Below are 56,370 nucleotides of genomic sequence, written 5' to 3'. Positions count from 1 at the left end.
TCCCGGCACAGCGTCCCGCGGGTCCGAACATGCCCCGACAGGGGGTGGACAGCACTCCGGCCGAAGTGCCTCGACCTCCCACGCCGATGAGAAGCTATTTGCCTCATACCCCTCCGCGTACACAGCAGGACCGCAAGTACCAGCACGATGCCCTGCCAGAGACAGCGCGACAGAGCAAAACATCAGGCAACCCGCCGCAACAAAAAGGCCACCCGTACGGGTGGCCTTTGCATAGTGGCAAATCGTGTCTTCTCGAAAAATCAGAAGAACGCTCAGTCGCAGAATCCCTGCTTCACAGCATTATCCCGCCCTGTGCAGTCGCCCTTCTTGCATCCGGTTTGGAAATCGTCACATGCGGCGGATATCCTCTCGTCCAGAAGCCGTGTGGCACCGCGAAAATTCCATGCCCGGTGATAATCCGGATCAAGCTCAATGGCCCGCGACAAATCCCGCTCGGCCCCCATCAGGTTGCCAAGACGCATCTCCACAAGCCCTCTGTAGGTGTAGGACTCCACATTGGGAGCCAGCCGCACGGCCTTGTTCAGATCATCCAGCGCAAGGTCATACCAGCGCTTTTCCGAATAGGCCAATCCACGCCGCAACCACGCCTGTGCGTAGTCCGGTTCAATTGTCACGGCCTCGGTCAGCAGTTCAATGGCCTTGTCGGGGTCGGAACATTGCTCACCGCGCCACAAAACACGGGCCTTGGCAAAAGCACGCTCGGCCTGCTCATTGTGCACTCCCGAAGTACCCATGGGGTTGAAGCGCCCCAGCGGTTCAGCTTCCTTTGTGCCGCATCCGGCAGCAGCAATGATGAGGCAAAGGCAAACACCCGTAACAATCATTTTTTTCACGGTAAAAACCGTTGTTGCAGTCATTGTACGTTCATCCTCCTGAATCCCGCTTCGCGGGGAGAAAGTGGAAAGCCAAGGCTAGCCGCTAACGGAAGCAAAGGAAAGAGGCAAGATCAAGGGCAATAAAACAGCACGGAAGCGAACGGCGCATTCTGCAAAAGAGTGGCGGGAGTCACAATTCTGCAGAACCGGGGACCAGACGCTTCCGTGCGGATTCACCGCGGCGCTCCTAGCGGGAGATATGCCCATGACGACTATGGAGCATATCGGAGCACCGATTGCGGGAATCAAACTAACGTATAACGCATCTCGTGTTTTTTGGAAAGCGTAAATTAAGATTACAGATAGGCAACGCAGTCATATAAGAAATGCGGATAAACGCGTAATACAATACCCCACATGAAATGCAAATTGATGCTGTCCTGCTGTGCAGGGTAATTACTACCCGACAATGCGTGGAGAAAAAGGCCTGTTGCATTCCTCCAAGGCATGCACGCCAGATTATCGACGGCGAAAAAAAATCACCACATTCGCGATAACTATCACTATTGCCTTCCTACTTATCTCTTCAATACACACGCGGAATGCAAAGAGATTATAAGAAGCCTTGACAACCATGCCGCGCCCAACCTATCTAAGTGTAAACCTATATAGGGCAAAGCGATGAACATTCCCCCATTCTCACCACTCAGGGAACATGCCAGACGGCACATCAATTCCCTCATCGGCCTGCGCTGCGATGCGGCATCATCAACCGACGGCGACCATGCCGCATTGCTTGTCGCTGCGCTCGCCATATTCATCGAGCAGGCACAAACAATGGATATTCTCTGCGATCCGCACAGTCTTTTCGCGAAGCATTTTCGTGAAACCCTCACACAGGGCACCCTGACGGCGGACGATCTCCTCCCTGTGCTGGAAGATCTTCTCATCCTCATACGTGAAAAGAACCTGCGCGCCCCCGCATTGCATCCCTGCCAGACAGAACGTCGACTCCTGAACGAAGTAGAGGAAGGCAACACCTGGTCGCCTGCAGACAACACCGCCTTTGCGAAGCACTATTTCTATAATCTTCCCCTACACATTGCCAAAAGCATCATGGACAAAATACCACCGCTATACTGATCACAAGGGCCTTTACCCAGCGCATTTTCCGTTGTTATTTACTGTTCCCTGCAGCCCCCAAGACACGCTTCATACTTTGCCAAGCGACTCTCTTGTGTTACAGTCCATCCCCAGAACAGCCGAATTGCAGCAACAAAGGCAGGGAGAATGGACAAGTCCCCAAAGAATACACAACAGTACGGAGTTTCTGCCGTACTCGTATTTCTTCTGGCAACCCTGGCCGCCACCTTCTATCAATACTGTGCGACCGAACTTTTTCCCCAGGATTCGCCGCTCAGACTGATCTTGCCCGCCGCTGCGGGGCTGCTGGCCACCCTGTTCATACGGCTGCTCGCCGCCCGTCACTGCTCCCGCTGCCCCATGCCGCAGGAAAACGGTAATCTCAGAGAAAATCTGGAACTTCAGCAAAACGCCCTCGCCCGCCAGCACCGCATGACATCCGAAGCGGAGCGCCAATCCATGGCACTGCAACGCCATGCGGCAGAATCAGTCCACTCCGACATTGCCATGAAGCGGCATGAAAACCGCTTTCAGGTTGCCTTTCACGCCACACCCGACCCCATTCTCTTCATAAATGCCGACACGGGTCTGGTCATGGACCTGAACGAGAGCTTTCTGCGCCTCCTCGGGCTGAGCTGGCGCGAGGTGATGGGAATGCCCATCCAGAGCATCCTGCAATGGCATACGTCCGAAGACGGCAAACGGTTCGCCGAACTTCGTCAGCTCGGGTCCATAAGCAACCTGAGAGCCGACATCCGCGATTCCGGCGGGCGCACCCGTCAGGTTCTCATCTCAGCCCGAGCCATAGAACTTGATGGAATCCGCAGTGATATCGTCATCGCCCGCGACATTTCAGACCTTGAAAACCTGCGTCACGAACTGGCAAGCAAAAGTGAGCTGCTCGAATCCATTCTCCGTCACATTCCCTACTACATCTACTGGAAGGATACGAACCACCGCTATCAGGGAGGCAACGAGCTGTGCCGCGCGATGTTCCGCAGATTTTCAGCACAGCGCATAGAAGATTTCACGGACGACATGAAAGATGATTTCTTCCCGCACAGAAAGCACCAGCAGGTATCCACGCGTGAAGAAGACCAGCAGGTCATGCAGACCGGACAACCGATCATCAATGCCGAAAGAACCATGCTGGTCGGGGAAGATGACCAGTCCATACGTCAGGCCGATGTTCTGGTCAGCAAGGTTCCCCTGCGTGACAATGACGGGGTGGTTTCAGGCATGCTCGGCATCATTGCGGATGTTTCCAATCTGCGTCAGCACGAACGGCTGTTCCTGCTGCTGCTTAACGGCATACCGGACCCCGCATGGCTCAAGGATGCCGAAGGCCGCTACCGCATAGCCAACCGCGCTCTGGGCGACATGCTGGGCAGGCGCCCTTCCGAACTGGTAAACCTTACAGATAATGAACTGCTGCCCGACGAAATGGCGCGACGGTGTTCCGCCAATGAACGTGCCGTGGTGCAGACGGGCATGACACTGCGCAATGACGAGCTGTGTCAGGTAAACGATACGTCGAAGTGGTTCGAGGTAATCCGCCAGCCCCTGACAGAAGAAACGGCAGACGGACAGATACGGGTGGTCGGCACCATGGGCATTGCCCGCGACATTTCAGAACGCCGCAAGGCCGAAGACGAAATACGCAAACTCTCGCGAGCGATCGAGCAGAGCACCACAGCCGTTGCCATCACCACCCGCGACGGCATCGTGGAGTATGTGAATCCCCGTTACACGGAGATAACCGGCCTCATGCCGGCCGAAATTTACAACAGCCCGCCGGATATACTGCACAGCCTGCCGGACACCACCCCGGACGAGGTATGGCGGCTCATCCAGTGCGGCGGGCAATGGAGCGGAGAAATCCACTACAAGCGCAAGAACGGCTCCCCCTGCTGGCTCCTCACATCCATCTCTCCGGTCATGAACGATGCGGGCAACATTCTCAACGCGCTCATCGTCATGGACGACATTTCGGGCAGAAAGGAACAGGAGGAATACATCAGCTTCATGGCTCTGCACGACGGGCTCACGTCTCTGCCCAACCGCAGCCTGTTCATGACAAGGCTGCGTCAGGCGGCTGCCATGTTCCAACGCGACGGCACACCCTTTGCCATTCTCTTCCTCGACCTGAACAACTTCAAGGAAGTCAATGACACACTGGGCCACGATGCCGGAGACATTGTTCTGAAAACCGTGGCGGAGCGCATTTCCTCCTGCCTGCGGGAAGTGGACTCGGCCGCCCGCCTCGGTGGAGACGAATTCGTTGTCCTTCTGCACAACATCCGGAACGAATCTGAAATCGACAAGGCTGGAATGCGCATAGCAGAGGCCATACGCCGTCCGCTCTCCATTTCAGAGAAGGAAATACACGTTGAGGCCGCCATCGGTGTTGCCCTGTGTCCGCAGCACGGCACCGAGCCGGACACCCTGCTCTCCATGGCTGACAAGGCCATGTACCAGTGCAAGTCGGAACACCAATGTTCCTACGTCACCTGCAGCATGCAGGAGCCGTCCTGAGCCTGTCGCTTACAACACTGCATACTCCCCTTGCCCTGCATAGCGGGCATCCTGTCCACCGACCCATTCCGGCCGCCCCGCCAGTCCCCCCACGGACCAAAGTCCCGAACAGATATCCGCACCGCAGCCCCTGACCGGACGATACCGTCTGCCACTCTGTGGAGACAACCTGAACTGCCGCCCGATGCTAAGGCCATATCAGACGCACTGGCTAGACAAAGAGATCGGGGTCTGATGGTGTGCGGTCCCACTGAATTTTACCATGACTTTTCTTGAGCTTGCGCAGCATCACATAGATGGCTCCTGCTCCTCCGTCTCGCGGCTGTGCCGTGCAGAACGCCAGCACCACACGCTTGAACGGGTCACGGGTCAACCAATGCTGCACCTTCTCGCGCAGCACGCTGAACCCCTCAGGTGAGTTCCTTCCCCTGCCGGGAATGAGCAGAACCGTGCGCAGCCCCTTGGTGTAGGCCATGCGCATGAAGGTTACCAAAGCATCATAGGCTTCCTGCGCCACCATGCCGTGCAGATCAAGATGCCCTTCAGGGCTGTACTGGCCGCTGCGCAACTTGCCCAGCACCATCGGGTCAAACCCGCTCACATGCCCCTGAATGAACTCCTCGGAATATTCCAGCTGAAATTCAATGGTGCCGTCCAGCAAGTCCTGCAGGGCCTGTGCTGCATGAACCGCCCCCTGCCCCTTCCGGACCGGCTCGGGGTGCTTGCGGATATCACGCCCGCGTGAGGTAATGCCCGACACTCCCTCCATGGCCTGAATAAAATCGATATCCTCAGGGGAAGCTTCTGCCGGCTTTTCTTCAAAGGCTTCATCACTGCGCTTCACCACTGCGTCGCGCGAACGCTGACGGGCCCCGCTGTCCTCGTGTGAGGGCTTCATCTTCTGCGAAGCGCCTTTTCTCGTCACGGCCTTGAACTCGTCAAGGTCGGCCATGGAGAACATGCCCTCATCTTCGTTCGCACCTGATTTGCGGGAACTTTCCGCAGGTGCGCCTGATCCTGCTCTGCTTCCTGCTGCAGCCTCCGGCTTCTTCCCTGCTGCTCCCCCTTTACCGTCCATACGGGCAACGCCCGTCATGGCACGCATGAAATCCGCCATCCCCTCTTCCGGCTCCGCCCCTTGCGCCATCCCCACACGGTTGGCTCCCTTGGCCCGGCCGGACTGTCCCGAAGACTGTGCGCCCTTCTGCGCACCGGCAGACTTGCCGTCGGGGTTCTCGGCATCCTTGAACTGTTTCTTGTCTAGCTTTCTGAACGGATTGGCTTCCTCAAAAGACATATGTATCTCCCTGCCCGGCCTCTACACGACCGGGCAACAACTCATTGAAAAACATGAACAGGCAACACGGCAATTGCCCGCAACCGCGTGTCGCGTTACCATGCAAAAGTGCGGCAATTGCTCTGCCTTGTCCAGCACTCCCATACTCTGATCAAGACTTTAAGGAGTTGACCATGCGAACCTCCCTCCTCTGCGCCTTTCTGCTTATTCTGACAATGCTCGCCTCCACCGGCTGCGCCCCGAAAATGAAATTGTTCGGCGAACCGGCCCCTCTGCAGCAATACACGCTGCGCGGAGAAGGTGACGAAAAAGTGCTGCTCATCAACATCCGCGGCGTCATAGACAACACCCCGCGTCAGGGCTGGCTCTCTTCCCGTCCGGGCATGGTGCAGCAAATCGTCACCCGCCTTGAGGCCGCCCGCAGCGACAAGGACATCCGCGCCCTGCTGCTGGTCATAGACACCCCCGGCGGCGGCGTCACCTCCAGCGATATCATCCACCACGAGATCCTCAGATACAAGCAGGATACCGGCAACAAGGTCGTGGCCCTGTTCATGGATGTTGCGGCTTCCGGCGGCTACTACATAGCAACCGCCGCAGACGGCATCGTGGCGCACCCTGCCACAGTCACAGGGTCCATCGGCACCGTCTTCATCCGCCCGCAGGTTTCCGGACTCATGGACAAGATCGGCGTTGAGGCTGTTGTCACCAAATCCGGCAGCCTCAAGGACATGGGCTCACCGTTCAGAAAGGGGACGGATGAGGAACAGGCACTGTTCCAGACCATGATAGACAGCATGAACATGCAGTTTCAGACGCTGGTACGGCAGAGCCGCAACCTTACACCGGCACAGGCGGACCTGATAGCCGATGCTCGCATACTCACCGCCCGGCAGGCGGAAGAGGCAGGTCTGGTGGACAGGATAGGATACATGGAAGACGCCCTGCGCATGGTCGAATCCAAGGCCGGTATCACCAGCCCCAGAGTAATCGCCTACCGCGAGACCAGCTACCCCAATGACAGCGTCTATAACAACATGGAAGCGAAGGGCGGAGAGAGCGCAGCCCTCATCAACATCAGCCTTGCGGAATATCTGGCCGTACCCCGTACGGGATTCTACTATCTCTGGGCACCGGAATACGCCCGATAGCCCGTCATTCCTGATCAAGGGGCAGGCTTATGATAAAGGTCGCCCCTTTTCCAACCTCAGACTCCACCTCAAGGGTGCCGCCGTGCTTATTCACGACCACGTCACGGGCAATGGCCAGTCCCTGCCCTGTCCCCTTGCCCACCTCTTTGGTGGTGAAAAATGGATCAAAGATCATACGCAGATGCTCTGCCGCTATCCCTACGCCGTTGTCGGCAATACGGATACAGACCCTGCCGTCCTGCACTCCGCTGGAAATATGAATCTGGCCCATCTCCCCTGAAACGGAAAGAACTCCGGTAGAGCTGTCGCGGTTGATGTGCTCGGTTTTCAACTTTTCGACAATGGCATGCGCCGCGTTTATGATGATATTCATGAACACCTGATTCATTTCCGTCAGCAGGCAGTGCACCTCCGGCAATGACTCGTCCAGGTCCAGAACCACGTTTGCCACATACTTCCACTCGTTTCGGGTGACCGTCAGAGTATTGCGCAGGGCGTCATTCAGGTTCGCCTGTTGCTTTTCCTTACGGCCGGGGTGCGAAAATTCCTTCATGGCACTGACAATGCTTGATATGCGTTCAATGCCTTCCAGCGACTGCGCAATGGCATTGGGGAGTTCATCGCGGAGAAAATCCAGCCCTTCCTCTTCCGCCCTTTTTCCCCATGCGCTGAAAAATTCCTCGGTATCGGCGTCCGTCCCGGGTGCCTGACCAGCAATGACGTCACAGGCATTCACCAGCTCAAGAAGGGTATCAGTGGAATCCTGAATAAAGCGCAGATTGTCACTCACAAACTGTGTAGGTGTATTAATCTCATGCGCTATGCCTGCCGCGAGCAGCCCAATAGATTCCAGCTTCTGCGCCTGCAGCAGTTTCGCCTCCATTACCCCCCTCTCGGATATGTCGTTCTGCACACCGACAAGCCAGCGTGCCTTCCCGCTTTCATCGCGAACGGCAGAAACAGTGAGCTCCGCTTCATATACGCTCCCGTCCCTGCGCATGGCGGTCAACCTTCCGGCCCACACATTCCTGCTGCGGACAGAAGCAAGGATGCTTTCGAGAATATCCTGCTCGCGATACAGCGCTGCGGCAAAATCTCTGAACGGCCTGCCCGCAGTCTCTTCACGATTCAAGCCCGTATCCTCTTCAAAAGCGCAGTTCACATACCGGATCAGACCGAAATCCTCCTCAGTAATGAAAATGGCACTGCTGGCCCTTTCCACTGCCCTTTCAAGCAGTTCTCTGTCCCGCTCCACCCTTCTGCGCTCGGTAATGTCCACCAGAACGCCTATGATGCCGGCGGGCTTGCCCTCCCTATCATGAAACACGGTCTTGTCGATGACGAAGTCGTGAAAATGCCCGTCCGCGCATGGCAATACCTGCTCAACGGTCATCCGCCCTCCGCTTCTGAGCAGGCGGGCATGACTTTTCATTATGGTGCTGCTCAACTCATGGGAATAGGTGCCTCCGAAATCACGCAGGGTCTTACCCTGCACAGCTTCGGGCTCGGTTCCCAGCACGTCGTGGGCGTAGCTCCTGTTGCAGCCCAGAAACCGTCCGTCTGCCCCCTGATAAAATACAGGGCTCGGAATCGCCGACAGCAGAGTATTCAGAAAAGCCACCTGCAGCCTCAACTTTTCCTCTGCCAGATTCTTCTGGTCAATTTCCCGCAGATACTCGTTATTAAGGTGCGCCAGCTCGCGGGTGCGCTCCTCCACTGTCCTTTCCAGAAAATCGGTCTGCCGTTGCAGGCGCTCCATAAGCTCATTGAAATAGCGGCCCATGGCCCCGAGTTCATCCAGCCCTCCCCTCCGGCTCCGCACACTATAGTCCCCTTTGGCCCCGCGGCGGAAACACTCGGTCATTTCTCCCAATGGCCGGACAATGGACATGCCCGCGAGATGTCCGACTCCCGCGACCAGGACAAAAAACATGGCGAAGACGCCTGCAATCCAATATTTAACCCGATATACCGGAGCATAGATCGCATCAACATAGCCGGAAGTACCCACTATCCAGTTAAATTTCGGCAGCTCCTGAAACACGATCAGGCGCTCACGGAATCCCGAACTGCCCGGGTCCTTCCATTGATATTCGATTCTGCCGCTTTTTCTCCGCATCATGTCGCTGACAAACAGTTGATAGACCGAGCGCAGCTCGGACTGCGCCGTACTGTTGGAGGCATTGCCCAGAAGCAGAGAACCATCGCTGCCGATAAGAAAGGTCAGCCCGCCGGGCGACAACGCGACAGAGGAAAGCACCCCCTTGAGATCGGCCATGGTGACAAGGCTCGAGAATTCATCCCGATACCCCGAAACGCCTACATACCATCCCCAGGGACGAAACAGCGCCACATAGGCTGCCTTGGGACGCGGGGCAGCTTCTCCTGCATTCGTCCATTCATACTCGATATAGCCGTTCCCCGTTTTCAGCATACGGCGGAGAATGGCTTCCTGCCCATCCTCAGCACCGGACTGCCACGAGCGGGGGCGAAACACAGGTTTGCCCTGATCATCCAGACAGAAAATATATCCGCTCTTCCCTACCGTCTGGGCGGCAAGAAACTCGGCAGCCCTTCGGCGGGCCTCTTCCATGCCATGCCCTTTGCGCAGACTTTCAGAATACAAGGCCTGCACAACTCCGAGAATGGTTTCTGCCTGTGCCTTCAGATAGCTCCTTAGGGCCATCTCACCGGCAAATTCCATGTTGCCTGCAACCATTCCGGATGCCAGCCTGATCCGGGATTCAACCCGTTCAAGAAAGATGTGGGAAACAAAAAGATAGGTGAATCCGCCGCCCATGCAGAACAGAAGCAGCAGAAGGATGGCATTGATGCCTATAAGCTTGATCCGCACGCTGGCGTTACGCAGATAATGGATCATGAGCACCTGTATCGGAAAGATACCTGGATAAAATGCGCCCGGACAAACAACCTTTACATTACCTGAGGGCCGCCGTAGAGTGTGCGCCACAACCAATCAGGAGCACTAATTCTCATGTATACGTTCACCCCCTCAGGTGTGTGCGCCAAGCAAATCCTCTTCAGCATCACGGACGGCAAGATACATAATCTGCAATTTGTGGGTGGCTGCCCCGGATCACTCACCGCCATCACCCGCCTTCTTGAAGGGCAGGAAGTGGAAACTGTCATCAGCACCCTTGCCGGCCTGCCCTGCGGCAAAAAAAATACCTCATGCCCCGACCAGCTGGCGCTCGTTCTCCGCGACATCACAGACGGCAACGGAGACAAGCACAAACAGGGCCCGGGACTGGGGCAGGTAATTCGTTCTCTCAATCCTTTCGGATAAATCAGTTTTCCGTCTGCACAGACGGTTCTTCAAGGGGTAGACGGATAGTGAATCGGGTGCCCGCACCGGGCAGAGATTCCACCTCCATCTGCCCCTTGTGATTTTCCGTTACGATAAAATACGATACGGAAAGTCCCAATCCCGTTCCCACTCCCGGCTCCTTGGTCGTAAAAAACGGTTCGAAAACGCGGTTGCGCACCTGTTCATCCATACCCGGCCCGTTGTCTTCCACTTCCACGGTCAGATACTTCCTGCCCTCACCGGCAAGATACACCGTCTCACTGCGGGTACGCAGCGTAATAACGGGCTTTTCTATCTGTACCATAGCCTGTGCCGCATTCCGCAGCAGGTTCAGCAGCACCTGCTCAATCTCGGTTCTCGAACAGGTGATGAGGGGCAGGTTTTCTTCGAAATCCCGGACAATCTCAATATGCCGAAAATCGTAGCTTTTCTTGAGATCATAGTCAGTAGAAGCCAATCGGACAGTATTATCCATTATTTCATTCAGCTGCTGCGTACTGTAGGTAGATTCGCTCTTGCGGGCAAAACTGAGCATGTTCTGCACTATGTCTGCCGCGCGCACGGCAGCTTCGCGTATTCCTTCAAGCATCTTCAGAATTTTACGCTCTTCAATGTAGGCCTGAATGGAATCAAGCGGACATCCCACAATCTCTGCCGCGTCGCGGTTGGCCTGCAAATCCGATGAAAGCCGCCGCAGAATATTTTGCGCTCCCTGCAGAATCCCGCCCAGCGGGTTGTTAATCTCGTGCGCCATACCTGCCGCAAGCCCGCCCACAGACATCATCTTTTCCGTCTGAATCATTATCTGTTCCAGACGCACCTGCTCGGTCACATCATCAAGGCGGATAACCGCTCCGCCCGAATCGCCGCATTCATCGCACGGCAGGGGAAATATGGTCACACTTTCTATGCGCAGTCTGCCGTCCTGATACATCTGCCTGCGTGGCAAGGTAATGGGCTCACCGGATGCCATTGCCCTGCCCACTTCATCAAGCATGGAAGCAAGTCTGGGATACGCCTCGCGCAGCGGTTTGCCCATGGCCTCTGCGGCGCTCACGCCGGAATCATTCTCAGCCTGCGTGTTCCACTGCACCACACACCCTTTCGGGTCCACCCCCACAAGCACAGAGGGCATGGCGTTAATGATGTTGGCCAGCAGAATCCTGAGCCTGCGTGATTCCTCGGTGGCCCGAACCCGTTCGGTCACGTCGCGGGCCACCCCTATGCCACCAGCCACGCGGCCATCTTCAAAAAATGGCCGTTCAAGAACTTCCAGCACGCCGATGGTGCCATTCTTAAAGCGCAGTTCCGCATGGAAGGGCGGAATCTCCTCACCCTGCAGAATACGCCGGATATTGTCGTCGAGAGAGCGGTTCATGGGATTGTCCGTCCGGTACATCCGTCCGCTCTCGATAAATTCTTCAGCGCTGTAGCCGGTTACGTGATAAATGGAAGGCGAAATATAGCTGAACCTGCCGTCCATGCCACGGCGGTACAGACAATCGCCCATGTTGGACAAAAGGAACTCAAGTTCCGAAGCCATGTCGGAAATCCGCTGCGCAGACTGTTCGAGCTTCTGCTCCGCCCGCAGACGTTCGGAAATATCGCGGGCCACAATCACGGCATATTCCACGCCGTCCAGATTATGCAGGCTGGCTGAAACTTCAACTGGTATGGAGCGTTTGAGATTGCGGGGCAGTTCCGTCTGAAAGGTCACATGCCTGCACTCACCCGGGTGCCGGAAGAAATATTGAAGCCGGTCCGCCATATCCTGCCCGAAGAGTTCCTCCATACGGTGCTCTTCAAGAGATACACACGCTCCGAAACACTCCATGGCGGCATAGTTGGCGTGCACCACGCCGGGCGGGTCAAGGCGGACAAGATATATGTAATCCCGTGCCGTATCCACAAGGACCTGAAAGCGTTCCAGCTCGGCAATCTTGCGCCGCAGTTCAGGATAATAGCTTTTCCGCAGAGAGCGTTCCCCGAGCCCAATGAGCTTTTCAATCTCCAGCGTCTGCCCGTCGTCCGGACCGACAAAGGCGTCTGCCATATGCTCAGGGGCATGCCCTTCACCCTGTTCGGAGGCAGGGCGGGGTATCTGCGGTCTACCACGCCTCTTCATACAATTCCTCTATTTCGGCCTGCGTAAATCTGCGGGGGTTGGTCAGCATGCAGGCATCCTGCATTGCCGTCTTGGCCAGCTTGGGAATGAGCGCCTTGTCCATGTTCATCACCCGCAGTCCCTCGGGTATCCCTATCCCGCGGCTATAGGCCTGCAACCCGTCGAACAGTCCCTGCCGCAAAACATCGTCCGGCAGGCCCGCTTCGGCTATCCCGAATGCACGGGCAAGATCGCGGTACCGTTCCGATACGGAAGCAAAGTTCGCCCGCACCAGATGCGGAAGCAAAATAGCGTTGCACTCTCCGTGCGGCGAATCGAGCACGCCGCCCAGACTGTGCGCCATGGCGTGCACCGCCCCGAGAATGGCGTTAGAAAAAGCATAGCCCGCATGCATGGAAGCCCGCATCATGCCTTCACGCGCAACAGCATCATCAGGCTGCGCCACCGCGCGTTCAAGGTATTTGCGGATAAGGCGCACGGCATCAAGGGCAAACAGATCCGTGGTGGGAGAAGAAACCGTGGAGACATACGCCTCAAATGCGTGTGTCAGGGCATCCATGCCGGTCGCCGCTGTAAGGGCGGGGGGCATGGAGTAGGTGCATTCGGGATCGATGAGTGCCACATCGGGAATGGCGGCCTGCGCCACAATGGCAATCTTCAGCCTGCGGGCCGTGTCGTTGATGATGCAGAACTGCGAAATATCGGCACTGGTTCCCGCCGTGGTCGGTATGCAGATCATGGGCGGGGCAGGTGACTCAACCTTATCCACTCCCTCAAAGGAAATGACATCAGAACCATTTGTGGCCATGAAGCCTATGGCTTTTGCCGCATCCATGGGGCTGCCGCCCCCGATGGCCACCACGCCGTCGCATCGGGAATCCAGAAACACGGCTGTTCCCTTGCGGGCCTGATCATCTCTGGGATTGGGAGAAATGTCGTCGAAAATGGTCGTGCGGATACCCGCCTCGTGCAACGAGGCCACAAGGTCGTCAACAAGCCCTGTCGCGCGCACGCCCTTGTCGGTCACAACAAGGCAGTGGCTCAAACTGAAATTCTGCACATACTTGGTCAGCAGAAATCGCGCGCCGTTACCGAAGATCACCTCCGGCGCTGCGAACTTTCGCAGGGAATGGATTCCACTCATGCAAAGCCTCCTGCTTCTATAGGGAATTACAGATTATCACAGGGTGTTAGCGAACGAAACCCCCAAGAATGAAATAATACTTTCTCCACAGGAGCAGATTATCCCTCATCCCTGTATCTGCGTACTTCCTCAAGAAAAAGTTTAAGCGACGGGGCAGGATTATCCTTCTTCCAGACAACACGCAGCTCAGGACTGGGCATGTCCCCGAGCAACGGCCTGTAGACCACTCCGGGCCGGATGGAAGCACTCACCGAAGCCGGATGAATGGAGCAGCCGAGTCCGGCAGCCACAAGGGCCTTGCCTGTTTCAATACGGGCCACGCTCTGCACCACATCCGCCACCACGCCCGCATCACGGAAGCTGGCAATAAGCGCATCATACAAAATAGGGTGCGCCTTACGGGGAAAAAGAATGAGAGGCACCCCTTCCAGCCGTTCCAGCGGCACAGCATCAAGCTCGGCAAGAGGATGCCCTTCTGGCAGGCAGAGCATGAACGGCTCCTTGCGGAACAGCAGGCTGTCCAGCTTCATGGGAACCCCGCGCACACAGCTGATGAGCCCCACGTCCAGATCATCAGCGGCAATCATCCGCAGCTGGTGAGCGGTGGAAAATTCCCACAACTCCATCCGCACCTTGGGATAACACTGCTTATAAGCCCGGATAGCCTGCGGGTAGCCCGTCATGAGTGCATAGCCCATGAAGCCCACCCTGAGCAGCCCCTCCTCACCTCTGGACACGGCCTGTACCCGTTTAACGGCCTGCTCCATGCGCTGCATGATCTCTCGGGCGTCCACAAGAAGAGCATCACCCTCCGGCGTCAGAGAAACACTCCGGCTGGTTCTGCGGAACAGGCTCACGCCCAGTTCTTCCTCAAGCTGCCGAATCTGCTGGCTGAGCGGCGGCTGTGACATATGCAGCCGTCTTGCCGCCTTGCCGAAGTGCAGTTCCTCTGCCACGGCCACGAAATAGTGCAGGTGTCTTATTTCCATAATTGATATGTACCACGTATCAATCCTGTCATAAAGCAATATTGGACATCTCAATACCGCAAGCGCAGTATCCCCTCATCGCAGAACGGTTGATGCAGGAGGAAAGCATGAACGCGATTCATTATTTCAGCAGTTCCGACATGGCATGGATGATTCGCCGGACACTACCCCTGGTGTGCCTGCTGGCAACACTTGTCAGTCCGCAGGTTGTCCGGGCCGGAGCGCAGGCTGTCCAGACCGGAGCGCAGGCTGTCTCTCCGGACTCTCTTCAGACAACTCCGCTACCAGCGCCCGTGACGCCCCCGCAAAGGCAAGGGGTCCGCATCGTGCTGCACACGGAATCGGCAGCTCCGGTATGTCTGGCCATGGACGCGCACGGAGCCCTCTATGTGGCAGATGAAAAAGCCGGTACCATTCGCTGCGTTACCAGAGACGGCGAATCCGGCCTGCTGGTCAGCGGCCTGCACGCGCCCTGCGCCATAGCCGTGAGCCATCACAGAGAACTGGTGGTGGGTACCCGTCTGGGCGAGATATGGAAGATTATGCCCGACGGCAGCGCCGAGCTTGCAGGAAAGATGGATGAGCCTGTGGTATCCGTGACCATGGACAGAGACGGAGCAGTGCTTGCAGCCACGGAGCGCGGTACTGTGCTGCGCATTCCGGCGGCACAATAAGCGTTGTTACCTTCGCCTAAGAGCATTCCGTTAAGAGCATTGCGTGTGAGGGTGCAAGGCCCCCCCTGCGCAGGATGACAACGGGAGTGGATAAGGGACGAAGCTGGCCGTCCCTTTCTGCGGCATGGCGCGACCACATTGCGGCCCAGCCCGCCCAGACAGTTCTGCAGCCATCTAAGCAGACATCTGAGCAGACATCTGAACACCCGTAGTTTAGGATGCGCCCAACAAGCGTACAGACGGATCAGCAGGCGCAGTCAACGGGAGAAGCCAATGGGCGTACTCAATGGGCGTACCCAACGGGAGTATTCAACTGGCGTCCCCAATCGGCGTACTCAACTGGCGTACCCAATGGGCGTTCTCAGCGTGCAAACTCAGCTGGCGTTCCCAGCGGAGACACTCAGCGGACACTCTCATAGGCACCCAGCAAGGCCTGCCTTACGCACTCAGATCGGGCCCCAGCACCGGGCCCTGCTGAACCCTGCTGAACTCAGATATGTGCCGAAATCATATCGCCTGCTCCCACGACTCCGGCGGCAACGCTGGCTGCGGGCATGGCACCGGCCACGGTCGTGCTGCCTTCATCCGAACCGGACATTGCCTGCGCGCCAATCTGGCCCTGTGCACCGGCTGCGAGATTCTGCATCTGGCTCATGGTACCTGCGCCCTGACCGCCGTACGCTTCCATAGCTCTGCGGCGGAGCCACATAGGCACGCCGTGCCTGCCGGAAACATGGTCCTCTTCCTGCCCACCCTTGCCCCAGGCGAGCTTTTTGGCCTTGCCGACGGCATCGGCTGAATCAGAAGCGCCTGCTGCCCCCGACGCGGCACCCGTATTTTCCGTGCCTTCGCCCTGCCCCACAGAGGAGACTCCGTTGGGTGCAGTCTTGATTGTCAGTTCCCCGCTGGCAACCATGGACTTGGCCTTGGCAAGGCCATGCATCATCACGGCCTGCACTTCTTCGGGCGAGACAACGCCGTCTCCGTTAAGGTCCATCTGTTCGGACTTTCCTGCCTTCTTCGAGGCGTCTTCATCCGAACTGCCGACCTTGTGGGTACCCTTCTGGTTCTCGCTGCCGGGGCCGCTGAATTCCTGATCCGCACCCTTGCCGCCAGCTTCGCCCATACCGTTCTGGCCGTTCTGACCATTCTGATTGGCCGAAGCACCAAGGGCGTTGGCAATCTCGCTCTGCGTAAGATACCCGTCGCCATCCGCATCAGCGGCTTCAAAATCGTCACGGGAAAGATCGCTCTCTGACTGGGAAAGCTTACCGTCCCCGTCCGAGTCCTGCATCTTGATGATGGCGGCGGCAAGCTGATTGAGGCGGCTGTTATTGTCGCCGCTACTCATATGGGCAGAGAGTTCCCCCGCCGATACATAGCCGTCCTTGTCCGTATCCACCATCTCGAACCGGCCGCGCGACATTTGCATTTCTGAAGAAGAAAGCAGCCCGTCGCCGTCCTGATCCCGGTCTTGCAGAATCTTCTCGGCCATCTGGTCATAGTCTGGCCCGGATTCCTTTGTTCCACGCGGACCAAGACCTTGCATCCAAGTATTGCCGGATAACGATTGATTAATTCCCGATACGCTCATACTTGCCTCTCTGCGTTTTACCCCTGCCCGATTTCACAGGATACAGGCGGCAAACATTGCCGCTGCGAAGAAACGCATAGAGAGCAGCAAAAAACGGTCCGTAAAGGACCGTTTTGAAAGCTGAAGAAATCTTAAGTTTTGTAAAGATTGTATCGTATCGTAATTAAACGAGTTTCCAATCCTTGATCCGCAGGTCTACCTCTGCCCCGCCGTTATAGCGGTCTATGCGGGGAGAAAAGGCAAGACGAATATTCCGCCCCTCGATCATGGGGGGCATGGCTTCTGCCATACGCCACGCCTTGGCATGCAGGGTTATGCCGCACGTGCCGTCAAAGAGCTCCAGCTTGAGATGCTTTCTGGCAAACACGCGGCGCGATTTCACCAGCAGCGGCGGAGAGGCAAACACAGGCTCGCCGTTGCCCATACCGAAAGGTTGCAGCAATTCCAGCTCTTTGAGCAGGGTAAAGTCCGAAGCCTGAGCGAATCCCATTTCGCCGTCCACACGAAGGTGAGCCGTGAGAGGCTGCGTGCCTATGGTCTGCTCCACTATGCCGATAAACCGTTCCCTGAAGGCATCCAGCCTGTCAGGGACAAAGGACATGCCCGCCGCCAGCTTGTGGCCGCCGAATCCCACAAACAGATCGGCGCAGCGGGTAAGCCCTTCATGCAGATGAAATTCACTTATGGAACGGGCGGAACCCTTGATCACGTCTCCTTCGCGGCAGAGAATGACCGTGGGCCGGTAATGCTGCTCCACCACGCGGGAAGCCACAATACCTATGACACCGGAATGCCAGTCCTCGCCATACAGCACCAGCGCATTTCTGCCGAGCTGCGTTTGCGCCTGACTGAGCGCCGCCTCCTGAATACGTTCTTCCTCATTCTTGCGCTCCTCGTTCATGCCGTCCAGCGAGTTCGCAAGCCTGCGGGCCTCTTCGGGGTCCTGCGAGAGCAGCAGGTCCAGAGCCAGTCCGGCCTTGCCCATGCGGCCCGCCGCATTGATGCGCGGCGCAAGCCCGAACGCCACCTGCCCCGCCCCGACGGATGCGCCGGGAGCGTAGCCGGAAACTTCCTTGAGGGCGGCCATGCCTATGCGCTTGCCTTCTGCCAGAACAAGCAGGCCGTTCTTGACCAGAATGCGGTTCTGCCCTGCAAGCTCCACCACATCGGCAATGGTGCCGAGCGCCACCAGATCAAGCAGCGGGCGGACATCCAGCCTGATGCCGGTCTGCTTTTCCAGCCGCGTATTCAGAGCGCACATGAGGAAAAAGGCCACGCCCACACCGGCCAGTGCCGGACAGGGACACTCCCGCAGGCGGGGATTGCAGATGGCATGCGCGTCCGGCAATTTTTCACCGGGAAGATGGTGGTCGGAAACCACCACAAGCATGCCAAGCTCGCGGGCGCGGGCCACGGGCGCGAAGTCGGAAATACCGCAGTCCACGGTAAGCAGCATGTTCACGCCCTGCTGGTGCAGGGCCTCCACTCCGGCCACGTTCATGCCGTAGCCTTCCTTCATGCGGTTGGGCAGATGGTGCAGGGTACTTATGCCATGCCCTGCAAGAAAACTCTTCACCAGCGCGGTGGAGGTCACACCATCCACATCATAGTCGCCCCACACAGCCAGCTTGCGACCTTCCGCCAGCCCCTGCGCCAGAACATCCGCTGACTCGTCCAGCCCCGGCCATTCGCACAACGGCGCCAGCTGGCGCAGAAAAGGGCTCAGATACTGCTGCATGTCGTCGCGGGACTGCAGGCCGCGGTGCCAGAGAAGTTCAGCCAGAAAATCGGAAATTTCGAGTTGCTCCGCCCATGCGGAAAGCTCCTGCGGCGCAGACTCTGCGGAACGGGGAATCCATTCTTTGGACAAAAGATACTCCCTGAAGTGTGAACAAAGGCAGGCTAGATGAGATGAGAAACAAATGCCCGCAGATTTTCCGGGGCCAGCCGTTCGGCAAGGTCGCGCTCGAACCGGTCCGTGTCCGTCACAAATCGGGTGAGCAGCGCAGTTGCCGTTTCCGGCATGGGTATAGCCTGCTCCTCCCGGCTGTGCAACAGCGCATTGGCCACATGCAACATGGCGGCAGAGCATTTATTGTCGCCTGCGAGGTTGGGCTGGTGGTGCCAGTTGATGGGGTCTGTAAGGGCGTCAGGGAGATTCCAGTAGGAAAGAACATGGGCTGCTATAACGGCATGATCCATGCCCCAGTAGCGGTCTTCCGCCTCGGCATCCGTTAGGTTCTGCGCTTCACGCAGCTTGCGGATGGCAGACCACGTGAGCGGCCTGAACGAGGCAATGAACAGTTTGCCGAGATCGTGCAGCAGCCCTGCCGTATACAGGGTATCGGGGTCCTCGTTCATCCCCGCCTTTATCGCGTGCTGGGCGATGAGTCTGGCCGTCTCGCCCACCCCGACCTGATGCATCCAGTAGGCGGCTACGTCAAATTTTTTGGGCAGCTTGCGCTTGCTGGCCAGATCGACAACCCCGATGGTGAGCACAAGGTTGCGCACCTCCTTGAGCCCGAGCACGGCCACGGCGCGCGAGACGGAAGAAACCTCGGACTGCAGCCCGTAATAGGCGGAGTTGGCCATGGAAAGCACACGGGCGGCAAGCCCCTGCCCTCTGGATATGGTCCGCCCTATGGACTCGAGCGATGCGGGGGAATTTTCCGTGGTGAGTGAGAACAGGTCATGCAGCAGGCCCGGTTCATAGGGAAGGTCCTGCATGCCTTGCAGCAGTTCGGCCAGAAAATCCTGTGCTTCCATGTGGTGCTGCATGTGTGCTCCTGTCTGGTGAACGAATCACGCATTCATCAAACCGGCTCGCCCGCCGTACACCGCGTCACGCTGTACGGCCCACCGGAAGCTGCATGATTCCTGAACCTGCTCCCGCCTGCTTTATGCCACTTCTCCGGCTGGGAAGAGGCTATTCTCCCCCTTCCGTTGCTGCGGAAGTATCTTCCGCCGCGGGGGCATTTCCTGCAGAAGCGGGGGCGCCTTCGCCCTGCTCTTTCTGCTGTTTGATGGCCTGTGCGGATTTGACAAGCTGGGCATCCACCTCGGCCTTCTTGTCCGCCGGAACAAATTCCTTCTGCTTGAGCCAGAGCAGAAATTTCACTGCGGCATCCAGCGCGGGATTGATGGCAAGGCATTTCATCAAATGTTCCACGCAAGGGGCATATTCCTGCTTTTCAAGGCGCACCCGGGCCACATTGTAATGCAGGTTCTCGTCGTTTCCGGAAAGTTCAAGGGCGCGTGCGTAGTAATCCCCAGCCTGATCGAGCATCTTGTTCTTGCGCAGGTTTATGCCGAACTCGTTGAACAGGTGCTTGTGTTCCACGTCAAAGGCGGCATCCAGTTTGACGAGGCGCTCGAAAATATTGTCGGCCTTTTCCGTTTCGCCACGCTCAAGATAGGTGAGTCCGAGCCCGAAGTTGGCGCGCACGTTCTGCTCGTCCACCTTGAGCGCGTTGCCGTATTCGAATTCGGCACTGAAGCCCTCGCCCCGCTGGCGGTGCCTGTCGGCACGGGCGATGGTCTTGTTCAGCTCTTTCATCTTGGGGAACACGGTCTGCATGTAGAATTCCGGTTCCGGCTGAAACTTTTCGATAAGTTCTTCAATGGAGACGATGCGTTTGGGGCCGGAAGGCACATAGTTGGCGTTCAGTGGCTGCACTTCGATCTTGCCGCTCTTTTCTTCCGCAAACCAGAAGGCCTTCTGCACGGTCTTGCGCACTGTAGTGCCCGCGCCCACTTTCTTCAGTTCCTGCGTGGAGAAGATACCCTTGATCGGTTCACGTTCCTTGCTTGCGCTCGCGTGTTCCTTCTGCTCTCCCATACTCTCTCCCACGGGCGAGGGCCGACTGTGTGTGCGGCCTCCGTCTTCAGACAACAATGTTTGCATCACCGTGCGGAAGCCTGCAGCCTCCGCACGGTGGAATTATCTGTATTTTCCGATGACGCCCTATGCCTGCTTCATGGCCTCGAGAATGGCATGAGCCGCCTGTGCGGGGTCGTCCGATCCCGTGACGGGCCGTCCCACCACCAGAAAGTCCGAACCGGCCTGCACGGCCTCGGCAGGGGTCATGGTCCTGCGCTGGTCATCGCCCAAGGCAACAGGACGTATTCCAGGAGTAAGGCATAAATAGCCTTTTCCACAACTATTTTTTATGGCGACCACCTCGTGGCCGGAACAGACCACACCGTGAATACCCCAGCTGTTACCGGCCGAAGCCAGCTGCAGAACGGTTTCCGGCAGCGTGGTGGAAAAGCCCTTCGGCAGGTCTTCCTGCGACATGGAGGTAAGCACGGTTACGCCGAGCAGAATGGGCGATGCGCCGGAACCTGCCGCGCCTTCATGCAACCCTTCCATGGCGGCACGGGCCATGCGTTCGCCGCCCATGAGATGGATATTCACCATGTCCACTCCGTGCCGCACGCTGGAACGCACAGCACCGCGCACGGTGTTGGGGATGTCGAAGAACTTCATGTCCAGAAAGACCTTGAAGCCCAGATCCTTGATGCGGGAAATGAGTGACGGGCCTTCTGCAGTGAACAGCTCCAGTCCCACCTTCATCCACACATCCGCGCCTTTCAGGCGCTCCGCCATGCCGAGGGCTCCGCGTGCGTCAGGGTAATCAAGCGCTATGACGAGATCAGCCATTGTTCCTCCATCCCTTCATGATGCTGTTCACCAGTGACGGGTGACATGAGGGAGACAATGTCGCTGCAAGGTAGGCGCTGCGCAGTTCATCATACGCCCGGTCGAGATCGTCGTTCACGATCCATGCGTTGAACCAGTGAGCCTGCTGCATTTCCTTTTCGGCATTGGCAAGGCGCTTGGCGATGGTTGCCTCGGAATCGGTTCCCCTTCCGCGAAGACGACGTTCCAGTTCACCGCGAGAAGGCGGCAGGATGAATACGTAACACCCCTGCTTGAGGCTGCCGTGCAGCTGGCCCGCTCCCTGAACATCGATATCGAAAAGAATATCCTTGCCGGCTGCGAGCTTGCGAAGGGTTTCTTCCTTGGGGGTGCCGTAATAGTTGCCGTGCACTTCGGCCCATTCGGCAAAAAAGCCTGCTTCCCGCTTTTCGTTGAACTCATCTTCGGACACGAAGAAGTAGTCCTTTCCGTGTTGTTCGCCCTCGCGGGGCTGACGGGTGGTGTAGGAAACGGAAAATTCGAAGCGGTGGAATTCTTCGAGAAGACGCCTGGTAAGCGTTGTCTTGCCAGTACCGGACGGCGCGCAGAGCACCAGCACAATGCCTGTACGTTCTGCTTCTATCCTGTCCCTGCGGGACAAGGATACGCCCTGCTCCTGTTTTCCGGTTGCGTCTTGTGTGTCAGGCACCATTATGCCTCATCCTCCTGTATGAATCGTTGACCTATGGTTTCCGCCTGTATGGCGGAGAGAATAACATGATTGGAGTCGGTAATCACTATGGAACGCGTTTTTCTGCCCTGCGTGGCATCCACGAGCCTGCCTTCTGCGCGGGCATCTTCACGCACACGCCGCATGGGGGCGGAAGTCGGGCTGTAAATGCCTATGACACGGCTCGCTACCACGAAATTGCCGAATCCGATGTTGAGGAGCCTGTTACCCTTCATGCGCGGTTACTCCAGATTCTGCACCTGCTCGCGGCACTTTTCCATTTCGTTCTTGAAGTCCACCACGACATGGGAGATCTGGGGGTCCTGAATCTTGTTGCCGCAGGTATTTATCTCGCGGAAGCATTCCTGCAGCGTAAAATCGAGGCGCTTGCCTGCGTCGCCGCCGGACTGCATGAGTTCGCGCAGACGGACAAGATGGGTGTTTAGGCGGGTGATTTCTTCGCTCACATCGAGCTTGTCGGAAAGCAGCGTGATTTCCTGCAGAAAACGCTGTTCTTCCAGATCCACTTCGTTACGGGCGAGCACTTCGCGCAGGCGCTCGCGCACCAGGGCAAAGCGGTCTTCCTTGATCTGGGGAGCACGTTCGTTGATGAGTGCCGTCCATTCTTCCATGCGGGCAATGCGGTCCAGCATGTCCTTTTCCAGCGCCACGGCTTCTGCCTCGCGGGAAAGGTTCCAGTCCTGCAGTGCTCCGGCAAGGCCTTCTTCAAGCCTGCTCACAAACACTTCATCCAGCTCCGCGCCGCTGTCTTCCCACAGGAAGCCCATGCCGAGCAGACGGTTGTAGTCCGGTGCAAATGCTTCGCCCCGCGAGGCTGCAAAAGCGCCGAGCTGATCCAGCATGGCACCAGCCTGCGAGGCGTTGAACGTAACCGCCATGAGCTCGGCCTTATGCACCTGCAGGTTCAGGGACACATCCACCCTGCCGCGTGTGGCGAACCGGCGCACGACCTTTTCGAAGCGCGCCTCGGCCGAGCGCACCATGACAGGCAGCCGCCATTTGACGTCCAGATGGCGGCTGTTCACACTGCGTACTTCCCACGTCATGGTAAAGCCGTCGCCTTCCATGAAACACCGTCCGAAACCAGTCATACTTCTCAGCATCGCGAGCCTCTTGATAAGGTAACGCCCTGCATCGGCAGGGCGGAAAAAGTCTGTTCTATGGGGGGCGTCTGACCGCTGCGGTCACGCTGCGTCCGGAGCATGCAACGGTTTGACCGACAGCCGGAAAAACCGCACATGCTAAACGGTAGGCCCCGATACGCTACAACGCACCTTTGTTCAAGTACGCAGCATACACCATGCTCCGGCATATGGCAAAGACTACAGCGGGCGCACTACCAGTCCTCGCTTGCGCACGGCCGTGGCGACGCCTCTGACGATATCGCGCTGCCCTGCCCCGAAGGGAAGCAGGGGGAAATGGCATTCCGTATAGAATTGCGAAATACCGCTTCTGGTCTGCCCGGACTGCAGCACCACATCAAGTTGCGTTGCGCTATCCACCAGCCATTGCAGAAAAGCGGTCTTCTTCGCAGCCACGATTTCCCGCACGACTTTTGCGCGCCCGGCTTTGATCTGCTTGTCGAGCTGGTCCGGCATGACCGAAGCCGCAGTGCCGGGGCGACGCGAATAGGGAAAAACATGGGCATAGGTAAGCGGCATGGCTTTCACCGCCTCCACCGTTTGCGCGAATTCCTCTTCTGTCTCACCGGGGAAGCCCATGAGGATGTCCGCTCCCAGACCGTATACGGGCCATACGGAGCGCAGGTGTTCCAGAAACTCAAGCAGGGGGGTCACCTTGTAATGGCCGCGTCCCATACGCTTGAGCACGGAATCGCTGCCCGACTGCATGGATATGTGCAGCTGCGGAGCCACAAGGCGCGATGCGCCAAGGGTTTCCAGAGCGCGGGCATCGAGTTGGCCGGGTTCCAGCGACGACAGGCGGAATCGGGCTTCGCCAGCCCAGTCCGGCCCTAAAGAGCTTTCCAGCGTGGATACGAGATCCCAGAAGTCGGGGGTATATGGCAGGTCTTTGCCGAACTGCCGCAGATTGACTCCTGAAAGAATGATTTCGCGGAATCCGGCTTCGAGCAGGGAGCGGGATTCGGAAACGATGTCTGCAATGGCCCGAGAGCGGGACCGGCCGCGCGTAAGCGGCACTATGCAATAGGTGCAGCGGTGTGAACAGCCATCCTGCACTTTGACCACGGCACGGGCGCGGTTGTAGCTGCTGATGGAAAAGGCGGGAAAGGCTTGAACATCGCCGCCTTCTTCCGGCTTGCGGGGCCAGTTCTTCAGGGAGGCTTTTTCCTCCTGCGGCACCACTTCCACCACGCCCGGCAGGGAAGCAAGCTCCTTGCCCATGACCTGCGCGGCGCAGCCGGTGATAATAATCCGCGCCTGCGGGTTGGCCCTGTTGGCCTGCCGCACCACGTTGCGCAGTTCGCTCACAGCCTTGGCTGTGACGGCGCATGAGTTGACCAGTACCACCGCGGCATCTGCGGCCGATTGCACTTCGCGAAGTCCGCGACGTGTCCAGACTTCCCGAAGGGCCTGTGTTTCGTACTGGTTTATCTTGCAGCCATGGGTAGACATGTAGAATGTATGAAAATCACTCATGCGGTGTCCTGAAACCGGAACCGTGCCGACCGGTGGGATTCTATGCCTGTCCGGAGTTGCCTGAAGGTTCCTTGAGGGTATTGACGGTGCTTGAGCCCCTTCATAACGGAAGGAGCCTGCGCCGGCCCCTGCTTCGGCTTGCGGAATTGCGGGCATCCGGCACACGAACAGGCATGGAACGCCACACGCGGCCACACGCGGCCACACACGCCCAGATAAGACGAACATATCCTTACAGAGTTATGCTCCGCCCATGCCTTCCGGCAGAGTAGCCATAAACGGGATTGTGTCAACCATGCAGACAACCATGCAGACGGCCAAGCTGACCGTCAGACTCACGCAGCGACTGACAGGGCTGAACGAAGAAACGCAGGCCCGCGTGCAAAAGCCCTACAGCTTCGACGGCATGAGCACCATGCCCCGCAGCCTGTCGTAGAACCAGTCTTTCTTCACGTCGTCACGCTCTTCGGCAAACCGCAGGGTGGTTACGGCTAAACGCCCCACCACAGCACGTCCTTCCTCGCCCTTCCATTCCGTGCGGGCACCCCATACGTCGTGCAGCAGCAGCGGTTCACCCGTTGCAGCGTCCGGGCCGATGTACAGGCCGATATGCCCCTTGAACCAGAGCAAGGTGTAGAACGGAATGCCCTGTTCGAGGATGATGGCCCGTTTCTCGGCTGCGGTTTTTCCTTCCAGCGAAATGGGTGTGCCCACTTCCTTGCCCTGCTGGCTGGAGTTACGGGGCAGCCAGATACCGAAGGGGGCGAAGAGGTCGCGCATGGCTGCCGAGCAGTCGCGATTTTCGAGCAGACCGCCCCATCCGTAGGGCTGGCCCATCATCATGTCGGCAAAGTGTGCGAGCGCCTGTGCGGAAATAGCCTGCGGCATAAGCCCCACGGTGGTGGGAGGCAGATGGATGGTTGCCGCTATGGCGTTGCCCTCGACTGTACGCAGGGGAATGATAACGGGCAAATTTGTTGCGGGCGGGGTCTGCGCCGCTCCGGCAGAGGCTGTTTCCAGCATCATGGCACTGACGGATATGGGGAACACGGCGCCCAGATGGGCCATGCCCGCGAAGGCTCCGCCATCCGTGCGCAGAACGATTCTGTCACGCAGGGCAGCGGCATAGGTGCCGGTCATGTAGTCTCTGCGGAAGGCTTCGTCAGTCCAGCCGATGGCATCTGCGGGCAGCCAGCCGAAGGTAATTCCCGCCTCGGCAAAATACCATGCGCCGTCGGCGGAAACATGGGTGACGAGCAGCGGCGTGCCTATCCATACAGCAGAATTTTGCATGTAATCGAAGGGATAGCCTTCTCCGGCCCTGGAAGGATTATAGAAGAAGGGCTTGTCCGTGGGCATGACGCGGAAGGAGGTGTTGCGCGTGGCAATGGCATGACGGGCCATGGAAGGATAGCTGCCCTCCATCTGCATGGAGACAAGCGATTCCCAGCGGGGGCGCGACCATGGCTGCAGGTTTTCTGCAAATCCCTTTTTGCGGCCAAAGGTTTCTGTTCCCCAGAAGGCCACCTTGGGAGCGAGCGAAGCCTTCTGTGCACGCCACGGGGCAAAAAACCGGTCGAAGAAACGGGATTGCAGCCCCTTCTGTACCTCGGGAGACAGCAGCGGGTTTGCGGCACCATCCGGCAGATAGGCAGCGGCGCGCTGCGGCAGCACATCAAGGTCGGCAATGCCCTCGCGGCGACCGCCGCAGGCAGCAAGGAGACAACACGTCGCGATAATTACAGCGATACGGACATACGACGCAGCTTTCATGACATTTCTCCTGTAGCTGACATGGCCTGCCGGCATTCGGAAATCATGCGGGTGATAAACCGGCATGGCACCGTCTGCAGGTAAGGGAGTACTCCGCGACAGTTTGCGGCTGCCATGGAGCTGAAAATCGTTCCGGTGGCTGAGGCCTGTTCCACGCCGGAACATGACCTTTGCCCCCGCCTGCTTGTATCATTGCCAGAACATATGCTCTGCCAATGAGGATAATAACATTCGCCAACGCGGCTTACTGCAGCCGCTGGATAATACCGCCAACCGTACCGGACCGGATCAGCCCTGCCTGCGGATTTCCAGCATGCTCCGCCGGCCCCGTCGTCTCCGCATCCGTCTGATGCAGCTTTACTGCATCAACCTGAAAAGGCGACCGGCCGGGAACATAGCCCGCATATCGTGCCACAGGTTCCGCGCTGGAGGAAGCCGCAATATCAGGCGTTTCCAACACCAGAAGGCCATAGACTCCTGCCGCGCAGTCTGCGTCCCTGCGGGCATCGGCAGCCCATGAACGGGCCTCTGCTTCGCTGTCCGACAGAAAATACTCCACGTCTCCGTCCGGCCAGCGGCACTGTACCAGAAATTCCTGCATATGCCCTTCTTGCTCCATGTCCTGCTCTTTTGGTTGGCAGCAGTCCTTTGCACAAAATGTGCAATATGATAAATGAAAGGATGGATCGGGCCGGGGCGCAGGTATCGAACCGGAAAATATCAAAACGGCCCGGAATGATCTGCAGCACAAATTGTCCGGCAGACCTCATGCCGGACCCCCGAACGAATATCTGCCCGCCGGCATGTCCGGTAAAATTGCCCTCTGTGAAACAGGCACTGGCACGGGCGGCGGAGCTGCCTAAAAATCCTTGCCTGCCCAGATCACCCTGCCGATGACCTCCCAGTTGAGCGACTCGTCCGTCACGTCCACCACTATGTCCTGATACGCAAGCTCCCGGTTGTCACCGCGGAAAAGATAGCGCCCCGGTGCACGCGAAAAACGTTTCACATAGATTTCGTCATGCACACGAATAACGTATATCCGGTCCTCCACGAGCTCCTTGTCACGTTCGTTGACCAGACACATGTCACCGTTGTGCAGGGTGTTCTCCATGGAACGCCCCATGACCTCCATGATCCGCAGACGCGAGGTATCCGTGGTCTTGCGCGTCAGCCAGTCCAGACGAAAGGCGTACACACCGTCATGCTCGCCGCCCGTCTCAAGCGACCCTCCTCCCGCGCTGGGGCGGGCAAGGGCCTTTTCAACGAACACGAACGAATCGAGAAAATCTGCCGCGCCTGCTCCCCCGCTTTCCGGTGAACCATAGCCGTCCTGCGTGCGCTCATAGAGTGCCTGCCGGGAAGGTGAAGGAGTCTGCCCCCATCCCCCGTCGACCATGGACTCAAGATATTCCGTCACCCGGTTCAGATTCGTCCTGCTGGGGTGCCGCTCGCCATTCTTCCACGCATAGACCGTGCGCTCGCTGACTCCGGCAATGCGCGCCAGTTCAGCAATGCCCCCGACCAGACCGATGGCCTCGGCTATGAATTCCTGAATGCGCCAGTCACCGCTGGCTGTGCGAATATTGTTCATATGCTGTTATCATAGCGCATTACGAGAGGAAGTAAATAGCTATTTTGAACATTATCGCACGACACCTTGACGTTTCTGTGCGAATGATGAAATATATGTGCAAAGAATACAGGCAAAACGTTACTTATCGCACAAAATGTGCACAAGTATATATGACACGAACATACCACACCAACAGCGAGGCACTCATGCATCCACTTCACATGCCGGAGCACGACCACATCGCCTGCTGCGTCTGCGGACGCACCTTCACACGGCCGTGGCACATGATGCGGGAAGGCATGCAGACCTGTGCAGCCTGCATACGTCCGCGGACCACACGAGGGGGCTATGAACCGATGGTGCAGATAGAATCGGGCGAACACCAGCGCCTGCTGCATCTGTATTATGCCCTTTTCGACCATGAACTGATCCCCACCACGCGTAGCAATGCCGCGCTTTCGCAGGCCATGCAGCGCTGCAACCGTTATTTCGAGGGAGGAACATCATGCCAGTAGTCGTGTGCCGGACCTGCGGCAAGGAATTTCACGCAAAACCCGGCCGCATCGCCATGGGAAAGGCCAAGTATTGTTCCAGAGCCTGTTCTTCGGCTTCCAGAAGAGCTGCCAGTCCGGTTCCGTGCGCATGGTGCCAGCAGCTCATGATTCCCAGACGGAACAACCAGAAATTCTGCAGCCGCACATGCTCTGCCGCCGCCCTGCACGCAGCCCAGTTCCAGAAGCAGACGGATCAGCGAACCTGCAAGCAGTGCGGCACCGCATTCATCCCCGCGTCGGTGACGGATCACTACTGCTCAACGCGGTGCCGCAAGGCAGCCCGGACAGGCGGGGGCCCTTCGTTCGGGCTGTTTGAAGATCCGTGGGCAAGCGGCGCCATTCCGCCGGACCGTTACGGCAGAGATCTGTACCGGACGCCGGATACCGGCCTCGGCTTCTGATGCCCCCTGCGGGAACTCTTTCCCTCACAATATGACAACAGGCTCCGGAAACCGACTGGGCAGGCCGGAAACCGGACAACATGAACATAAGGCGTCCGCCACGCTGCAGTTGGCGGCACGCCTTTTACCACGACCGAGGAAGCCACCGCGCCCGCAATGGCGCGGCAGACCTAAGAACGCTGCAAAAGCCGGACAGGCCAGAGCCAGTCCGGCAAAGGGAGAAGGAAATGGCCACGATCGCGACAAGGCTGCAACAGGGGGGCCCATACACCAGCCGGGCTACCTTCATGGGCAAGGTACTTGATACACCGCACATGCACCACGATTCGCAAGGCGAATTTGCCATTGTCATGCTGCACGTCCATGAGCATGCCGCAGACGACATGCCCACCGGCTGCACCGCCCCGTGCGGCGGAACTGTCCGACGCCCTGACCAGCGCCAGGCGGTTCCTCTGCTGGTGCGCGGAGAGGCTGCCCGCTGGTGTGCGGGGCATCTTGCCGCCGGAAACGCAGTGCTGGCAGAAGCCCGCCTGGTGCCGCTCGGCACCACGGAATCAGGGGTTTGTCTCACAGCTCTTGAAACGGAATATCTGCAGATTGTTACAGAGGAGGTTGCGGTGCCCTTTCCGGTACAGCACGGAGTTCCTCCGGCAAGCAGGGGATTCCGCTACCCTGTGTATCTTTCTGCCGTGCACAGCCTGCGGACCAACTAGGAGGCATGCCATGTATACCCCTATCCACTTCCGCATAGAGGAACTTGTACCGCCGGACATGCATGCCCGGTGGCGGCACGCCCCGCACAAGCTGTTCATGCTCTTTGATATGGAAGCCCTGCGCACACTGGATGCCCTGCGCCACCGCTACGGCCCCATAGTCGTGAACAACTGGCATGCGGGCGGACAGTTCAAGAACTCCGGCTGGCGGGCATGGGACTGCCCCGAGGGGGCAGCCCTGTCGCAACATAAACTGGGAAGAGCCTTTGACTGCAAGTTCACCCGCATAACCGCAGAAGAAGTACGGCAGGATATGGAAAGAGAGCCTGAGGCACCGTGCTTTGCCGCCATACGCCGCATCGAGGCATTTGACGGCATGAGCTGGTTTCATTTCGACACCGGCAATCATGATCGTGAAGGCATGGGAGTGCTTGTTGTCGGCGGGCCTTCCGGCAAAGCCAAGCCGATCGCCCGATCAACCGCCGGGGCAATATCGGGAGGTGCAGCCCATGCCTAGGGAAATGCCGCAGCCACCTGCCTGCACAGCAACCCCGTGCTTACGGCCCGTGTCGGGCGAAGACTGCCGTCACGGCAACGGCGAATGGACCGCCATGCGGGAACCCGACCGCTGGAACGACGACATGGCAAGACTGCAACCGGGCATGCCCGTACACCGTGCCGTGCCGGTATTCGTGGGACTGCAGGCCATAGGCAAGGCCGTGGGTGCCGGCCCCCAGACCATAAAACGCTGGATACGGGAAGAAGCCTTTCCCGCCCGCAGATGCTCGGACGGCATTTACCGGGCATCCGCCGAAAGTCTGCTGGCATGGTTCAGGCCGCCATTCCCCGGCAGCCGCGATGAGCGGAGAATTGTCAGCAACGCAGGAAGAAACACCCCGCGTTACGAAGCCGAACGGGTTCAGTGGCAGTAGGTACCAATAAAAAAGGGCAGCGGAACTCCGCTGCCCTTATCTCTGCCTTGTCTTCCGGCCGTTTTCCGGCCCGGCAGAAAAACGCGACAGGTGACGCTACAGAGTGCAGCGCAGCACCTTCACGCCTTCCTTGAAAAGCACTTCCATCTTATCGGGGCGGGTTACACTCTGCACTTCGCCCATGCCGAAGGTGGGGTGATCCACAATATCTCCGGCAGCGTAGCTTTCGCGCATGGTGTAGGGGCGGGCATCGTTGGTGCCCTTGGAAACGATGACCGACTTCCATGCAATCATCACGGCTTCCGCTTCCTGCTGGGCGCGCTGGTTGGCGCGGGTCTGGGCGGCCTTCTTGGCAGCCTCGGAACGCGCCTGTGACACCGCCTGTTCCCTGGATTCGCCGTGGCGGACCCTGCGCACACCGGAGGTCTCGGACTTCAGCTTGGGTTTACGAATCTCTCTGTACTTATGGACACTGCCGCAAGCCTGACATTCAACCTTGACGATGACGTCTCCCACCATGGCCACAATGACGTGACCGGTGATATCGTTACAGCGGGAGCAAGTTGTTTCTATGCGGCCGCCAGCAGACAGTTCTTTCGTTATCATAACTCTCGATCTCTTTGGCTGTGATGCAAAATTTTACCAACGGGAAAAAAAAAACCACAGGCCGAACCTGCGGCTGATGTCTGTTACGCGAAGGGGGGGACAATACAGATTTGCCTCAGGCATGGCAACCCCGAAAGAAGGTGCTTTTCCTCTGCGGGCCGCGTTCCGCCCGTATAGAAGATGGCAATTACAGCAACAAGCTGAGCGGGTTAGCAAGAGCGCCTGAAGGAATAAACAGAGAAAAGGACACCCCTAAAAGCCTCGACTACCTTTCCTCCATCATGAAATGCAGGTTTTGCCGTCGTCAGATTCGATCATTTCGCGGCACAGTTCGCTCAGTTCCGCAATTCTCTGATCCAGGCCTGCGGCTTTGAGATAGTCCATGTCAAACTGCGGCACCTTGTACCCTTCGTGCACGATGCGCATCTGCCGGTCGAGCACATTTGCCACATGCACTGCGGCAAGAGCCGTAAAACCCGATTCTGCGGGAATGCCGGGAGCATCGTGCAGAAGCACAGCCTCCACCACCGGAGCAGGCAGCCCCCACAGTGCAAGTAGATACGCCCCCATTTCCGCATGGGTGGTTCCAAAAACCTGCTGCTCGGCATGCAGAATATACATGTCGGTATTGCGTACCAGGTCCAGCACCTGCATATATTCATCTTCAAAACGGGTAAGCAGCACCAGTTTGCCCACATCGTGCAGCAAACCGGCAATAAAAGCGTTATCCACAACATCTTTTGATTTCTGGCACTTGGCCGCTATGCATCGGGCCAGATGCCCGGTGAAGGTGCTGTGCTCCCAGAGCAGAGTGGCATCTACATGCAGCGATTCCTTCACATGAAAACGTTTTACCAGCTCAATGATCAGCATAAGGCTCTTGACGGTTTCCGTACCCAGAAGAACCACGGCCTGATGCGGACTGGAGACATGACGGCGCAAGCCGAAGAATGAAGAGTTTACCAGCTTGAGCAGTGAAGCGGTGAGCCCCAGATCCTGCTCAATGATATCGCCGATGTATTCCAGCGAAGGATTCTCCCTGCCCAGCTCGGTCTCCAGTGCCTGATAGGCTTCCGGCAGCGACGGCAGTGCCTCCACATCCGACAGGATGGAACGCACATGCTCGTTGCCCAGCACTCCCCTGAGCTGCATGGAGCGCTCTACCACTTCCTGCAGTTCAATGTGATTGCACGGCTTGGAAAGGAACTGGTGTGCGGGTTTAACCGTCTTCATTATCATGACCTGATCGGAATAGCCGGACAGGATGATACGCAGCATGTGCGGATGCCTTTTCTGCACCTCGGCCAGCAGGTCGCCGCCGTCCATACCGGGCATGCGCATATCGGAAATGATCACGTCAAAGGTTTCGCGATCCAGAATCTCCAATGCTTCCACGGCACTTGTGGCAAAGGCCATATGCCACTTGTCGCGCAGGCTTCGCAGTACAAGACGCAAACCATTCAGCACGTTAGGCTCATCATCAACAAACAGCACTCGCAGCTTCATCTCGTTCCTTCTCCCGGGGATGCCTCATTTTTTGGCCCCCTTTGCGGTACATGTCTCCCATCCCCCGCAGCCTTACATAAAATAAGCTGTAAAGACTGCCCACCTGTCTATTCAATATACCTGTCAGGTTTCTTTTCAAAATGATTTTAAAAAAAACGTCCGGCAAAAGCCGGACGTTTATTCATTTTGTACCAAGACGGAAAGAATGATTTCTCTAGCCTCTAGGCGTTGACCTCTATCCTGCGGGGCTTTGCAGCCTCTGCGCGGGGCAGATAGAGTTCCAGCACACCGTTGGCGAGCGAGGCAGTCACCTTGTCCCTGTCCACCATGTCGGTAAGGGTGAAGGTGCGGGCAAACTCCACAGGGCCGAATTCCGTATGGATGCGTCGCAGAGCGGAATCTGCCTGCCGCTCAGCCCTGCCGGTCACAGTAAGTTCGTTTTCCTCAATCTCGATGGAAAGAGCCTCGCGCGTCACACCGGGGATATCCAGTATCACATGGAATCCTTCTTCCCGTTCCACAATATCGGAGGCGGGAACAATACGCCGCAGCGCCGTTTCGGTCTTTGCTACTTCATTCTTCATGTCCGGCCTCCTTAGACTTCAATCGCCCTGTTGTCAGCGGCGGTTATGGATATCTTGCGGGGTTTCACACTTTCTGCCTTGGGAAGTGCAACTCTCAGAATGCCATCTGCACCCGAGGCGATGACCTTGTCACGCTCGACGGGAACATTGAGCGAGAGCACCCGCTGGAAGGTACCTGCGGGACGTTCCTGCCGCAGGAAACGACCTTCACCGGCTTTGCGCTCACCCTTGATGATCAGGCTCTTCTCAGTGAGGGTCAGCTCCACTTCCTTCGGGTCCACACCGGGGACGCTGATTTCCACATAATAATTACCTTCGTCCTCGGCGATATTGAGAAGCGGGAATCCGACCCCGCCCATGCCACCCCTGCGGAAGCGGGCCACATCGTCAAAGAAGCGCTCCACCTCTTTGGGGAAGTCATACAGGGAACTGAAATCGATAACCATATGGGCACCTCCTTTGAGTCCGGAATGGACTCTTCGTGTTATTTCGCTCTTGAAGTAATGCACATGCAAAGGCTGTCAATACCACTTTGACACTTAATTACACATCATTACCATGTGGAAAACTTTTACACAGCATACATCGAGACTTTGACGGCAGCGGCCGGATGGGAGCCCTTTTCCCCTTTTCTGCTTGCGGGCGAAGGCATGACGGTATACCCAAAACGCGCGGGGCGGTTGCCCGCGAATTTTCGTGAAAGGGAGACTCCATGCAAATCACCGTAGAAATCGGCACCAGAGAACAGCAGCAGGAAATCATCAATGAACTCGGAATGCTGGGTGAAGCTTCCAAGCATTACACCATGGCGTTCCGCATTCGGGAGATCATTGTTCCCAAAGATTTCGATGCCAAAGTCACAGAACTGCAGAAAGCCGGCACCTACAAGTCCGTTCCCGGCATGGAGCCGGTATCCAAGGCCATTTTCACGCCGCAGGGCCATGTGCTGCTCTTTCACCCGAACATCTACTCTGCCGCCTACGACAACCACATCCGCTTTGCCATTTACTGGCACGAGTTCTCGCTGCTGGTGAACAAGGGCCATTTCCCTGTGCTCACCCGCCACAAGCTGGACAGATATGCCAACTATTTCATGAACCTGTACCAGCTGTATGACCAGTACAGCGCCGCCCGCAAATCCTTTGAATTCCGCGATGCCGTGCTGCGCGAGGTGCTGAAAGAAGAGCTTTCCGAGCTTGCAAAACAGGATCTTGAACGCTCGCTGCTGGGCAGCCTTGCCATTATCCGCAACAAGGCGGAATATTACGACTGGTTCCGTTTCCAGATCATGGAATACCGTGAGAACCAGATCATCAACGACTTTCTGGGTGCCGTGCGCGGCAAGATAGCCCAGCTTTCCTACTCCATCATATTCGCCTATGCGACCATGGACCATTATGAAAACCTGCGGGAAAAGGAATCACTCATCGCGGAAGCGCCCATGCTGAACAACAACACCCGCGCCTTTCTCGAATATTTCCGCTACAAGTATCAGGAAGACGCCGTGGACCTTTCCGACGGCATTGACCTTATGGAAGCCTTCTGGGCCAACTTCGGCATCCGCTTCGTGGATGGCGAGAAGTGCATGGAATGCGAAGTGGTGGACATATAGCGCTGACACCAGCCAGATTCGCTATGCAGGGGGCGGGGCGCACAGGCGCTCCGCCCTCTTTTTGCAAATCAGGAATCATTATGCATTTGAGGGGTGGCCTTACCAGCATCGTGTATTATAGTATGCGTCACGTGCGCCGCCATGGGGATACGCGTCAGGCAGCATGCGCACCAATTCTGACCAAACATGGGTAACGCATGCGGAACCGACTTATCATACTCATTCTCATCCTTCTCGCTCTCGGCGCGGGTGCATGGTACTGGCAGTCCGGCAGAACCGCGCAGGAAACGAAAGTGCTGAAAACGGCACTACTTGAAAAAGGCACCGTGCGGGCCACGCTGGAGGCAACAGGCATTATCAAGCCCGAGGTGGGCGCCATAGTGAAAACAGGCAGCCGCGCCACCGGCCTGATAAAGAAGATGTATGTCCGCGTGGGAGATACCGTGAAAAAGGGGGACCTGATCGCGGAAATTGACGACCGCGAACAGCAGGCCAGCCTTGCCGAGGCCGAAGCCACGCTGCGCAAAGCCGAGGCTGAGCAGACACGCGTGGAAACGGTCTATCCCCTGCAAATCAACGAGGCACGAGCACAGCTCAAGGCTTCGCAGGCCGAGGGCGAATATCTGCAACTCAGCCTGAAACGCAAGAAAGCGCTGGTGGAGCAGAAGCTGGATTCTCAGGACAGCCTTGATGATGCCCGCCAGAAGCACACCGTTTCGCAGAACACGCAAAAAGCCAGAGCCGCAACGCTCAAGCGGCTGGAAACCGAATACCGGCTGGAAGCCAAAAAGGCCCGCGAAGCGGTTGCAGCAGCACAGGCCACTCTGGAATCCGTTCAGGTGCGCATTACCTATACCACCATTTATGCGCCCATAGACGGCGTGGTGAGTCAGGTTGCCGCCCAGACCGGCGAGACGGTGGTTGCCGGTTTTGAAGTGGCCAACCTCATAACCATTCTTGATCCCACCCGCCTTGAAATGTGGATATACGTGGATGAAACCGACGTGGGCCGCATACGTTCCGGCATGCCCGTGGAGTTTCGTGTGGACGCCTACCCCGACCATGTGTTCACGGGTACGGTGAACCAGATCTATCCGGAGCCGGAAATCCGCGACAACATCGTCTACTATCAGGCCCTTGTCCGTCTTGCGCCGGAAACGGCTTCGCAGCTGCGACCGGAGATGACAACACAGTGTACCGTGGTGGTTCAAGAAAAGCCCGATGTGCTGGTTTTGCCCAACGACGCCCTCAAATGGGTGGACGGCGAGCAGTTTGTCTTTGTGAAGGAGGCCGACGGCAGTGTGCGGCGCACCCGGCCCAAGCTCGGCCTGCAGGGACAGACGGCAAGCGAAGTGCTTGAGGGCCTTTCGCAGGGGGATGAAGTGGCCGTAAAAATCATACTGCCCACCGCAGCCGCCAAAAAGAAGAAGCCGTAATGGGAACCGAATCGCCATATGTGGTGCGGACCGAAGCGCTGACCCGCACCTTTCGTCAGGGAGACCTGATTGTGGAGGCCGTGAAACCGCTTGATATGCGCATCGGGCATGGTGAGATGGTGGCCATTCAGGGCGCTTCCGGTTCCGGCAAATCCACGCTGCTGCACCTTCTGGCACTGCTTGATTCGCCGAGCGCCGGCCATTACTATCTTGACGGCACGGATACGGCAGGCATGGACGACGACACCCGCAGCGCCGCCCGCAACACCCTTGTGGGCATGGTGTTCCAAAGTTTCTACCTCATCCCCTATGCCACTGCGCTGGATAACGTAATGCTGCCCGGGCTCTATGGTGACACGGGGAGCAAGGCGCTGCGCGAACGGGCTGAATCTCTGCTGGAGCGGGTGGGACTCTCTGACCGCATGCACTTCAAGCCATCCAGCCTTTCCGGCGGCCAGCAACAGCGCGTTGCCCTTGCACGGGCTCTGCTCAACGACCCGCCGCTGCTTCTGGCAGACGAACCCACCGGTCAGCTGGACACCACAACCGGCAAGGATATTCTGGACCTGTTTGCCTCTATCAATGCAGCAGGCAAGACGGTGGTGATTGTCACCCACGATCCGCAAACCGCAGCAAGAGCAGCAAGGCGCATCGAGTTTGCCGACGGTCATGTTGTTGACGACACAGCCCTGTGACCGGCGGCCCCGCATAGGGGACCAGCACGCCCTATTTCAGTTTTTTTGCGAATCCGTGTGACCTGTGCAGCCACGGGAACGTATATGGTATTGGCAAGGAGCATCCTGCAATCAGGCCGGCTCCTGTTATCAACCTCCGGCGTTCTTTATCCGGCAACGGATAAAACGGCCGGATATACTGTGAATTGACGGAGAAGACGAATGAGTTTTGCCAGAATTCTGCTCGTATCCATGCTGTTGCTCTCCTTTGCTCTGCCCCTCGCGGGCTGCAAGGAAGAAGGCCCCGCCGAAAAGGCAGGCAAGAAGATAGATGAGGCGGTGGACAGCGCCAAGGAACAGGCCAAGAAGCTGTTCGAATAACGCACCCCCTTCAGACGGAACCAGCCCGAACGCGGGCTGAGGCCTGAACCGGCTGGCTGAAGGATCATCTGAAGTGGCCGTCGGCACTGGTCGTCAGAAGTGACTTGAAGTGACCTGAAGGGCGGCGAGACCATGCGCAGAAAGGCGGCAAACCTGCCTCACGCACTGGTGCATGGTTGGCCCCTACGATAGTTAAGGGTGATCCCGAAGCGCCTGATCGCACTTTCCCACACGCGACAGTGCCGCACTCAGGGGGGCGACACCTGCTCGCGGGAAGGACATCCGAAACGGAAGGCCGGAATACTCCGGCCTTTTCCTTTTTCTGTCTCCGACATCAGCACAGCACCCGTTTGAAAGAGCTGCACCATTATAATTTCAAACACTGCGCTTCTTTCTTCCATGTCGAACTTGACAAATATGAAAAACACAGGATATACGCACCCCATGAACACCTATACCGCACGCGCTTTCGCGCTATCCTTTTTTGGCTTTTACTTTTTTAGCAGCACGCTGGCCTGCGGTACCCGGGTGTGCGCCAAACGGCGCTGCTAAAAACTAGCTACACGAACACCCAGAAGGGCCGCAGGCAAAACCTGCGGCCCTTCTTGTTTTTTCGGGCCTGCAACATGAGGAGGAAACATGCTCGGACTCGGCAGTTGGGAAGCGGCACTGGCCTTCTGGCTGTGCATTCTTTCGGCAATAGGATGCGTGGCCTACGGCTACATCAACTGGAACAACAACGGCACTCCGGACACCGTTTCCATAGACGACCTGCTGCCTGACTCCGTGTCAGACGATTGCGGGGACGACTACAGCGGCGACTGCGGCAAAAGGTAGGGAGAATACATGGCCATTAAACTGCTCACCACGTTGGCTTACTTCGCCATAGTGTTCTACCTCGGTTACAAGGGCTGGAAGGAAACCAAGGGCGCCAGCGACTACATGCTGGCCGGACGCAGGGTCAATCCCTTTGTCATGGCCATGTCATACGGGGCCACCTTCATTTCCACCTCGGCCATCATCGGCTTTGGCGGCGCGGCAGGTCTGTTCGGCTTTCCGCTGCTGTGGCTCACGGTATTCAACCTCTCGTTCGGCATCTTCATTGCCATGATCTTTTTCGGCAAACGCACCCGACGCATGGGGCTAGCCCTGAACTGCCACACATTCCCCGAGCTGCTGGGCAAGCGCTACCAGTCCAGATTCATTCAGGGCTTTTCCGGCGGTGTGATCTTCATGTTCATTCCCGTCTACGCGGCGGCCGTGCTCATCGGCATATGCCGCATGGTGGAAGTGTCGCTCGGTCTGCCCTACACGTGGGTGCTGCTGGGTGTGACAGCCATCATCGCCCTGTACGTCATCACCGGCGGCATGAAAGCCGTGATGTATACGGATGCCTTTCAGGGCAGCATCATGGCCGTCATGATGCTCATACTGATCTGCTACACCTATTCCATGCTCGGCGGCGTGACCGAGGCGCATCAGGCCCTGACCGACATGGCCCAGCTCATGCCGGAAAAACTGCAGAAAGGCGGCATGCTCGGCTGGACACAGGGATCAGTTCCCTTCTCACCGCTGTGGCTGACCATCTACACCACCATTGTTTACGGCGTAGGCATCGGCGTGCTTGCCCAGCCCCAGCTTGCCGTGCGCTACATGACCGTACCCGGCGACCGCGAACTCAACCGCGCGGTGCTCTACGGCGGCATATTCATCCTGCTCATGACCGGCGTGGCCTTCATTGTGGGCGCGCTCTCCAATGCCGTGTTCTTCAAGGAATTCGGCAAGATCAGCATAGCCATGGCCGGTGGCAACATAGACAAGATCATTCCCACCTTCATCGAAACCATGATGCCCCCGTGGTTCTCCGCCATCTTCCTGCTGGCCATGTTCGCGGCGGCCATGTCCACCCTTTCCAGCCAGTTCCATGTGGGCGGCACCTCGCTCGGCCACGACATATACGCCCGCGCCATGCGCACCCGTGTTCGCGCTGCAGGCAACTCCATGGCCGTGAACCAGATGGGCGTGGTCATCACCATTCTCGCCTCCCTCGTATGGGCATGGGTGCTGCCGGAATCCGTCATTGCCCGCGCCACCGCCTTCTTCTTCGGACTGTGCGGTGCAGCCTTCCTGCCTGCCTACCTGCTCGGCCTGTACTGGAAGGGAATGACCAAGGCCGGTGCCAAGTTCTCCATCATCGGCGGGTTCATCGCTTCCATGCTCTGGCTGCTTTTCATCCACGAAAAGGAAGCCGCCTCCATCGGGCTGTGCCAGCTTCTGTTCGGCAAGACCACGCTGGTCGCAGACGCCGCCAAGGGCAGCTGGATATTCCTGCTGCAGTGGGTGGACCCCAACGTGGTGGCCCTGCCCCTCTCCTTCCTGCTGGCATGGGGCGTAAGCGCCTTCTCCACCAGCCTTGCCGACGAGCATGTGGAAGCCTGCTGGCAGAACTGCTGATCAGCACTGACAAGAAACAACAAAAGGGCGCAGTAATGCGCCCTTTTTTATGATGGTTAAGCCAGTTTGAATTGTTTTCGTCTCCGACGGGCAGGGGGATTATCCCCCTGCACCCGATGTAAGCGATGAAATATCGTTTGTTACTTGCAGCCCCGGCTTAACGGGAATGGGGTTTTGCTAATAACGGAGGCGTTGTCATGAAACTGAAGGGCGCAGTAAGACGCCCTTTTTCATATCCCCATGCTTGGTCGAAAGCAGCGGACTATCTGAAGGTTCACGGGACAAAAAGGAGGTGGAGTGAAGCGACGATTCCGCTTGCGGTTCCTCCGCAGATGGGTACCATATACGCACCACATTCCGACAACCTTTCACCACGCCGCCCACATGAAAGCTCCTCTCGATACGGCCCCCTCGTCTCCAACCGACCAGCGCAGTGGTACTGCCAAGCAGCCGGACAATCAGTCTGTCCAGCAGGCAGGCCCTTATGCTGGCAACCACGGCCGCAACATTGGCAGCCATGGCAGCCTTGCCCACCGCCTGCGCCTTTTCTGGCGCATACGCTCCATGGCCCTGACCGTGCTCTGGGCCTACAAGCTGCGTTCGGCCTTTGTCATAGCCGCCATTGCGCTGGGCATAGCCTCGCTCACGGTCATCATCGCCGCGCACGACGGTGCCAACCGCAGAGCCGATGAGATTACGGACAACTTCGGACCGGACGCCCTGCTCATTCTCGGAGCCGACATCACCAACCGGGCCGTGGGCCAGCGTTCCTACACGCTCACATGGAATGATGCCCAGCGCATCCGCCAGTCGCTGCCGGGGACCTATCTGGTCGTTCCCATGCAGGCCCAGTATGATGTCAGTGCCAGCTACGGCAACAACAAGTGGGGGGTGCGCAGCGTCATCGGCGCAACAGACAATTACGGCGAATCGTGGAACTGGCCGCTGGCGGAAGGACGCGACATTTCCGCCACCGACGTGGAACAGGGCGCCCGCGTGTGCCTGCTTGGAGACTCCGTTGCCAAAGAACTTTTCGGCGATACCAGCCCCGTGGGGAAAAGCTTCTTCCTGAACAAGATTCCCTTCACCGTGGCGGGCGTGCTCACACCGCGCGGTCTGGCGGGTGGCGGCGGCAATCTGGATGACCGCATCATCATTCCGCTGACCACCATGATGCAGCGTTTCGGCGTGGAGAGACGCTATTTCCGCGCACTGCGCATCAAGTTCGTTGATGCCGAGCGCATGGATGACAACGTCATCAATCTGGAAAGCCTGCTGCGGCACCTGCACGGCATACGCGAAGGCGAGCCCAACGACTTCACCATCCTTTCCGCCGTCGAGGTGCAGAAGTTCCTTTCCATGATCAAGGGCGGGCTGACCATCTTTCTGGGCATTACGGCAGCCGCCGCCATTCTGGTGGGCGGGTTCGTGCTTGCGAACCTGTTCTATCTTTCCGTGTCCGAGCGCATGCGCGAAATCGGCCTGCGCCGTGCTCTGGGAGCGGACAGAAACGCCATAATCACCCAGTTTCTCATTGAAGCCGTGGCCCTGACGGTGATCGGCGCGGTAGTCGGCATTTTCATCGGTCTTGCCATGGGCCAGATGCTGGCCCGCCTTGGGCTCATAGAGATACACCTGTCGTGGAAGATATTCAGCTACGCGCTGGCATCGGCCACGGCGGTGGGGCTGATATTCGGCCTGCGCCCTGCGCGCCATGCAGCGGACATGGACCCCATTCAGGCCCTGCGGGGAGGTGACTAGCATGCACACTACCTTTCCCCACATGTTCGGCGGTCTGAAAATAGCGTTGCAGGCTCTGGGCACCCACAAACTGCGCACCGCCCTTGCCATGCTCGGTGTGTTTCTGGGCGCACTGGCGCTCACGGGCGTGATGCACGTTTCCAAGGCCATGGTGGCCAAGGCGGAGCAGGAAACCGCCAAGCTCGGCCCCAACCTTTTTGCGGCCATATCGGGCAAGGTGCGCTTTTCTCGCGGGGGCTCGGTCCGCTTCGGCAGCGAGAACACCTCGTTCACCCTTGAAGATGCTCGGGCTCTGGTCTACGGCGTGCCGCAGGTCCGCTCCGGCGTGCCGTTCATCAGAACCACCATGCCGGTACGCTACCAGCGCACCACAACCACATCGCAACTGGTAGCCACGGGGCCGGAGTACCCCGAGGTGCGGGCCATGAAACCGGCCATGGGCCGTTTCATCACGCATGAAGACGTGGAAGACCGCGCCAAGGTGTGCGTGCTGGGCAAAACCATTGCCGAGAAACTGTTCGGCAAACCGGAACTGGCATTGGGCGCGACCGTATTCTTCTACCGCGCAGGAATGGAAGTTGTGGGGGTGATGGAAGAAAAAGGCAGTGACCTTTCCGGCACCGATCAGGATGAACAAGTCTTTGTACCCGTGACCACCTATATGCGCCGCATGTCCAATCAGGACTATATCTCCGGCGTATACATGACCCTGCACGACGGCGCGGATACCGAGGCGGCCAAAGCTGCGGCAAGCGCCCTGCTGCGGCATCGCCACAACATAACCGATGCGGCAGATGACGATTTTGCCGTGCTCACCGCCAGCGATACGGCCACCCTGCAGACGCAGGCGCTTGATCTTGTATGGACGCTGGGCGTGATGAGTTCCGGCATATCCTTCATGGTGGGCACGCTGGGCATACTTTCCATCATGATCCTGCTGGTGCGCTCGCGCAGGCTGGAGATAGGCATACGCCGTGCCGTGGGCGCACGGCGGCAATCCATCGTGCTGCAATTCCTGCTTGAGGCCGGTCTCATGTCTGGTACAGGAGGCATTCTTGGTGTATGCGGTGCTCTGCTCTGCGTAACCGTGGTCTACCGCGTGGGCGATTTTCCCTATGTGTATGACCCGCTGCTCATTGCGCTCTCCTGCGGTGCCTCCATCCTGTTCGGCCTGATCGCCGGAGCCTATCCGGCATGGAAGGCCTCCCGCGTGGAGGTGCTCGATGTGCTGCGCAGCCACGATTCGTAAGACACGACTGAGTAAGCTGAGTCCGTCGGCTGAGTCTGTCGGCTGAGTCTGTCGGCTGAGTCTGGCGCTTACGGCTCGACAAGGCCGGATATTTTATGTCGCTTACGGCCCAAAATCATGGGGTATTGCATCATAAGGTATGCGGCAATAACGTCCGATTTTGACGTCCGATTTTGATATCCGACCTTACCGTTCGGCCGTAACGTCGGCAGCGACCCTCAGCATCTGTTGAAGCCTGACGGATGTCAGTGGTCACGCAGGAGCCCCACACTCGATTCAAAGGAACCAGAAATGACCGTATATGGCTCGGAAACCCTGCCCGTCCGCTGTTACGAGGTAGGTATAAGCGGCGTTGCCACCCCCACATCCTTTGCGGATTATTTTCAGGAAGCCGCCTCCAACAACGCGCGCGATCTGGGTTTTCCCGGTGAGCGCCTGTGGGCGGAAGGCGTGGCGTGGGTGCTTACGCGCCTTTCCATCACCGTGGACCGCTACCCTGCGGCTGGTGAAACCATCACCGTGCGCACATGGCCTTCCACCCATGACCGCAACGTGGCCATGCGCTGTTACGAAATTTTTGATACGGCAGACAACCTGCTCGCCAGCGGCACCAGTGCCTGGGCGGTAATGGATGTGGCCACCCGCAAGATTGCTCCCATTCCGGATTTTGTGGGCGCGGAGTATCCCAAGGACCAACCCGCCTGCCAGCCCTTTGCGACCCGCGCCGTGCCCAAGCTGCGCGAAGCAGCCCATACAGCTCCCGTGCTGACCCGCAAGGCCGATCTGGACATGAACGGGCATGTGAACAACGCCCGCTATTCCGACTGGGTGATGGAAGCTGTGCCGGACGATTTTCTTGCCACGCACGAACCTTCGCTGGTGGACATTACCTTCCGTGCGGAATGCGGCGCAGGAACACGACTCACCTCCTCCTGCTCCGATCCGGCTGCAGGTGAGAGCCTGCATTCGGTGACGCTGGAAGACGGCACCGAACTCTGCCGCGCCCGCGTTGTGTGGCGTGACAGGACCGAAGTGCACCTGAGCGGCATCAACGCCGCCTTTGTTCCCGGAGCGCGCTGATGCCGGCGATGACAGACTCTCCCACACTGAACGCCGGAACACCCTTTCTCTGTGCGGACGGCGAAACATCACTTGAAGGTGCGCTGTTCATGCCCGCCCCAGGCACACATCCCACAGGCACACATCCCACAGGCACACATCCCACAGGCACACATCCCACAGGCACACATCCCACAGGCACACATCCCAGGGCCGCCGTGCTGTTGGTGCACGAATTCATGGGACCGGGCGAATACATGCACAGGCATGCAAGGCGGCTTTCCGCCCTCGGCTTTGTCGTGCTTGCCTGCGACATGTACGGTGCCGGTGTGCGCCCCGCCAATCCCGAAGAAGGGAGCCGCGTCTCCCGCATCTACCGTGGAGACAGGGAACGCATGCGCAGAAGGCTGCGCGCCTCGTTCGATGCCCTGCGCAGCCATCCTGCAACACAGGGGCTGCCGGTCTTCAGTCTGGGCTTCTCCTTCGGCGGATGTGCCGTGCTGGAACTGGCCCGCTCCGGCGCTCCGGTGGACGCCACATGCAGCGTATACGGGTATCTGAGCACCACGCATCCCCTGCCGCCCGTTGAGGAAAAAGCCGTTCCCTGCGGTCCGCTGCTGGTGCTGCACGGCGCTCATGACAGGATTGTGCCGCTTGAAGACGTAGCCCCCTTCGCGCAGGAAATGCGTGATGCGCAGACGGACTGCCGCATCATCCTATACAGCGACGCCGGACACGGCTTCTGCAATGAGCTGCTCATTCCCGACGAGCCTCTCAAGTCATGGTATTGCCCTCGCCTTGCGCACAGGGCATGGAAGGACATACTCGGCTTTTTTGACACGGTTCTGGCCACGGCAGAGGGAACCGCGTTCGCGCGGGAATCCGTGTCTACACAGGAATCCGCGTCTGCATAGGACACCGTGCCCGCGTGCCGACAGCTATAACAATTCACGAACCACAGTTCCGGAGTTTCGCCATGAGTTTTCCCACACCGGAGACATTGCTTGCCCACCGTATTTCCTACGGTGAAACAGACACCATGGGGGTGCTGTATTACGCCGAATACCTGCACCTGTTTGAACGCGGCAGAAGCGAGTTCATCCGCGAGCGCGGCATGAGCTACGCCACGGTGGAAGAACGGGGCATAATGCTGCCCGTGCGCGAGGCCCAGTGCCGCTACCGCGCCCCCGCACGGTATGATGATCTGGTTTTCGTGCGCGTGGGCATTGCCGAATGGGGCAAGGCATCCATCACCTTTACCTACGAAATTCTCAACGAAACAAAAGATAAGGTGCTGGCAACCGGCATGACGCAGCACGCCTGCGTCAACAACACGGGCCGCCCCGTGGCAGTGCCGGACTGGCTGAAAAGCCTGTTTACGGGTGGAACTATCTGAACAGTCACTCCCTTTGGCGTGATGTAATTGATTATCACCTGCGCACGTTGACACCGTCCCGTTGGTTTGTGGTATGCAATGGGTACTAATCATCTGGAGGCAACAATGCACGCTATGAGCCAAGGCAGAATCCGTTTCAGAAACGGCGCGCTAAAAGTCGGTGAGTTGGGATATTCCTTGCGGGACGAATTGCTCGCAGCAAAGGGCATTCTTGATGTTCAGCTGAACAAACGTATCGGCAGCATGCTGGTTCTTTTTGACAAGGCCCGCATCAAGGCCGAGGTCATCTTCAAACGCATCGCCGAGTTTCTGCATATCGATGTGGTCAAGGTGCAGGAAGGGCTCAGTTCCTTTAACCGGGCCTTCGGCAGCCGTGCAGCCCGCCGCAATGTAAAGCTCGGCATGGGGCTGGCTTTGGGGACAGCCATTGGGGCGCTGGCCTATTCCGGCCGCTGGCATGCCGTAGCGGGCGGAGCCTTTCTGACCCTGCTCAGCGGCCACCTGTACCAAAACCGGCGAACCTTGATGAGCTAACGTGCCATCCGGAACAGACCGGTTGGCAGACAAATTCTGAAGAGCATAAAAAAAGGCGGAACATGGTTCCGCCTTTTCCTTTCTGTTCTGTTGAAGTCAATTACCGGAAAGCACAGGCCGCATGCTATGTGCGCAGGTGAGAACCGTACCCGAGTTATGCAGCAGAGCCAACATGGCGGGTGAAATCAGACCGGTCAGCCCCAGCCCTATGAATATGGTGTTGCTCACCACGATGAACATGAAGTTCCTTCGCACCCTGCGCATGGTCTTGCGGGATATGGCAATGGAATCCATCAGGCTGTCCAGCCTGTCGCTGGTAATCATCACATCACAAGCCTCACGAGCGATGTCTGCTCCATGCTTCATGGAAACGCCCACGTCCGCCCGTGTCAGCGCCGCAGAATCGTTGATACCGTCACCCACCATGGCCACCACATAGCCTTCCTCACGCAGCCGGTCTATGAGGTCCGTTTTCTGATCAGGCAAGGCCTGTGCGTAGTACTCGGTTATCTCCAGTTCTTCGGCCACGGCCTGAGCGGTTCCCTGCCCGTCTCCGGTCAGCATGATAATGCGTTCCATACCCGCGTTTTCCAGACGCCGGATAAAACGATGCGCACTGGGCCGCAAGGGATCTTCCAAGGCAATTACCCCGGCCAGCCTGCCTCCGACGCCAAAGTAGAGCAATGAGAGCCCCGAATCGGTGCAGCGCTGAATATAGGTGGCCGCCTCATCAATATCGATGCCTTCGTCCTCGTGAACAAAGTGGCGGCTGCCCAGAATCATCCTTTCGCCATGCAGCGTGGTGGATATGCCGTGGGCCAGAATGTACTCTACTTCGGCATGATCTTCCTCATGGTGCAGTCCTTCTTCTTCCGCCTTTCGCACAATGGCTTCCGCAACAGGATGGGGGAAATGCTCCTCCATGCACGCGGCATTGCGCAGAACAAACTCACGGCTGAAGCCGTTCACGGGGCAGATATCCATCACCACCGGGCGGGCCTCGGTCAGCGTTCCTGTCTTGTCCAGAACAATGGCATCCATGCGCGCCAGCGCCTCGATATGCCTGCCCCCCTTGATGACGGCACCTCTGTGTGCCGCTTCCAGCATGGCAGAACGCACAGCCAGCGGTGTTGCCAGCTTGATGGCGCAGGAGTAGTCCGCCAGAAGAACGGACGCCGCCTTCATCCAGTTACGGGTGAACAGGAATACCAGCCCCGAGAGTATGAAGGAAAAGGGAACAATCTTGTCCGCCAGCCTGACGGCCTGCCCGTGAATATCTGCCTTGAGTCCTTCGGATTCGGAAATGATCCGCGCAATCTTGGCAAAACGCGTTTCATCTCCCACTCCCTCGGAAAGGATGATGATATTTCCCTCATCCACAACCGTTCCGGCAAAGACCTCGGCACCAACGCTTTTCTTCACCGGCATGGGTTCGCCTGTCATGGAGGACTGGTTGACCATGGCCATGCCGTCGGCAACAACGCCATCAACCGGAATACGGGAGCCACTGCGGACAATGACCATATCTCCGGCCACAAGTTCGCCGGAAGGAATGGATACGGGGCCTGAGCCACGCATGACCCACACCGGCTTGCTGTCGCCCCGATACAGGGCAGCAAGGTCCGCGCGGGATTTTTCCCTCGTCCAGTCTTCAAGCGTTTCGCTGATATCCAGCAGCAGATGCACAGTGCCTGCGGTATTGAAATCGCGCATGGCAATGGATGCACCGATGGCCGCAGCATCCAGCACGCTGACATTGAGCTTGCCGCGCAGCAGCGACTTCACCCCCTCCAAGAGTAAGGGCATGACAGAAAAGAGCGTCCAATACGGCCTGAGCCAGGGAGGCATCAGCAGCTTGGTCAGATAAAACCGTCCAACCTTGCGGGCGATGATAAGGAAGGGTGAATCAAGCTTTTCCGTTTCCACCACATTGCTGCCGAGCATCGGGAGGGTGCAGGCTGCCGGGTCACCTGACTCCGCATGGCGGCATGGGGGCAGTGCGGGCTGTGTTAATTGCTCCGCCACCTCTTCCACGGCAATCAGGACAACTCTGGTCAATTCGTCGTCCTGCACAAAGGTGAGCAACCCGCGCCCCGTACGGGGATTGAAGACAAAGGCTATCTCAACCTGCATGTCACGGACGGCTTCGTGCAATCGTGCCTGCAAGAGAGGCATCACCTCTGCCGATGCGGCTGAAAACCGAACGCGTCCGGGTATGCTGCGAACTATAATCATGCATTATCCTAAGGCATCACAGATCAATGGACTGCCGCAACAGGATTACGGCATATACCGGTACGACAGGTTGCATCCTTACAACAGGCGTATCCTTTTCTTGAGCGAAGAATTTTTCGCCACACCAAATACGCCACGGGATCAGGCTTTGGCCTTTTTCACCGTTTTGCCCTTGCTTGCCGGTTTTGCTTTTGCAGCGGTTTCAGCCTTGGCCTTTGCAGGCTTTCTGGCGGCTGCCTTGGGCTTTGCAGCCGGAGGAGTAACAGGAGATGCAGCCTGCTCATGCTCATCGCGGGCCTTTTGCTCGTTGTTGTACCGGGCTTCAGCCATGTAATCTTCAATATCTTCTTTCAGGGTCTCAATACGGGCGAGCACCCCTTCGGTTACGCCGTAACCGCCCTGCACTATCCCGGAAAGCAGAGCCTGTCCTTTGCCAGAGCGGACAAGAGCATACCCGGAAGCACCAAGCACTGCGCCAGCCAGAAAATACGCAAGTCTGTTTATTCCCATGCTATGCCTCCTTTCCGGCGGCATTGTGAGCAGATCCGCCTGCTCCACCAGTCGCGCCCGTCGTACCAGTCGCGGCAGCCATGTTTTCCAGATCCTGCATCTGGTCCTTCATAAGCTCCTGCCCCTTGTCCAAAGCGACATCCAGCAATTCATGCAAGCGGTCGCGGTTCTGCCACGCAACCAACCCCAATGCTCCTGCAGCTGCACCGGCAGCCACAAACAACAACTTCTCTGCCCAATCCTGCATCGGCTCCTCCCTTCCTTACGTTCATTATACTGTGCGTATGCTCTGCTCAGCTGCGAGCCACTGAAAACGTGAACTATTCCGAATCTACAAAATGTACGCAGAGCCCCCGCCAACCAATTATATTTTGTCACACGGGATCACAGTTGATAATGAAAATGATTTTCATCGTCAAGGAACAAAAAAACGCCTCCATGGCGCAAAAAAAACGCCGCATTATGCGGCGTAGAGAAGTTGGTGCAGGGTTTCCAGTGCGTTGGCGGACGCCATGTCGTCCGGGGCGCCGAGTAATTCGTTCAGCAAATCAGGTGGAATGACCTGAGCGTCGTATTCTATTGTCACAGACTGCGCCATGAGGTTCAGGTCCGCTCTGAACACGGCCTTGGGCTTTGCCGGAGGTGCCTTGATCACAGCCAAGGCAGCAGGGTCTGCCAGCACACTCTTGCTGAAGCGCAGGCGGAGCCTTCCGGGAATGTGGTGTTTTATGGAAAGATGCCTTCGTAGTTTGGCCAGCGTAGAAAAATCCATATGAGAGCAACTCCGAAACGTCGTTTTATCAATGTTCTACAAGGTAGGTTCCGTCCCCTTTGCGGTCAAGTATTGTGCACCGTACTCACCCAACAAAACAAACATGCCAACCACGCCAAACATTATGATTGGCATCTGCCCTGCGGCGTTCGAAATAAGCACCCGACATACCGGCCTGATAGTCACATACCATCTTGCCTTTTCCCCGAGGCGGCTGTAAGCAACTGCCCATGTTTATAGATGTGCACACTCACGCCTTCCACCCGAAGATCGCCGACAAGGTACTGCAACAGCTGGGGCAGCATTACGGCATCCAAGGCGTAGGTTCCGGGCTTATTGAAGATTTGCTGGCAAGAGCCCGCAAGGCAGGCATAGACAGGGTTGTGGTGCATTCCGCCGCCACGGCCGCAGCGCAGGTTATTCCGGCCAACAATTTTGCGCTGGCTCTGAAGGAGGCGCATCCTTCGGTCATTCCGTTCGGCACCATCCATCCCGACTACGAGGACTGGGCATGCCAGCTGGACCGGCTGAAGAAAAGCGGCATACGGGGCCTTAAGCTGCATCCGGAATTCCAGAGCTTCCGTCTGGATGACCCGCGCCTGCACCCCATCATCGAAGAGGCACAGGACCACTTCATGTTCATGCTGCACATCGGCGATGTGCTGCCGCCAGAACAGAACCCCTCCTGCCCCTACAAGCTTGCGGCCCTCATGGACCTCTTCCCCCGCGCACGGTTCATCGCGGCCCACATGGGCGGCTACCGGCACTGGAAGTATGCGCTGGAAAGCACCATCGGCAGAGATGTCTACATAGACACCTCCAGCTCGCTGGAGTTCATAGACGACGCAACCCTTGCCGCCATCTGGAAGAAGCACCCGCGCGAGCGCATTCTCTTCGGGTCGGATTACCCGCTCTATGATCCGGCGGACGAAATGGCCAGACTGCGCAAACGCCTGAAGCTGAGCGACGCGGAGCTGGAACAGATTCTGCGTAACAGCGCCGTAGCGCTGGGATTAGATCAATAAAAAAAGGCCCTGCCGCTCAATGCGGCAGGGCTTTTGCTCTTTCTAGTCCTGACCCAGAATCTTTTCCGGGGGACGGCGTTCCGGAACGACGATGGAGGTATCCTCCCGCTCGTTCACTTCTGCCGTGACATACAGGCCGCAGAAGCATGCGCCGTATTCCTTCATGTCTTCCTCGCGGTATACGCAGGGGCAGACGATATCCTTGTCTTCTTCAAAGGTGCCGTTAGGCAGACGGCAGGGGCAGGCCATGTAGCCGTAGCGCTCCTTGTTCACGAGAAGATTCTCGAGCAGGGGCATGGTCATGGTCATGTCCTTGTTGAAGAAATTGCCCTTGGGCTCCTGAAATTTCTTGAGCATCTCATAGAGCTGCTCCACGGTCATCTGCTTACTCATATATCCAGCGCCTCCTGAAGCTCGTCCTTATGGAAGCCGACGATGACACACACACCCTCGTCTATGATGATGGTCGGGAACGAAAGCTTGGGGTTGTGTTCCTTGATACGGGCAATGGTATCCTTGCGCTCGTCGCCGGTGAGCTGGTCCACGTATACCACCTTGAACTGCACGTCGTTATCCTCAAGAAACTGCTTGGTTTTTTTGCAGTGAATGCAGGTGGATAAGGCATACAGAGTTACGTTGCAGGTCTTTGCCATAAGAATTTCCTCGTCGTATCGTGTACTGAATGGTTCAGCATAGCAGCAGCCGATGCCAATGACAACGCACCAGGCAGAACGCCCTTATCGTTGCAGCAGAACCGCTATTTCCCGGGCCACAAGCCGTATTGCCTCTTCACTGGTCACAGCCTCCCGCGTGTGGAAACGGTCTTCCGCCACATGCTGCACCTCTATGACATACCGCTCATACTGGGCTACATCATCCCGCAGTTCGCGCGGGGTGCCATCCACAGAAAAACTCGCAAGCTGGTAGGTCACGGTTATGGTCACGCCGTTCTGGCGCAGGACCACCGTATCCTCAACGCCTTCCAGCGTGAAACGCTGCGATTCCATGAGAGAAGCATTCATGTCGTTGATTGCCTGCCGCACGGGTACCATTTTTGATATGGCACGCTGTCGAAGCCGCTGCAGGTTTTCCTGCACTCTTTCATTGCGCTTGCGGCGCTCTTCAAGCTCTTCCTGCAGGATGGCACGCGGCGAACGCAGCCGCCTCGCAATCTCCTTGCCGAGAAAATACAGGGCTCCGAGTACGATCGCCCCGATAATCAGATTGAAATACATGACTGCTCCTCTGCAAAATACTGCCGCATCATCTATCAGTTGTGCGTCATGGTCAATACAAAGGGTAAACCATGGCGGCACGATAAGATACTCCGCCCTGAAGTTGTTCACTCACTCAATCGTTTTTACAAACAGGGTTGACATCTAGGTTCAGCTTCTTCAATGTGGCATCATCGGGAAAAGTCGGAGGGCACGCCGCACTGATTTCCCCTCCGCATATTCGCAATGGACCGAACGCCCGGCTGCCGGGCCTGAAAACTCCGTCTTAACTGGTTTCAACTGAGTAAGGGAGAGGTATATGTCCAAAGCACTGGAGACCCAGAGAACCTATGCAATTGTAGGCACCGGAGGTTGCGGAAAGACGTCGCTGGCTGAAATGCTGCTGTTTCAGTCTGGCGTCATCAACCGCCTTGGGAAGGTCGAGGAGGGTTCCACCACCCTCGACTATGAACCTGAGGAAGTGAAGCGCCGCGGCTCTGTGCAGCCCGCCTTCGCCACCTTCGAATGGCAGAAGAACCGTCACTTCCTCATCGACACCCCCGGCGACAACAACTTTATCGGCGATATCCAGTACCTGCTCAAGGGTGCGGATAGCGCCGTTTTTGTTGTGGATGCCGTAGACGGTGTTCGCCCCCTCACCAAACGTCTGTGGAACTTCGTCAAGAGCGCGGGGCTGCCCGCCATTGTCTTCATCAACAAGATGGACCGCGACCGTGCGGACTTTGACATGGCGTTCAACGGCCTCTCCTCCATGCTGGGCATGCGCACGGTCCTGCTGTACATGCCCATAGGTTCCAAACAGGACTTCAAGGGTGTTGTGGACATTCTCGGCGAGAAGGCATTCTCCTTCGAGGCCGATGGCAAATTTTCGGAAATTCCCATTCCTGCCGACATGGCCGACGAAGTCTCCATGCTGCGTGAGGCCACCATCGAAAACATCGCCGAAAGCGATGAAGAACTGATGGAAAAATATCTGGAAACCGGCGAACTCGAACCTGAAGAAATTGCCCGCGGCCTGCACATAGGCGTGCTCAAGGGCGAACTGGTTCCGGTGGTTGTCGGTTCTTCGCTTGAAAACAAGGGCGGCTCCCAGTTGCTGGACACCATCCAGAACCTGTTCCCCAATCCCATGGAACACGCCGCATGGGAAGGTACGGAAGGCGAGACACGCGCTTCCGACCCCGATGCCCCCCTTGCCATGTTCGCCTTTAAAACACTTGCAGACCCCTTTGCGGGCCAGCTCACCGTCATGCGCGTGCTCTCTGGCACCCTGAACGGCGAAACGGGCCTGCGCAACGTGAACAAGGACGAATCAGAGCGCATTGGCACCCCCCTTTACATGGTGGGCAAAGAATCTGCCCCCGCCCGCGGCGGTGTGGGCCCCGGTGCCATTATCGCCCTGCCGAAGCTGAAGATGACCAAAACCGGCGACACCCTCGCCGATGAAAAAAAACCTTTCAGGCTTGTTCAGCCAACCCTGCCGCCTCGTCTCATCTCCTACGCGCTCGCACCGAAAGAAAAGGGCGACGAAGACAAGGTGTATGCAGCCGTGCATAAGCTGCTTGATGAAGACATCACGCTGCGCCTTTCCCGCGCCGAGGAATCGAGCGATATCCTCATCTCGGGCATGGGCCAGATGCACATAGAGACCAGCGTGGAAAAAGCCATGCGCCGGTACAAGTGCGAAATAGAACTCAAAACGCCCAAGGTGCCCTACCGCGAAACCATCAAGGGCAAGGCGCAGGTACAGGGACGACACAAGAAGCAGTCCGGCGGACGCGGCCAGTTCGGTGACTGCTGGGTGGAAATAGAAGGCATGCCCCACGGGTTCGGCTACGAATTCGAGGATGCCATCGTGGGCGGCGTCATTCCCCGCCAGTACATTCCCGCAGTGGACAAGGGCATTCAGGAATCGGCACAGCGCGGCTACCTTGCCGGCTATCCGCTGGTGGACTTCCGCGCCAAGCTGTACGACGGCTCGTACCACAACGTGGACTCCTCTGAAATGGCCTTCAAGATCGCCGGCTCGCTTGCGCTGAAGAGCGCCATGGAAAAAGTGAAGCCCGCCCTGCTGGAACCCATTGTCCTTCTTTCCGTTCAGATTCCGGATGAATACATGGGCGATGTCATCGGCGACCTTTCTTCGCGCCGTGGCAAGGTGCTCGGTTCCGATTCCCAGCAGGGCATCACGGAAATCAAGGCCCACGTGCCCATGAACGAAGTGCTGCGCTACGCACCGGACCTGCGCTCCATGACGGGCGGTCAGGGCGTGTTCACCATGGAACTCACCCACTACGAAGAAGCACCGCCACCGGTTGTGGACCGCGTGGTGGCCGAATATCAGTCTGCAAGAGACTAGCATGACCCATTGCAGCCCCGCCGGTAACGACGGGGCTGCTTCTTTTACGACCGCTCTCAGGGGCAGGAATAGTCCTTCATTCCATTATTTGCTTGTTCAGCCCACTTGAGACAACGCGCATTTTCCGTTAGCGTGGCACACTTGACTACATTTGGAAGGTCCAATGATCCGTACCATATGGTTTTATCTCTCCTTTCTGACGGCAACGCTGGCCATCAGCATAGCCACCATGATCGTTGGCGTCTTTGCGCCGGCGGGCAGGGCCTGCGCCTATCTGGCCGCCCTGTGGAGCCGCTGCGCCGTCGCCTTGTCCGGTATCCGGCTTGAAGCCGACCTCAACGCCGTGCCCGCCCGCGGGCCCGTCGTCTTCATGGTGAACCATCAGAGCCAGTTTGATATTCCCATCAGCACCCTGCTGCTGCGCTCGCATTATCCGGCCTTCGTTGCCAAGAAGAGCCTGTTCCGCATTCCCTTCGTGGGCTGGGCCTTCAGTCTGGGCAAGCATATTCCCATTGACCGCAAGAACAGCCGCAGTGCCATGAAGTCCATGGACAAGGCAGCGGAAACAGCCAAAGCAGGACGCTCCATAGTCATTTTTCCCGAGGGCACCCGGCAACTGGACACGTCCAGACTGGGCAGCTTCAAACCCGGCGGCATCATTCTGGCGCTCAAAGCAGGTCTGCCCGTGGTACCCGTGGTCATGGACGGCACAGGCGAAATTCTTCCCAAGGGACACATCACCCTCAAACGCCGCCATGTGGTGCGGGTGAAAGCCCTGCCTCCCGCAGACCTTTCCGGCTACACGATCAAAGACCGCAACCGTTTTCTCACCGAACTGCACACACTGATGAACAACGCCTATCTGGAGATGCGCGCATGCCGGACCACCAAGACTTTCTAACGCTCACCCCGCTCGGCGGGTATGGCGAAATAGGCATGAACTGCACCATCTGGTCCACGGCCACCACGTCGGTGCTTGTGGATTGCGGACTCATGTTTCCGGACGACTATCTTCTCGGCATCGACGTGGTCATTCCCCAGTTTGACCACATTCTCCGCCAGAAAGAGAAGGTGCGCGGCATTGTGCTCACCCACGGGCACGAAGACCATATAGGAGCACTGCCCTGGCTCATGCCGTGGCTGCACGTTCCCATTTACGGTTCACGATTCACCATGGCACTGGTGGAACACAAGCTGCGGGAAGCCAATCTGCTCGACCGTTCCGAGCTGGTGGTGGTGGAACCGGGCCAACGCCTTGCCCTTGGCGACATGGTTTTCAACTTCTTCCCCGTGTGCCACTCCATCATTGAAGGCTTCGGCCTCGGCGTAGAAACTCCGGTGGGGCGCGTGGTGCACACGGGCGACTTCAAACTGGACCCCAACCCCATAGACGGCCACAGCACCGACCTTGACGCCTTCCGCCGTTTCTCGGACGAAGGCGTGCAGCTGCTGCTCTCGGACTCTACCAACATCGAACGCGACGGGCATTCGCTGGGCGAACGCGAGATCCGCGACACCTTCGACGGCATTTTCCGCGATGCGACCGGCCGCGTGGTGGTCACCCTGTTCTCCAGCCACATACAGCGCATACAGGAAGTGTTCGACATTGCCGCCAAGTACGGCCGCAAGGTGGCCGTTTCCGGCCGCAGCCTGCTGAACAACATAGATATTGCCCGCGACCTTGGCTTCATGCGCGTGCCTTCCGGCGTGTATATGGACCCGCAGGATATGCCCGCCCTGCCGGACAACGAGATTGTTCTGCTGGTCACAGGCTCGCAGGGCGAACCGCTTTCCGCCCTGTCGCGCATCACGCGCGGCGAGCACCGTTCCCTCGCCATCAAGGAAGGGGACACCGTCATCATGTCGTCCCGCTTCATTCCGGGCAACGCGCGGGCCATCACCCGCCTTATCAACGACATGTACCGCCTCGGGGCGGAGGTCTATTACGAGAATTTCCGTAACATCCATGCATCGGGACACGCCTACCGCGAAGAACTGCGTACCATGCTGGAAACCGTGCGGCCCCGCTTCTTCGTGCCGGTGCACGGCGAATACCGGCATCTGGTCAAGCATTGCCGCCTTGCCCATGAATGCGGCATTCCGCAGGAGCACACCATCATTCTGGAAGACGGAGATCCCCTCACCCTGCTGCCCGAAGGCATACGCAAGGAACCGCGCATCAACCTTGAAACCGTTCTGGTGGACG

Annotated in this window: 56 protein-coding genes (1 of these 56 cut by a window edge); 27 read left to right on the top strand and 29 right to left on the bottom strand. The window is 57.8% G+C overall.

Annotation, left to right across the window (positions count from 1 at the left end; all coding sequences use genetic code 11):
* Positions 1–272: 272 nt before the first annotated feature.
* Entirely contained in the window at positions 273–878 is a 606-nt protein-coding gene (locus tag HUV30_RS06770; RefSeq protein WP_243452094.1) for a tetratricopeptide repeat protein, read from the bottom strand.
* 639 nt (positions 879–1,517) lie between these two features.
* Here HUV30_RS06770 and HUV30_RS06765 point away from each other — a divergent pair.
* Both HUV30_RS06765 and HUV30_RS06760 read left to right on the top strand, forming a co-directional pair.
* On the top strand, positions 1,518–1,979 hold the full coding sequence (locus tag HUV30_RS06765) for a hypothetical protein (RefSeq protein WP_174404642.1): 462 nt from the start codon (positions 1,518–1,520) through the stop codon (positions 1,977–1,979).
* Positions 1,980–2,126: 147 nt separating this feature from the next.
* Positions 2,127–4,514 (top strand): diguanylate cyclase domain-containing protein, encoded by a 2,388-nt coding sequence (locus tag HUV30_RS06760; RefSeq protein WP_174404641.1) that lies wholly within the window; start codon positions 2,127–2,129, stop codon positions 4,512–4,514.
* Positions 4,515–4,725: 211 nt separating this feature from the next.
* Here HUV30_RS06760 and HUV30_RS06755 read toward each other — a convergent pair whose 3' ends face one another.
* Entirely contained in the window at positions 4,726–5,811 is a 1,086-nt protein-coding gene (locus HUV30_RS06755; protein WP_174404640.1) for a Smr/MutS family protein, read from the bottom strand.
* Positions 5,812–5,984: 173 nt separating this feature from the next.
* Here HUV30_RS06755 and sppA point away from each other — a divergent pair, with 173 nt between their 5' ends.
* Complete coding sequence (gene sppA / locus HUV30_RS06750) at positions 5,985–6,962, top strand: signal peptide peptidase SppA (RefSeq protein ID WP_174404639.1); 978 nt, start codon at positions 5,985–5,987, stop codon at positions 6,960–6,962.
* 4 nt (positions 6,963–6,966) lie between these two features.
* Here the strand turns inward: sppA and HUV30_RS06745 are convergent, their stop codons facing one another.
* Positions 6,967–9,843, bottom strand: coding sequence for a cache domain-containing protein (locus HUV30_RS06745; protein ID WP_174404638.1), 2,877 nt, complete (start codon positions 9,841–9,843; stop codon positions 6,967–6,969).
* 114 nt (positions 9,844–9,957) lie between these two features.
* On the opposite strand from HUV30_RS06745, the gene HUV30_RS06740 reads away from it, so the two are divergent.
* The gene (locus tag HUV30_RS06740) at positions 9,958–10,269 is read left to right on the top strand and encodes a TIGR03905 family TSCPD domain-containing protein (protein WP_174404637.1); all 312 of its coding nucleotides are present in this window, start codon (positions 9,958–9,960) and stop codon (positions 10,267–10,269) included.
* Position 10,270: 1 nt separating this feature from the next.
* On the opposite strand, the gene HUV30_RS06735 is transcribed toward HUV30_RS06740, so the two are convergent.
* The 3 genes from HUV30_RS06735 to HUV30_RS06725 form a co-directional block, all read right to left on the bottom strand.
* Positions 10,271–12,415 carry a PAS domain S-box protein gene (locus HUV30_RS06735; protein ID WP_174404636.1) on the bottom strand — a complete coding sequence of 715 codons (2,145 nt, stop codon included), beginning with the start codon at positions 12,413–12,415 and terminating at the stop codon, positions 10,271–10,273.
* On the bottom strand, positions 12,399–13,559 hold the full coding sequence (ercA, locus tag HUV30_RS06730) for an alcohol dehydrogenase-like regulatory protein ErcA (RefSeq protein ID WP_174404635.1): 1,161 nt from the start codon (positions 13,557–13,559) through the stop codon (positions 12,399–12,401). The genes HUV30_RS06735 and ercA overlap by 17 nt, the downstream gene beginning before the upstream one ends.
* Positions 13,560–13,657: 98 nt before the next feature.
* Positions 13,658–14,548 (bottom strand): LysR substrate-binding domain-containing protein, encoded by an 891-nt coding sequence (locus tag HUV30_RS06725; protein ID WP_174404634.1) that lies wholly within the window; start codon positions 14,546–14,548, stop codon positions 13,658–13,660.
* 107 nt (positions 14,549–14,655) lie between these two features.
* On the opposite strand from HUV30_RS06725, the gene HUV30_RS06720 reads away from it, so the two are divergent.
* On the top strand, positions 14,656–15,222 hold the full coding sequence (locus tag HUV30_RS06720) for an NHL repeat-containing protein (RefSeq protein WP_174404633.1): 567 nt from the start codon (positions 14,656–14,658) through the stop codon (positions 15,220–15,222).
* A 490-nt stretch (positions 15,223–15,712) separates the two neighbouring features.
* Here HUV30_RS06720 and HUV30_RS06715 read toward each other — a convergent pair whose 3' ends face one another.
* The 9 genes from HUV30_RS06715 to mtaB form a co-directional block, all read right to left on the bottom strand.
* Positions 15,713–16,717, bottom strand: coding sequence for an EF-hand domain-containing protein (locus tag HUV30_RS06715; RefSeq protein WP_174404632.1), 1,005 nt, complete (start codon positions 16,715–16,717; stop codon positions 15,713–15,715).
* Positions 16,718–16,979: 262 nt separating this feature from the next.
* The gene (recJ, locus tag HUV30_RS06710) at positions 16,980–18,686 is read right to left on the bottom strand and encodes a single-stranded-DNA-specific exonuclease RecJ (protein ID WP_174404631.1); all 1,707 of its coding nucleotides are present in this window, start codon (positions 18,684–18,686) and stop codon (positions 16,980–16,982) included.
* Between the two features lie 32 nt (positions 18,687–18,718).
* Positions 18,719–19,594: an HDOD domain-containing protein gene (locus tag HUV30_RS06705; RefSeq protein WP_174404630.1), complete on the bottom strand. Its 876-nt coding sequence runs from the start codon at positions 19,592–19,594 to the stop codon at positions 18,719–18,721.
* 148 nt (positions 19,595–19,742) lie between these two features.
* On the bottom strand, positions 19,743–20,654 hold the full coding sequence (locus HUV30_RS06700; protein ID WP_174404629.1) for a tetratricopeptide repeat protein: 912 nt from the start codon (positions 20,652–20,654) through the stop codon (positions 19,743–19,745).
* A 126-nt stretch (positions 20,655–20,780) separates the two neighbouring features.
* Positions 20,781–21,479, bottom strand: a complete 699-nt coding sequence (gene pyrF, locus HUV30_RS06695) for an orotidine-5'-phosphate decarboxylase (protein ID WP_174404628.1) — start codon at positions 21,477–21,479, stop codon at positions 20,781–20,783.
* Positions 21,472–22,101, bottom strand: coding sequence for a guanylate kinase (gmk, locus tag HUV30_RS06690; RefSeq protein ID WP_174404713.1), 630 nt, complete (start codon positions 22,099–22,101; stop codon positions 21,472–21,474). Before gmk ends, pyrF begins: the two co-directional genes overlap by 8 nt.
* Positions 22,102–22,169: 68 nt before the next feature.
* On the bottom strand, positions 22,170–22,424 hold the full coding sequence (locus HUV30_RS06685) for a DUF370 domain-containing protein (protein WP_174404627.1): 255 nt from the start codon (positions 22,422–22,424) through the stop codon (positions 22,170–22,172).
* A 6-nt stretch (positions 22,425–22,430) separates the two neighbouring features.
* Positions 22,431–23,312, bottom strand: coding sequence for a YicC/YloC family endoribonuclease (locus tag HUV30_RS06680; RefSeq protein ID WP_174404626.1), 882 nt, complete (start codon positions 23,310–23,312; stop codon positions 22,431–22,433).
* A 219-nt stretch (positions 23,313–23,531) separates the two neighbouring features.
* Positions 23,532–24,827 carry a tRNA (N(6)-L-threonylcarbamoyladenosine(37)-C(2))-methylthiotransferase MtaB gene (mtaB, locus tag HUV30_RS06675; RefSeq protein WP_174404625.1) on the bottom strand — a complete coding sequence of 432 codons (1,296 nt, stop codon included), beginning with the start codon at positions 24,825–24,827 and terminating at the stop codon, positions 23,532–23,534.
* 295 nt (positions 24,828–25,122) lie between these two features.
* On the opposite strand from mtaB, the gene HUV30_RS06670 reads away from it, so the two are divergent.
* Positions 25,123–25,263, top strand: a complete 141-nt coding sequence (locus tag HUV30_RS06670) for a hypothetical protein (RefSeq protein WP_174404624.1) — start codon at positions 25,123–25,125, stop codon at positions 25,261–25,263.
* On the opposite strand, the gene HUV30_RS06665 is transcribed toward HUV30_RS06670, so the two are convergent.
* From HUV30_RS06665 to HUV30_RS06655, 3 genes are all read right to left on the bottom strand, one after another.
* Positions 25,218–26,600 (bottom strand): SH3 domain-containing protein, encoded by a 1,383-nt coding sequence (locus HUV30_RS06665; RefSeq protein ID WP_174404623.1) that lies wholly within the window; start codon positions 26,598–26,600, stop codon positions 25,218–25,220. The two genes, HUV30_RS06670 and HUV30_RS06665, sit on opposite strands and share 46 nt — an antisense overlap.
* Positions 26,601–26,844: 244 nt before the next feature.
* Positions 26,845–27,219 carry a hypothetical protein gene (locus HUV30_RS06660; protein WP_174404622.1) on the bottom strand — a complete coding sequence of 125 codons (375 nt, stop codon included), beginning with the start codon at positions 27,217–27,219 and terminating at the stop codon, positions 26,845–26,847.
* A 240-nt stretch (positions 27,220–27,459) separates the two neighbouring features.
* Entirely contained in the window at positions 27,460–28,194 is a 735-nt protein-coding gene (locus tag HUV30_RS06655) for an XRE family transcriptional regulator (RefSeq protein ID WP_174404621.1), read from the bottom strand.
* 188 nt (positions 28,195–28,382) lie between these two features.
* Here HUV30_RS06655 and HUV30_RS06650 point away from each other — a divergent pair, with 188 nt between their 5' ends.
* The 5 genes from HUV30_RS06650 (at position 28,383) to HUV30_RS06630 (ending at position 30,776) form a co-directional block, all read left to right on the top strand.
* Entirely contained in the window at positions 28,383–28,691 is a 309-nt protein-coding gene (locus HUV30_RS06650) for a hypothetical protein (RefSeq protein ID WP_174404620.1), read from the top strand.
* The gene (locus HUV30_RS06645; protein ID WP_174404619.1) at positions 28,682–29,131 is read left to right on the top strand and encodes a hypothetical protein; all 450 of its coding nucleotides are present in this window, start codon (positions 28,682–28,684) and stop codon (positions 29,129–29,131) included. Before HUV30_RS06650 ends, HUV30_RS06645 begins: the two co-directional genes overlap by 10 nt.
* 227 nt (positions 29,132–29,358) lie before the next feature.
* A complete protein-coding gene (locus tag HUV30_RS06640) occupies positions 29,359–29,844 on the top strand; it encodes a hypothetical protein (RefSeq protein WP_174404618.1) in 486 nt (161 codons plus the stop codon).
* A gap of 10 nt (positions 29,845–29,854) precedes the next feature.
* Positions 29,855–30,361, top strand: coding sequence for a D-Ala-D-Ala carboxypeptidase family metallohydrolase (locus tag HUV30_RS06635; RefSeq protein WP_174404617.1), 507 nt, complete (start codon positions 29,855–29,857; stop codon positions 30,359–30,361).
* Positions 30,354–30,776 (top strand): hypothetical protein, encoded by a 423-nt coding sequence (locus HUV30_RS06630; RefSeq protein ID WP_174404616.1) that lies wholly within the window; start codon positions 30,354–30,356, stop codon positions 30,774–30,776. The genes HUV30_RS06635 and HUV30_RS06630 overlap by 8 nt, the downstream gene beginning before the upstream one ends.
* 96 nt (positions 30,777–30,872) lie before the next feature.
* Here the strand turns inward: HUV30_RS06630 and HUV30_RS06625 are convergent, their stop codons facing one another.
* The 4 genes from HUV30_RS06625 to HUV30_RS06610 form a co-directional block, all read right to left on the bottom strand.
* Complete coding sequence (locus HUV30_RS06625; RefSeq protein ID WP_174404615.1) at positions 30,873–31,382, bottom strand: hypothetical protein; 510 nt, start codon at positions 31,380–31,382, stop codon at positions 30,873–30,875.
* Between the two features lie 279 nt (positions 31,383–31,661).
* Positions 31,662–32,888 carry a response regulator gene (locus HUV30_RS06620; protein ID WP_174404614.1) on the bottom strand — a complete coding sequence of 409 codons (1,227 nt, stop codon included), beginning with the start codon at positions 32,886–32,888 and terminating at the stop codon, positions 31,662–31,664.
* 221 nt (positions 32,889–33,109) lie between these two features.
* On the bottom strand, positions 33,110–33,472 hold the full coding sequence (locus HUV30_RS06615) for an Hsp20/alpha crystallin family protein (RefSeq protein WP_174404613.1): 363 nt from the start codon (positions 33,470–33,472) through the stop codon (positions 33,110–33,112).
* An 11-nt stretch (positions 33,473–33,483) separates the two neighbouring features.
* On the bottom strand, positions 33,484–33,918 hold the full coding sequence (locus tag HUV30_RS06610) for an Hsp20/alpha crystallin family protein (protein WP_174404612.1): 435 nt from the start codon (positions 33,916–33,918) through the stop codon (positions 33,484–33,486).
* 266 nt (positions 33,919–34,184) lie between these two features.
* Here HUV30_RS06610 and HUV30_RS06605 point away from each other — a divergent pair, with 266 nt between their 5' ends.
* The 12 genes from HUV30_RS06605 to HUV30_RS06550 all read left to right on the top strand — a co-directional run bounded on the left by HUV30_RS06605 (position 34,185) and on the right by HUV30_RS06550 (position 46,028).
* Complete coding sequence (locus HUV30_RS06605) at positions 34,185–35,084, top strand: hypothetical protein (protein WP_174404611.1); 900 nt, start codon at positions 34,185–34,187, stop codon at positions 35,082–35,084.
* Positions 35,085–35,281: 197 nt separating this feature from the next.
* Positions 35,282–36,520, top strand: coding sequence for an efflux RND transporter periplasmic adaptor subunit (locus tag HUV30_RS06600; protein ID WP_174404610.1), 1,239 nt, complete (start codon positions 35,282–35,284; stop codon positions 36,518–36,520).
* Complete coding sequence (locus HUV30_RS06595; protein ID WP_174404609.1) at positions 36,520–37,215, top strand: ABC transporter ATP-binding protein; 696 nt, start codon at positions 36,520–36,522, stop codon at positions 37,213–37,215. Before HUV30_RS06600 ends, HUV30_RS06595 begins: the two co-directional genes overlap by 1 nt.
* A 201-nt stretch (positions 37,216–37,416) precedes the next feature.
* A complete protein-coding gene (locus HUV30_RS06590; protein ID WP_174404608.1) occupies positions 37,417–37,575 on the top strand; it encodes a hypothetical protein in 159 nt (52 codons plus the stop codon).
* Positions 37,576–38,214: 639 nt separating this feature from the next.
* Positions 38,215–38,412 (top strand): symporter small accessory protein, encoded by a 198-nt coding sequence (locus tag HUV30_RS06585; protein WP_174404607.1) that lies wholly within the window; start codon positions 38,215–38,217, stop codon positions 38,410–38,412.
* Between the two features lie 9 nt (positions 38,413–38,421).
* Positions 38,422–40,029, top strand: coding sequence for a sodium:solute symporter family protein (locus HUV30_RS06580; RefSeq protein WP_174404606.1), 1,608 nt, complete (start codon positions 38,422–38,424; stop codon positions 40,027–40,029).
* A 297-nt stretch (positions 40,030–40,326) separates the two neighbouring features.
* Entirely contained in the window at positions 40,327–41,790 is a 1,464-nt protein-coding gene (locus tag HUV30_RS06575) for an ABC transporter permease (protein ID WP_308481030.1), read from the top strand.
* A 1-nt stretch (position 41,791) separates the two neighbouring features.
* Positions 41,792–43,039 carry an ABC transporter permease gene (locus HUV30_RS06570; RefSeq protein WP_243452093.1) on the top strand — a complete coding sequence of 416 codons (1,248 nt, stop codon included), beginning with the start codon at positions 41,792–41,794 and terminating at the stop codon, positions 43,037–43,039.
* Between the two features lie 291 nt (positions 43,040–43,330).
* Positions 43,331–44,119: an acyl-[acyl-carrier-protein] thioesterase gene (locus tag HUV30_RS06565; RefSeq protein WP_174404605.1), complete on the top strand. Its 789-nt coding sequence runs from the start codon at positions 43,331–43,333 to the stop codon at positions 44,117–44,119.
* Positions 44,119–45,012, top strand: a complete 894-nt coding sequence (locus HUV30_RS06560) for a dienelactone hydrolase family protein (protein ID WP_174404604.1) — start codon at positions 44,119–44,121, stop codon at positions 45,010–45,012. Before HUV30_RS06565 ends, HUV30_RS06560 begins: the two co-directional genes overlap by 1 nt.
* A gap of 62 nt (positions 45,013–45,074) precedes the next feature.
* Positions 45,075–45,494, top strand: a complete 420-nt coding sequence (locus HUV30_RS06555) for an acyl-CoA thioesterase (protein WP_174404603.1) — start codon at positions 45,075–45,077, stop codon at positions 45,492–45,494.
* A gap of 105 nt (positions 45,495–45,599) precedes the next feature.
* Positions 45,600–46,028, top strand: coding sequence for an HMA2 domain-containing protein (locus HUV30_RS06550; RefSeq protein ID WP_174404602.1), 429 nt, complete (start codon positions 45,600–45,602; stop codon positions 46,026–46,028).
* A 96-nt stretch (positions 46,029–46,124) separates the two neighbouring features.
* Here HUV30_RS06550 and HUV30_RS06545 read toward each other — a convergent pair whose 3' ends face one another.
* The 4 genes from HUV30_RS06545 to HUV30_RS06530 form a co-directional block, all read right to left on the bottom strand.
* Positions 46,125–48,263 carry a heavy metal translocating P-type ATPase gene (locus HUV30_RS06545; RefSeq protein WP_174404601.1) on the bottom strand — a complete coding sequence of 713 codons (2,139 nt, stop codon included), beginning with the start codon at positions 48,261–48,263 and terminating at the stop codon, positions 46,125–46,127.
* A gap of 141 nt (positions 48,264–48,404) precedes the next feature.
* On the bottom strand, positions 48,405–48,773 hold the full coding sequence (locus HUV30_RS06540) for a hypothetical protein (RefSeq protein ID WP_174404600.1): 369 nt from the start codon (positions 48,771–48,773) through the stop codon (positions 48,405–48,407).
* A gap of 1 nt (position 48,774) precedes the next feature.
* Positions 48,775–49,020, bottom strand: coding sequence for a hypothetical protein (locus HUV30_RS06535; RefSeq protein ID WP_174404599.1), 246 nt, complete (start codon positions 49,018–49,020; stop codon positions 48,775–48,777).
* A 213-nt stretch (positions 49,021–49,233) separates the two neighbouring features.
* A complete protein-coding gene (locus HUV30_RS06530) occupies positions 49,234–49,545 on the bottom strand; it encodes a hypothetical protein (RefSeq protein WP_174404598.1) in 312 nt (103 codons plus the stop codon).
* Between the two features lie 230 nt (positions 49,546–49,775).
* On the opposite strand from HUV30_RS06530, the gene HUV30_RS06525 reads away from it, so the two are divergent.
* Positions 49,776–50,570 carry an amidohydrolase family protein gene (locus HUV30_RS06525; RefSeq protein WP_174404597.1) on the top strand — a complete coding sequence of 265 codons (795 nt, stop codon included), beginning with the start codon at positions 49,776–49,778 and terminating at the stop codon, positions 50,568–50,570.
* Between the two features lie 42 nt (positions 50,571–50,612).
* Here the strand turns inward: HUV30_RS06525 and HUV30_RS06520 are convergent, their stop codons facing one another.
* The 3 genes from HUV30_RS06520 to HUV30_RS06510 all read right to left on the bottom strand — a co-directional run bounded on the left by HUV30_RS06520 (position 50,613) and on the right by HUV30_RS06510 (position 51,805).
* Entirely contained in the window at positions 50,613–50,963 is a 351-nt protein-coding gene (locus HUV30_RS06520) for a ferredoxin-thioredoxin reductase catalytic domain-containing protein (RefSeq protein WP_243452092.1), read from the bottom strand.
* The gene (locus HUV30_RS06515) at positions 50,960–51,223 is read right to left on the bottom strand and encodes a glutaredoxin family protein (protein ID WP_174404596.1); all 264 of its coding nucleotides are present in this window, start codon (positions 51,221–51,223) and stop codon (positions 50,960–50,962) included. Before HUV30_RS06515 ends, HUV30_RS06520 begins: the two co-directional genes overlap by 4 nt.
* Positions 51,224–51,307: 84 nt before the next feature.
* The gene (locus HUV30_RS06510) at positions 51,308–51,805 is read right to left on the bottom strand and encodes a hypothetical protein (protein ID WP_174404595.1); all 498 of its coding nucleotides are present in this window, start codon (positions 51,803–51,805) and stop codon (positions 51,308–51,310) included.
* A gap of 298 nt (positions 51,806–52,103) precedes the next feature.
* Between HUV30_RS06510 and HUV30_RS06505 the strand changes: the two genes are divergently transcribed.
* The 3 genes from HUV30_RS06505 to HUV30_RS06495 form a co-directional block, all read left to right on the top strand.
* Complete coding sequence (locus tag HUV30_RS06505) at positions 52,104–54,164, top strand: elongation factor G (RefSeq protein WP_174404594.1); 2,061 nt, start codon at positions 52,104–52,106, stop codon at positions 54,162–54,164.
* 163 nt (positions 54,165–54,327) lie between these two features.
* Complete coding sequence (locus HUV30_RS06500; RefSeq protein ID WP_174404593.1) at positions 54,328–55,065, top strand: lysophospholipid acyltransferase family protein; 738 nt, start codon at positions 54,328–54,330, stop codon at positions 55,063–55,065.
* Positions 55,041–56,370, top strand: partial view of a ribonuclease J gene (locus tag HUV30_RS06495; protein WP_174404592.1) — the 5' portion only. Its footprint extends 329 nt past the window's final position; 1,330 of the gene's 1,659 nt are visible here — the first part of the coding sequence; it begins with the start codon at positions 55,041–55,043; the stop codon falls past the right edge of the window. The genes HUV30_RS06500 and HUV30_RS06495 overlap by 25 nt, the downstream gene beginning before the upstream one ends.

Origin of the sequence: Desulfovibrio subterraneus, assembly GCF_013340285.1 — a bacterium.
GTDB lineage: Bacteria > Desulfobacterota > Desulfovibrionia > Desulfovibrionales > Desulfovibrionaceae > Halodesulfovibrio > Halodesulfovibrio subterraneus.
The sequence above is the reverse complement of the archived record's forward strand: the minus strand, read 5'-3'. Positions and strand labels throughout refer to the sequence as shown.

Excerpts from the sequence above, each read along its gene's own strand:
- HUV30_RS06770 (WP_243452094.1), bottom strand. The coding sequence starts at position 878 with ATGACTGCAACAACGGTTTTTACCGTGAAAAAAATGATTGTTACGGGT.
- HUV30_RS06765 (WP_174404642.1), top strand. The coding sequence starts at position 1,518 with ATGAACATTCCCCCATTCTCACCACTCAGGGAACATGCCAGACGGCAC.
- HUV30_RS06760 (WP_174404641.1), top strand. The coding sequence starts at position 2,127 with ATGGACAAGTCCCCAAAGAATACACAACAGTACGGAGTTTCTGCCGTA.
- HUV30_RS06755 (WP_174404640.1), bottom strand. The coding sequence starts at position 5,811 with ATGTCTTTTGAGGAAGCCAATCCGTTCAGAAAGCTAGACAAGAAACAG.
- sppA (WP_174404639.1), top strand. The coding sequence starts at position 5,985 with ATGCGAACCTCCCTCCTCTGCGCCTTTCTGCTTATTCTGACAATGCTC.
- HUV30_RS06745 (WP_174404638.1), bottom strand. The coding sequence starts at position 9,843 with ATGATCCATTATCTGCGTAACGCCAGCGTGCGGATCAAGCTTATAGGC.
- HUV30_RS06740 (WP_174404637.1), top strand. The coding sequence starts at position 9,958 with ATGTATACGTTCACCCCCTCAGGTGTGTGCGCCAAGCAAATCCTCTTC.
- HUV30_RS06735 (WP_174404636.1), bottom strand. The coding sequence starts at position 12,415 with ATGAAGAGGCGTGGTAGACCGCAGATACCCCGCCCTGCCTCCGAACAG.
- ercA (WP_174404635.1), bottom strand. The coding sequence starts at position 13,559 with ATGAGTGGAATCCATTCCCTGCGAAAGTTCGCAGCGCCGGAGGTGATC.
- HUV30_RS06725 (WP_174404634.1), bottom strand. The coding sequence starts at position 14,548 with ATGGAAATAAGACACCTGCACTATTTCGTGGCCGTGGCAGAGGAACTG.
- HUV30_RS06720 (WP_174404633.1), top strand. The coding sequence starts at position 14,656 with ATGAACGCGATTCATTATTTCAGCAGTTCCGACATGGCATGGATGATT.
- HUV30_RS06715 (WP_174404632.1), bottom strand. The coding sequence starts at position 16,717 with ATGGCCGAGAAGATTCTGCAAGACCGGGATCAGGACGGCGACGGGCTG.
- HUV30_RS06705 (WP_174404630.1), bottom strand. The coding sequence starts at position 19,594 with ATGCAGCACCACATGGAAGCACAGGATTTTCTGGCCGAACTGCTGCAA.
- HUV30_RS06700 (WP_174404629.1), bottom strand. The coding sequence starts at position 20,654 with ATGGGAGAGCAGAAGGAACACGCGAGCGCAAGCAAGGAACGTGAACCG.
- pyrF (WP_174404628.1), bottom strand. The coding sequence starts at position 21,479 with ATGGCTGATCTCGTCATAGCGCTTGATTACCCTGACGCACGCGGAGCC.
- HUV30_RS06685 (WP_174404627.1), bottom strand. The coding sequence starts at position 22,424 with ATGAAGGGTAACAGGCTCCTCAACATCGGATTCGGCAATTTCGTGGTA.
- HUV30_RS06680 (WP_174404626.1), bottom strand. The coding sequence starts at position 23,312 with ATGCTGAGAAGTATGACTGGTTTCGGACGGTGTTTCATGGAAGGCGAC.
- mtaB (WP_174404625.1), bottom strand. The coding sequence starts at position 24,827 with ATGAGTGATTTTCATACATTCTACATGTCTACCCATGGCTGCAAGATA.
- HUV30_RS06670 (WP_174404624.1), top strand. The coding sequence starts at position 25,123 with ATGCAGACAACCATGCAGACGGCCAAGCTGACCGTCAGACTCACGCAG.
- HUV30_RS06665 (WP_174404623.1), bottom strand. The coding sequence starts at position 26,600 with ATGAAAGCTGCGTCGTATGTCCGTATCGCTGTAATTATCGCGACGTGT.
- HUV30_RS06660 (WP_174404622.1), bottom strand. The coding sequence starts at position 27,219 with ATGGAGCAAGAAGGGCATATGCAGGAATTTCTGGTACAGTGCCGCTGG.
- HUV30_RS06655 (WP_174404621.1), bottom strand. The coding sequence starts at position 28,194 with ATGAACAATATTCGCACAGCCAGCGGTGACTGGCGCATTCAGGAATTC.
- HUV30_RS06650 (WP_174404620.1), top strand. The coding sequence starts at position 28,383 with ATGCATCCACTTCACATGCCGGAGCACGACCACATCGCCTGCTGCGTC.
- HUV30_RS06645 (WP_174404619.1), top strand. The coding sequence starts at position 28,682 with ATGCCAGTAGTCGTGTGCCGGACCTGCGGCAAGGAATTTCACGCAAAA.
- HUV30_RS06640 (WP_174404618.1), top strand. The coding sequence starts at position 29,359 with ATGGCCACGATCGCGACAAGGCTGCAACAGGGGGGCCCATACACCAGC.
- HUV30_RS06635 (WP_174404617.1), top strand. The coding sequence starts at position 29,855 with ATGTATACCCCTATCCACTTCCGCATAGAGGAACTTGTACCGCCGGAC.
- HUV30_RS06630 (WP_174404616.1), top strand. The coding sequence starts at position 30,354 with ATGCCTAGGGAAATGCCGCAGCCACCTGCCTGCACAGCAACCCCGTGC.
- HUV30_RS06625 (WP_174404615.1), bottom strand. The coding sequence starts at position 31,382 with ATGATAACGAAAGAACTGTCTGCTGGCGGCCGCATAGAAACAACTTGC.
- HUV30_RS06620 (WP_174404614.1), bottom strand. The coding sequence starts at position 32,888 with ATGAAGCTGCGAGTGCTGTTTGTTGATGATGAGCCTAACGTGCTGAAT.
- HUV30_RS06615 (WP_174404613.1), bottom strand. The coding sequence starts at position 33,472 with ATGAAGAATGAAGTAGCAAAGACCGAAACGGCGCTGCGGCGTATTGTT.
- HUV30_RS06610 (WP_174404612.1), bottom strand. The coding sequence starts at position 33,918 with ATGGTTATCGATTTCAGTTCCCTGTATGACTTCCCCAAAGAGGTGGAG.
- HUV30_RS06605 (WP_174404611.1), top strand. The coding sequence starts at position 34,185 with ATGCAAATCACCGTAGAAATCGGCACCAGAGAACAGCAGCAGGAAATC.
- HUV30_RS06600 (WP_174404610.1), top strand. The coding sequence starts at position 35,282 with ATGCGGAACCGACTTATCATACTCATTCTCATCCTTCTCGCTCTCGGC.
- HUV30_RS06595 (WP_174404609.1), top strand. The coding sequence starts at position 36,520 with ATGGGAACCGAATCGCCATATGTGGTGCGGACCGAAGCGCTGACCCGC.
- HUV30_RS06590 (WP_174404608.1), top strand. The coding sequence starts at position 37,417 with ATGAGTTTTGCCAGAATTCTGCTCGTATCCATGCTGTTGCTCTCCTTT.
- HUV30_RS06585 (WP_174404607.1), top strand. The coding sequence starts at position 38,215 with ATGCTCGGACTCGGCAGTTGGGAAGCGGCACTGGCCTTCTGGCTGTGC.
- HUV30_RS06580 (WP_174404606.1), top strand. The coding sequence starts at position 38,422 with ATGGCCATTAAACTGCTCACCACGTTGGCTTACTTCGCCATAGTGTTC.
- HUV30_RS06570 (WP_243452093.1), top strand. The coding sequence starts at position 41,792 with ATGCACACTACCTTTCCCCACATGTTCGGCGGTCTGAAAATAGCGTTG.
- HUV30_RS06565 (WP_174404605.1), top strand. The coding sequence starts at position 43,331 with ATGACCGTATATGGCTCGGAAACCCTGCCCGTCCGCTGTTACGAGGTA.
- HUV30_RS06560 (WP_174404604.1), top strand. The coding sequence starts at position 44,119 with ATGCCGGCGATGACAGACTCTCCCACACTGAACGCCGGAACACCCTTT.
- HUV30_RS06555 (WP_174404603.1), top strand. The coding sequence starts at position 45,075 with ATGAGTTTTCCCACACCGGAGACATTGCTTGCCCACCGTATTTCCTAC.
- HUV30_RS06550 (WP_174404602.1), top strand. The coding sequence starts at position 45,600 with ATGCACGCTATGAGCCAAGGCAGAATCCGTTTCAGAAACGGCGCGCTA.
- HUV30_RS06545 (WP_174404601.1), bottom strand. The coding sequence starts at position 48,263 with ATGATTATAGTTCGCAGCATACCCGGACGCGTTCGGTTTTCAGCCGCA.
- HUV30_RS06540 (WP_174404600.1), bottom strand. The coding sequence starts at position 48,773 with ATGGGAATAAACAGACTTGCGTATTTTCTGGCTGGCGCAGTGCTTGGT.
- HUV30_RS06535 (WP_174404599.1), bottom strand. The coding sequence starts at position 49,020 with ATGCAGGATTGGGCAGAGAAGTTGTTGTTTGTGGCTGCCGGTGCAGCT.
- HUV30_RS06530 (WP_174404598.1), bottom strand. The coding sequence starts at position 49,545 with ATGGATTTTTCTACGCTGGCCAAACTACGAAGGCATCTTTCCATAAAA.
- HUV30_RS06525 (WP_174404597.1), top strand. The coding sequence starts at position 49,776 with ATGTTTATAGATGTGCACACTCACGCCTTCCACCCGAAGATCGCCGAC.
- HUV30_RS06520 (WP_243452092.1), bottom strand. The coding sequence starts at position 50,963 with ATGAGTAAGCAGATGACCGTGGAGCAGCTCTATGAGATGCTCAAGAAA.
- HUV30_RS06515 (WP_174404596.1), bottom strand. The coding sequence starts at position 51,223 with ATGGCAAAGACCTGCAACGTAACTCTGTATGCCTTATCCACCTGCATT.
- HUV30_RS06510 (WP_174404595.1), bottom strand. The coding sequence starts at position 51,805 with ATGTATTTCAATCTGATTATCGGGGCGATCGTACTCGGAGCCCTGTAT.
- HUV30_RS06505 (WP_174404594.1), top strand. The coding sequence starts at position 52,104 with ATGTCCAAAGCACTGGAGACCCAGAGAACCTATGCAATTGTAGGCACC.
- HUV30_RS06500 (WP_174404593.1), top strand. The coding sequence starts at position 54,328 with ATGATCCGTACCATATGGTTTTATCTCTCCTTTCTGACGGCAACGCTG.